Here is a 56,368-nt window from a genome sequence, read left to right on the forward strand (position 1 = left end):
CCTGGGCCAAGACGCAGGGCGTCTACAACATGGTCAAGGACTTCAAGGCCCGCGGCGTGCCGATCGACTGCGTCGGCCTGCAGTCGCACTTCAACAGCGGCAGCCCGTACAACAGCAACTACCGCACCACCATCTCCAGCTTCGCCGCCCTCGGGGTGGACGTGCAGATCACCGAGCTGGACATCCAGGGCGCCTCTCCGCAGACCTACGCCGCCGTGGTGAACGACTGCCTGGCGGTGGCCCGTTGCGCCGGCATCACGGTGTGGGGGGTACGCGACCAGGACTCGTGGCGGTCGGGTGACACCCCGCTGCTGTTCAGCGGCGGCAACAAGAAGCCCGCCTACGACGCGGTCCTCAACGCCCTCAACTCCGCCTCGCCGGACCCCGACCCCACTCCGACACCGACCCCGACGCCGACGCCCACCCCGACTCCGACACCGGTCCCGGACGGGTGCGCGGCGACGATCACGACGACCAACAGCTGGCAGGGCGGCTTCCAGTCGACGGTGACCGTCCAGGCGGGCGGCGCGGCGATCAGCGCATGGACCGTGCGGTGGACCTGGCCCGGCGGGCAGAGCATCAGCAGCCTGTGGAACGGCCAGCAGAGCGTGTCCGGCTCCAGCGTCACCGTACGCAACGCCGCCTACAACGGCTCCATCGCCGCCGGCGGCTCCACGACCTTCGGGTTCACCGCGAACGGCACCGCGGCCACCCCGACCGCCACCTGCACCAGCCCCTGACAGAGGCCGGACATGATGATGAGGAGAATACTGATGCGTCTGCCCTGGCCAGCGCACCCCTCCGCCGTCACGGCCGCGGCGCCGCCCCGGCGGGTCTCGCGCCGCGGCCTGGTGATCGGCGCCATCGCGGTCCTGCTGGCCGGAGCCGGCCTGCTGATCACACAGCCCGCCCAGGCCGCCGTGGCCTGCCGGGTCGACTACACGATCAGTTCGAGCTGGCAGGGTGGCTTCGGTGCCGGCGTCACCATCAACAACCTCGGTGACGCGGTCGACGGCTGGCGGCTGACCTGGTCCTTCGGCGCCGGCCAGCAGATCACCCAGATCTGGAACGCCACCCAGACCCAGTCCGGCTCGTCGGTGACCGCCACCAACGTCTCCTACAACGCCTCCATCCCCTCCGGCGGCAGCACCACCTTCGGGTTCAACGGCTCGTGGAACGGCAGCAACCCGGTGCCCACGTCGTTCGCTCTGAACGGCGTGACCTGCGGCAACCCCGGCACCCCCACGCCCACCCCCACACCGACTCCGACGCCCACACCGACGCCGACCGGCACGTGCGCTCTTCCATCGACGTACCGCTGGACATCGACGGGCCCGCTGGCGACCCCGAAGTCGGGATGGGTCTCGCTCAAGGACTTCACCAACGTCGTCTACAACGGCAGGCATCTCGTCTATGCGACGACGCACGACACGGGGACGAGGTGGGGTTCGATGAACTTCGGCCTCTTCAGCAACTGGTCCGACATGGCCTCGGCCGGCCAGAACACGATGTCCATTTCCACTGTCGCGCCGACGCTCTTCTACTTCGCCCCGAAGAACATCTGGGTGCTCGCCTACCAGTGGGGTGGGACCGCCTTCTCCTACCGGACCTCCAGCGACCCCACCAATCCGAATGGCTGGTCAGCGCAGCAGGTGCTCTTCTCCGGCAGCATCTCCGGCTCCAGCACAGGACCCATCGACCAGACACTCATCGGTGACAGCACCAACATGTACCTGTTCTTCGCCGGCGACAACGGCAAGATCTACCGGGCCAGCATGCCCATCGGAAATTTCCCGGGCAGTTTCGGCGCGACCTCGACGACGATCATGAGCGACACGACGAACAACCTGTTCGAAGCCGTTCAGGTCTACCAGCTCCAAGGCCAGAACCGATACCTCATGCTCGTCGAGGCGATCGGCGCGCAGGGTCGCTACTTCCGCTCGTTCACGGCCACCAGCCTGGGCGGTACGTGGACACCGCAGGCCGCGACCGAGGGCAATCCCTTCGCCGGCAAGGCCAACAGCGGCGCCACCTGGACCAACGACATCAGCCACGGCGATCTGGTTCGCACCAACCCCGATCAGACCATGACCGTTGATCCCTGCAATCTGCAGTTGCTCTACCAGGGACGGGCCCCCAGCTCGGGCGGCGACTACGGTCTCCTGCCCTACCGGCCGGGTGTGCTGACACTGCAGCGCTAACGGCATGGCTTTCAGAGCGGCTGCGACGCGGGGTTCCGTGTCGCAGCCGCTCTTTCGCGCGTAGCGTGCCAGGAAGGCGGGCGAAGCGCCGTTACCGGGTCTTTTGCTCAAGCATTCCCGGGACGGATTGCCACATCATCGATCTGGAAAGCGGGCCCGGCGGTGCTCGCGTTCCAGACAAAGGTCCAGTCGACGCGGGTCGTGCCCGCGGGCGCGGTGAACGTGCCGGCCGCTTCGGTCCAGGCGGTCTTCTGGGCCAGGGAGATGGCGTCGGTACGCAGCACCGTGCCGGACTCGTCGCGCCACCGCACGTTCCACGTGACGGCGGGCATGGTCGCCACAGCCTCCCGATACCACAGCGACACGTGGTAGCTCGTACCGGCGACCACACCGCTGTAGCCGGGGAAGTTGTCAAGCGCCACCGCGCTGCCGCCCGACTGGGTGCTGGTCATCTGCAGCGAGCCCGTGCCACCATGCGCGCCGCCGGTCTGGTGCGCGACGCTGGTCCCGTACCACGGGGAGTAGGGCGAGATCGTCGAGCCGGACTCGAAGTCCTGCTCGGTGATCGCCGGCGGGACGGGCGTGCCGCCGTCGAACGTGCTGCCGGCGTCCTGGCCGTACTGGGGGCCGACCCACTGGCCGGGCGCGATGCGGGTGCCCATGTCGGTGACCCTGAACTGCCACGGTCCTGTGTAGGTGTTGTCGTGCCAGGAGTTGTTCGACCCGTGGACGATCGACTGCTGGATCACGGCGCCCTTGTACGGGGACCAGTCCGGGTACGTGCCCCAGTTGGACAGCAGGGCCATGTGCCCGCAGTACTGCGTCGGGCAGCCGCCGTTGACGGCACTGGGGTTGAAGGCGAACGTGTTGTGGTGGACGTCGACGTTCTTCGTCCACCAGCGGCAGTTGGTGTAGAGCGGCTCGCCGGCGATGGCGGGAGCCGAGCACTGTGAGGTGTTGGTCGGCCCGACGATCAGCGTGCAGTCGCGGGTCGTCGAGGCGGGGCTGTTGCAGAACCGGTCGGCGTTCGCCCACGCGGTGATCCCGCCCCAGTTGTTCTCGAGCCGGTTGCCAGTGATCTCGATCTTGCTGGTCCGCGCCTTCAAGCGGGGCTCACCATCCGCCTCGGACAGGTAGATCGCCGCTTCGGGGAACGGGTCGCCCTTCGTTGCCCGCTCGGCACCGGAGGCCCAGGCGTTGCCGCGGATGGTGTTGTTGCGGATCACGGCGTTGTAGCTGATCTCGTAGAAGATCGCGAGCGAGTCGTTGGCCTCGATGAGGTTGTTCTCGATGAGGAAGTCGTTGTTGTTGGTGTCCGCCCAGACCCCCGGCCCGTGGTTGCCGTGGACCCAGTTGCCGGTCACGTCGGCGCCGTTGACCGCCCAGAACTTCATGCCACCGGTACATCCGCACCCGGGCTCCTGGTGCTCCCAGTCCTCGGTGTTGTTGCCGGTGAACTCGTTGTCCGCCACAACCAGGCCGGTGATGGTGTTGCCCTCTTTGTACGCGTTCAGGCCGTACTGTCCGTTGTCCTTGAGGCAGTTGCCACGGATCTGGTTCGTGGCTCCGGCCATCAGCCCCGCGCCGGAGTTGTCGCGGATCGTGTTGTGCTCCACGATCCAGCCGTCGCCGGAGTCGTGATTGACCACACCCTGATCGCGCGGCGCGACGAACCCGGTGATGGTCAGGTACCGGATCGTGACGCCGGTCGCCTGCTGGGTGAACGCGTACCGGTTCAGCCGCTGCCCGTCCAGCACCGCGCCGGGCGCGCCGATGAACGTCGCGCCGTTGCCGGGCATGATCTGGGAGTACTGGTCGGTGCCCAGCGTGTGCGTGCCGGTCTGGAAGTAGTACGTGGTGTTCGCCTTGCGTAAGTCCACGCCGCTGTTGTCACCCGCAGGGACCACGACCGCGCCGGCGGGCGGTGTGGTCGGACCGTTCAGCGACGAGCTGCCGCAGACCGCTGCCGTCGCCGTCGTCGAATTCGTTGCCTTGACGACCGCGTCGCCACTCGCCGGCGTCGCGCCGCCCATGACAACCGTGGCGAGGGCCATCAGCGCCAGTGGCCAGGTTCTTCGCATTCCTGTTCTCCTCTGGATTTCGGCCAGCCTTAACTCCATTTGACTGCTGGCCGTCGCCACTGTAGCCAGCTCGCGCCTACCCCTCAGATCGAACTCTGAAAATGGCCTGCGGGCCGATGTCGGCGTCCTGTGGATCAAGGACAGCGATAGACATCACGTCCCTGAGATGTCCTCCTCCCGTGGCGCACACATCCGCAGGTCTGGCGTGGATGAGGGACAGCAGGGACAGGGGAGACCGAGGTCTTCGGCTTCCGGCCGTATCCGCAACTTCCGGGACCTGACCTTCCACCGGCCGAACGCCCCAACTGGCCTCATGGCCGGTTCTACCCGTATCTCGGCTGGACCCGGGGCCGGCCTGCGCCCCGTCCCCATGCCGGTCCCCTCAACGAATCCTCAACAAGTTCTCAACACCGTCCGGCGCACCATGTGGATCGCCAGCTGGTCAACAGGACAAAGAGGGCAACATGCGATTCGGGACCAAGGCGGTTGGCATGCTGGTTACGACCGGCGCGATCATGGCGGCGACACTCGTGAACGGGCCGGCCGCGTCGGCTCTCCATGTGCCGTGTACGACGACTCCATCTCCAACGTGGACGGCGGCTACGGCGTGATGAAGGGCTCCTACAACCTCAAGAAGGGGCCCTACATGGACCGGTGCGGGAACGTGACCAGGCTCGGCAGGGGCAGGTGATCTACTTCCACTGCAACCTCGGGCCGAGAGCAGCGGCGACCCTTTTCTCACTGGTCCTGGCAGCAAGCCTCGTTTCCAGTTCAGCGACCGGCGAACAGCGCGGGCCGGAAGCAGACACCGGTCGGGGGCTTCGGAGACTACTTCTCCACGCTCGGCGACACTGCCGCGTTCATCGAGTGGCGTTGAAAATCGAGTGGCGTTGAAAATCGAGTGGCGTTGAAAGAGAGTGCCCCCGGCGGGGACTCCGGATCAAGGATGCCCATCTATTGGCGCCCGATACGTTCTGTTTTTATGGAGGACTCGCGTGAATCGGCCCAGGCGCGTAATCGTGGCAGTGGTGGCCGCAGGTCTTCTCACCTCCTGCGGAGGAGGTGCGGGAAGCGATGATTCGGGAAAGTCGCACGGGCCCCGGACCGGCACGCCGATGCCGTCCTCGTCCGCCTCTCCTGAGCGTGTCGCGCCGAAGACACAGCTGTCGGTGCCCAGCCTCTATGACACCTCCCGCGGCTGGGAGTCGGACCTGCCGGGGGACCAGCTCACCCTGCCGCACTCCGGGGCGGTCGCCGTCTTCCGGCAGGGCGGCAAGAACGACGGCACCTTCACCGTGCTCGATGTGACCAGCGGCCAAAGTCTGTGGAAGAGCGAGGTGAAGGGCCCCGGCCTGATGTCAGCGTTCTCGGTCACCGTGCGGGGAATGGACTACCTGGTCGCCTCCGCGTCCGGCTTTCAGGGCGCGGACGTGGTCAGCAAGGGCCGGCAGGTCACGACGATCGACATCTTCCCGGCCCGTGCCGCTGGAGACGGCGTCAAACCGGCTCACCATCTCGAACTGGACGGCGAGGGTGCGGTCACCAACGGCGGTGGCGGACTGCTGGTGCGGCTGGACAACGACGTGGTGGTGACCGTGGATCCGGCCACCGGCGCGACGAAGACGTACGACCTGAGGAAGATGAAACCCCCAGCCAGCGAGTGCAAGCTGTGTTTCGGCTCGACCAAGGCCGTAGCGGTCACCCCTCGCGGGCCGCTGCTGGCTACCAACACCCAGCCCCGCCGCCACTACTGGGTGCCGGGAGCCTGGTCAGGCGGAACTCTCACCACCAACAGCGACCACAAGCTCTTCATCGCCCCGGTCAAGGACTCCCTCGTCGCGCAGTGGCGCGATGAAGGCGTGCCCAACGACACGTGGGCCGTCCTGGACCCCGCCACGGGAAAGGCTCGCGCCAAGGTCGACTGCGCGCCGGATCAGGGCGTGACGGCCGACGACTCCAAGGGGGCCTCCCTGTCTGCCGACGGCCGCTATCTCGTCCGCAGCCACACGGCCTTCGACTTGGACAAAGGCACCGGCCACTGCTTCGAGGAGACCGACCGCGACAAGCCGGTCCATCTGACCGGTGTGACCGATGACGGCGTCGCCTTCGGCATCGGCGCCTCGACTGCCGACCAGGCCGACCCGCGGGTCACCATCGACCTCGCCACAGGCCAGGTCCAGCTCGGCAACTACGTCGTGGCTCCCTTCGGCGACTACTCCGGATACGGTCTGTTCTGGGAAGACTCCACAAACACCATGGTCGCCTATCCACACGCCAAGTGACCTCACGCGTAGGAGCCCGGTCCGCTCAGTGGTGCGGGCGGCCCCAGCGAGGGCACGGCTCGTGCCCGGCACAGGTGATCCGCCGTCGGCGCACGCGAAGGAGCTCCTGCATCGCACTCGGCCGCTGCATCTGTTCCGCTGGGCGGCGTTCGCTCTGGTGCTTGTCGGCGGACCGCTCGACATGCTCGCCGCATGACTCGTCGCGCCCTGGCCGACCCCGCGTACGCTCTCGGCGTGCTTGGGCTCCACGCCGGTGTTCAGCACCTGGTTGATGTCCTTGATCTTCAGCCCATCCGGAGTTTCCCGAAATGGCACGCTCAATAGCTCCTCTCACCCCATCCGACCCGCGGCGTTTGGGTCGTTACTGGCTGGCCGGCCGGCTGGGCGCGGGTGGCCAAGGCGTCGTCTACGAGGGCTACGGGGAGGCGGGAGAGCGGGTCGCGATCAAGGTCCCCCGGTACGACAGCGCCGAATCACGCGCCAGACTCGCGAAGGAGGCGGCGGCGGCCCAGCAGGTGGCCTCGTTCTGCACCGCCAAGGTGATCGAGGCACAGGTCAATTCAGCGCCGCTGTACATCGTCAGCGAGTTCGTGCCAGGGCCGAGCCTGCGGCGGGTGGTGGCGGAGTCGGGGTCGTACGAGAAGGACGCGCTGCGCCGGCTGGCGATCGGGGTGGCGACCGCGCTGACCGCCATCCACCAGTGCGGGATTGTGCATCGCGATCTCAAGCCGGACAACATCATCATGGGGCCGGACGGACCGCGCCTGATCGATTTCGGTGTGGCCCGTGAGGTGGGGCCGACGACGAGCGGGCCGATCATGGGCACGCCCGGATACATGCCGCCGGAGGTGTTCTCGGGGCGGGGCGCGAGCGAGGCGGCCGACCTGTGGGCGTGGGCGATGGTGGTGCTGTTCGCGGCCCGGGGCAAGGACGTGATTGAGGAGGGGGATCCGGCCGCCGTCATTGGGCGGGTGATGGAGTTCGAGCCGGACGTGTACGGCCTGCCTGAACCGCTGAACGCGCTGGTGGCCGCAGCGCTTGCCCGGGATCCCACGGAGCGGCCGGCCGCCGGGGAGGTGCTGCTGCGGCTGTTGGGCCATGGCGGTGAGGCGCCGCTCGGCCGCGGCGATGACCTGCTCGAACGCGGCCTTACACAGGCGGGTGCACTGACCGGACGGCCCGAGCCCGATCTGGGCGCGATCGCGGAGGAGCTCTACGGAGAGCTGACCGAGGCCGAGCGTGCGACCGCGCCCGAGGTGTTCCTGCGGATGATCGACGGCGACGAACTCCGGCCCGTCGGCAGGGACGAGCTGCCGGACTCGCAGGCCGTGGACGCGATGCTCACCGTGTTCGGCGCCGCGGGCCTGGTCACGCGGTCCGGCGCCGCGTACGAGCTGGCCACGCCCGGGCTCCTGCACGCCTGGCCCCGGCTGCGCGATTGGGTGGCGGGCAACCGCGAAGGGCTGCCCGTTCACCGGCGACTCGCCGAGGCGGCCGCGCTGTGGAATGAGCACGGCAGAAGACCGGCCGACCTGCTGCACGGCTCGGCACTCGACCGGACGCTGCAGTGGGCCGCCACCGCGCACAAGGACCTCACGCTGGGACGGCGCGAACGCGAGTTCCTCGACGAGGCGGTGAGCCTGGCCCGTACGAGGGCGAGGAGACGCCGTCTGGTCGCGGCGGCCCTGGCCGTACTGCTCGTGGTCGCGCTCGGCGGGCTCGGCACCGCGGAGTACCTGCGCAGGGAGTCGAGCCGCCAGCGCGACGACGCGCTGGCGCGGGAGCTCGCGCTGCGAGCCGCCGACCTGCGGCAGAGCGATCCTCAGGTCGCGAAGCTGCTGAGCGTGGCCGGCTGGCGGTTGAGCCCGGAGTTGCCCGAGACCCGCGGCGCGCTCTACGACTCGCTCTCTCAGACCGCGACCTCCGTCTTCCTCGACCCCGACTACACGGCCGCGACCGTGCAGAACCTCAGCCAGGACGGCCGTGTGCTCGTGTCCGTGGACGGCGGGACGGCCAGGATCTGGGATGTCACCGGCCAACGGCGGATCGGCGTGCTGTCCGGGGTGAGCGCGGGGGTGTTCCAAGCCGCGCTCGCCCCCGATGGGCGCACCCTGGCCCTCCTCGACCAGGAGGGGGTACGGCTGTGGGACACGCGCACCGGAAGACCGCTCGGCGCCCCCATCGCCCGTCAAGGCAGGCGATCGGGCGGCGGCACACTGAGCTTCGACGGCTCCGGGCGCTACCTCGCCATCCCCTGGGGAGCGAAGGCCCTGCCCGAATGGTGGGACGTCGCCAAGCGTAAGCGGCTCACCGCTCCCTCGGGAGCCGCGCTCAACGCGATCAGCCGCGACGGCCGCTTCGGCTACGTGGTGAAGGGCTATAACGCGGAGTTGTGGGACCTGCGCCGGGGCAAGAGGACGCCGATCCCGCCCGAGCGGGACAAGGGCGTCATCAACCAGACCACCTTCAGCGACGACGGCAAGATGATGATGACCACGGAGCTGGTGAATTCGAGAGAGACGAGCAGGATCCGTATGTTCGAGCTGCCGTCCGGCGAGGGGGTGATGGGCCAGGAGGGCGGGGCGGGCCCGGGGGGCGGGGTGGGCCCGGAGGCCGGGTTCGTCTTCGGCGACGCATTCATCGCCAACTGGGGCGGCCGGGAGCGACTGACCTTGCAGCGGCGCTCCACCCCTAACACGGTGGACAGCCAGGCCATGCCCAGCTTCTTTGACTCGGTGTACAGCCAGGCCATGCCCGCCTTCGTCGGCGGGCTCCGTTTCGACCTCGCCGACCGGGCCGTCCGCTATCTGGACGAACATGGCGCCGTCCACACCGAGGACGTCTCGATGGTGTTCGACCGGCCGATCGGCGGCGGCAGCGAGAGCGGGAACGTACGGCTGGCCCCCTCCGCGCACGTGCTGGCCGCGATCTGGGGGGACCGGATAGAGGCCAGGGACACGGCGACGGGCCGCGCTTTGCTGAAACTGATCAGCCGGTCGGGCGGTGGCGGCGCGACCGCTTTCAGCCCCGACGGCCGCCGGCTCGCCCTGGCCGCCGACGACACAGTCCACATTGTGGATCTGCCCGGGTATAAGGTGTCGGCCCGGCTCAAGCTGGGGGGCGGTGTCGAGCAGGGCGCCCAAGCGCTGGCGTTCAGTCCGGACGGACGCACGCTGGCCGTGTCGCGCTCTGGGGAGCGCGGTCGCGTCGAACTGTGGGACCTCGAACGCGGATCTCGACGAGCGGAGACCGGGACAGGCGTGAAAGACCTCGCCTTCCGCCCCGACGGACGGCTGCTCGTGACCGGAAACCCGCTCCAGCTCATCGATCCGGAGAAGGGCGCCACCCTGCCTCCCGAACAGGGCACCGGGCAGCTCGCCGGCGCCTTCGCCTTCAGCCCGGACGGCCGGCAGGTGGCCTTCTCCGGGCCCGGCCGGCTCACTCTGTGGGACGGCGACGTCAGGACCAGAATCGCCGAGTTCCCCGCGGTGCCGGGCAGCGAGGTCACCATGCTGGCCTGGTCGCCTGATGGGCGCACGATCGCGACGTACGAGAAGGGCTTGCGCGTACGTCTCTGGGACGTGCCGAGCCGGCGACCGCTGGGCGTCGTCTTCGACGGCAAGCAGGCGGCGGACGGCGCCGACGGCGGGTGGGTGGCATTCTCCGCGGACGGCACGAAACTCCACACCGCCGCCCCCGACGGCACGATCCGTGTGTTCGACGTGGACGAGCGGCACGTGGCCGCGACCCTGTGCGTGCGCGCCGGTCGTACGCTCACCGCCAGTGAATGGTCCCGCCACCTGCCTGGCATCGAACCATTCACGATGTGCCCCTAGCCAGTAGGGCCTTGGTGAGCCCCTCCGCTCTGTTTCCACGACCTTGGATCGAGACGGACGCGCCAGCGCAAAGCTAGCCGAAGGCCCTTCGGGGTACTGCGGCGCTCACCGTGGTGCCATTTCCTGGTACGCCATTGACGGTGAGGCGGCCGCCTATTCCCGCGAGCTCGTCCCGTCTGCCGCTCAGGCTGGCCCCATATGCCTTGGCCGACGTGCCGAGGCCGTCATCGCTGATGGTCAAGCGCAGCCCGCCGGGAGCCACGGTGAGGGCGATGGAGACGGTACGGGCCCGTGCCTGCCGTTCCACTTCCTGCAGAACGTCACGGATCGTGCCATGGACGATCTCGGTGATGAGGGCGGGAAGCGGTTGTTCCGGCAGAGCCCATATCTCCACGGTGATCCCGGTCTGCAGCGACCACTCCGCCAGGTGATCTTCCAGGGCGTGTGAGGTGGCCATGCGACTGCCTGATTCAGAGCTATTGATCATCTGCTTCTTCCACTTCTGGGCAATAAGTCGAGTACGCCTGATCAGGCCCGTCCGGCGGGCGGTCGCGGGCTGCTCTGCGCGATTCGACCTAGCGGACCATCTTGAGCCCGGTGTGCCAGACGTACCCGTGTCCCCCGCCGCCCAGGTTCCAGACTTCGGTCCACTTCCAGGTGGGCTTGTTGTCCCAGCAGTAGCCGTGGAACTTGGTGCCCTTCTTGGCCACCCGGTAGCCGGAGCTGAGGCTCTGGCGCTTGTGCACCTTGACCGCCCACTTCGCCTGGACGACGCAGGGCCACAGAGCGGCCGAGGCCTTGGTGGCGCCTTCGGTGGCGCTGGTGGCGTGCGCTGAGGAGACCAGCACGCCGGAGGTGAGCGCGGTCGCCACGGCCAGCGTGGCGATCTTTCCTACGGATCTCATGTCCGGAAATGTAGGTTTACAGGTGTTGAGGATTTGTTGAGAATCCGTCGAGTAGTCACAGAACCCAGGAAACGGCCCTTAGCTCAGGTAGCTCACGAGCATGTGCTTGAGCTCGTCCACGAGCTCGGCGCTGCGCTCGGGCGACCCGGTGGTGATCATAGGCATCACCGCCTTCACCATCGACAACACCATCGTGCCCATGAGCAGGGCCCGGTGCTCGGACAGTCCCGGCCGCAGGCGGCGCAGCATGCCCGCGATCTGCCCGGCGATGTCCTCGTGCAGCCGCTGCGAGGCCCCGGCGAACCTGTCGCCCGTGGCCGAGCCGTAGAGCAGCGACCAGTATGCCGGTGAGCGGCTCTTGAACCGCACGCTCTCGTCCACGAGCTGCCCCACCAGCACCTCCAGCGGGACGTCCGGGGTGACCTCGGCCAGCCTGGCGGCCCAGAACTCCTGGCGGTCGTCGGTGTAGCGGGACACCAGCCCGTCCAGGATCTCCTCCTTGTTGCGGAAGAACTGATACAGCGAGCCCGGCGACATCCCCGCCCGCGCGGCGACCTGGTTCGTCGTCATGTCCGGGTACCCGACCTCGGCGATCACCAGTTCGGCGGCGTCGAGGATCTCCGCCATGCGCTTCAGACCCCGCGCCTGTCGGCGGACCGTGCGTTCAGCCATGCGGCACCTCGTTGACAAATACGAGCATTTACTTGTATTTCTGGTTCAGGACAGCAAACACGAGTAGTTTACCGAGTTTTGATCGGAGACCCCATGCGAACCTCCCTGAGACCCACGCGATGACGGTCAGCGCGCGGCTCCGCCCCGTCCACGCGGCCACCGCGGAGCCGCCGCTGCGCAGGCTCGGCTACTTTCTGGTACGCCGCCGCCGGCTCGTCCTGACGCTGGCCCTGCTCGGCCTGATCGCGGCCGGAGTGCTCGCCGCGGGCGCGGTGCCCCGGCTGTCGCTGGCCAGGTTCGAAGCCCCGGGCTCGGAGTCCGACCGGGCGCAGGCCGAGCTGGTCGAGCGGTTCGACACCGGCAACCCCGACATGATCTTCCTGGTGACCGCCAAGAGCGGGACGGTGGACGATCCGGCGGTCGAGGCCGCGGGCAGGGAGCTGACCGCCCGGATCGGGGACGAGGCCGACGTCGCCGAGGCGGACTCGTACTGGACCCGCGGCAGACCCGCCACGATGCGCAGCGAGGATGGCAGGCACGCGCTCATCGTGGTCCGCATCCCGGGGGACGCCGACCACGTGCGGGCATAGGTGCTGCCCAGGCTCATCCCCGAGATCACCCGGGGCACCGACCTGCTGCAGGTGCGGGCCGGGGGAGGGGAGGAGGTCTTCCGTGAGACCGTGCCGCTGGCCAGGCAGGACTTCGTCCGGGCCGAGCTGGTCATCTTCCCGCTGGCGTTCGTGCTGCTCTGGCTCTACCAGCGGCGCGCGATGGCGGCCCTGGTGCCGATCCTGGCCGGCCTGTTCGCGATGATGATCGGGCTCGCACTGCTCCGTGGCGTCCTGACATTTACTGAAATTTCGACGTTCGCTCTGAATCTCACGCTGGCCATGGGGCTCGGCCTCGGCATCGACTACTGCCTCTTCGTGATCCAGCGCTTCCGCGAGGAGATGCGGGGCGGCAAGGACCGGGCGGCGGCCGTCGCGGGCGCGGTCGAGCACGCCGGCCGGACCGTGTTGTTCAGCGGCCTGACCGTGGCCACGTCACTGGCCGTGCTGTTCGCGTTGCCGTTCGACTTCCTGCGCTCTTTCGCGTACGCGGGCATCGCCGTCGTCATCGGCGGCCTGGTCGCGGCCGTGCTGGTGCTGCCCGCCGTACTCGCCTCCATCGGCGGCACGATGCTGCCCAGACGGGAGCGGCCGGAGCGGGCGGCGGGGTTCTGGCACGGGCTGGCCACTCGCGTGATGCGCCGGCCACTGGTGTTCGGCGGCCTGGCGACCGTGCTGCTGCTGGTGCTGGCCTCGCCCTTCCTGGGCCTGCGCTTCGGCGTGGCCGACGACCGCATCCTGCCCCTGGAGGCGTCCTCCCGGCAGACGCAGGAGGTCGTGCGTCAGTCGTTCCCCGCCGAGGAGACCGACGCCATCCAGCTGGTCTCGCGCAAGGCGGTGACGGCGGACGTCACGGCGTACGCGACGAGCCTGTCCCGGCTGCCCGGCGTGGCCCAGGTGGACTCTGCCGCCGGGTCGTTCGCCGGCGGGCAGCGGGTGGGTGACGGGGACCCGTCCAGGTTCCAGGGCGAGGGCACGTGGCTGTCGGTGGTCCCGTCGGCCGCGGCCCTGGCCGACGACCCCGTGCGGCTCGTCCAGGCCGTACGCGCGGTGCCGCCGCCCTTCGAGGTGCTGGTCGGCGGCTATCCCGCCGAGCTGTCCGACTACCGGGCCTCGGTAGTGGACCGGCTGCCGCTGGTGCTCGCGCTCATGCTGGGCGTGACATTCGTGGTCCTGTTCCTCATGACGCGCAGCCTGATCATCCCGATCAAGGCGACCCTGCTGAACGTCCTCAGCCTCGGCGTCATGTTCGGCGCCATCGTCTGGATCTTCCAGGACGGCAACCTGTCGGGTCTCCTCGGCTTCACCCCGACGGGCACGCTCGACCCCAGCATCCCCATCCTCATGCTCTGTGTGGCCTACGGCCTGTCGATGGACTACGAGGTGTTTCTGCTGTCGCGGATCAAGGAGGAGTACGACAGGACCGGGGACACCGAGCAGGCGGTGGCCGCCGGCCTGCAGCGGGGCGCTCCGCTGATCACCGCGGCCGGCGGCATTCTGGCGCTCACCTTCGCCGCGTACGCCACCGCGCAGGTGATGTTCGTGCAGATGCTGGGCGTCGGTATGGCGGTGGCCGTGCTGGTGGACGCGACCGTGATCAGGGCGGTGCTGGTGCCGAGCCTTATGCGCCTGGCCGGACCGCTCAACTGGTGGCCTAGAGGTCGCGCGTCCACCCCTGCTCGGTGACGGCGATCCCGTCCTCCAGTTGGAACCCGGAGGCGTTGCCGTGTGCAAGCGAGGGCCATCGGTCCGCGGCCCACTCCGGCCAGCCCAGCCACCCCGGTGGCGGGCCGGGGATGTCGCCGCCGCCGAGTTCGGCGGCATCTGGTGCCTGGAACTGCTTCCGCCATGTGTCGATGTCCGCCTCGCTCATCGGAAATGTCGTGTGCGGTGCGGTGACCTGGCGGTGTGCGATCCGGGCGCGTTGGACGTCCTTGTCGATAGGCAGGTAGATGACTTGGCAGACTGCCCCGGCCGATGTTGCCAGCCAGCGCAGTGCCGACCGTTCGTCGCGGCTCCAGAGCCCGAAGTCGAGCACGACGTTGGTGCCCAGCTGCAGCGCTTGCAGGGCTAGTGCGATGAGCCGTCCTTCCAGGATGTCGCGCTTGCCGTCGGGCTGCGACCCATCGAACAGGGAGATCATCCACTCGTCCGGGGTCAGCCGCAGCGCGCGGTGCGCCGCGGCGAGTTCTGCGGCCCGGGTGGTCTTCCCGGCGCCGGGGAGCCCGACCATCAGGAGAAGCTTGGCGGGTTCGGGCCGCACGTCATGGTCCGGCTTCGCTTTCGCGGTGGCTGCGGCCGGCTTGTCGGCGACGGTGAGGGATGCCTCGGACGTACGAGGGAAAGGATCTTGGTGCGTTGGATGGAACTGCTGCGACATGGATGTGCTCCCCGGATCACGCAGGACGATCCGGCAGCACAGCGAGACACGCGATTGGGCTGCCGGCGGGACACTGATCCGGCGGTACGCCCTGGCACTGACCCCAGCGGGGCAGGCAATGAGGCCGCGGTTTAGGCAACCGCGATACCGCCGCTAAGCAGCGGCGCGGATGTTCATAGCGGCGAAACAACCCATGCCGCCACCATAACCGACAGCATCAGCATGGTTGTCGACCGCGAGCCCGACTTCGCTAAGCGGTCGGTCTGGCCGGACCCCGGCGGGGCAGTTAGCTGGGCCGGATTCGCCCCGTAACTAGCCGGATTAAGAACGCAACTCTGTAACTCCAGAACTTAATCTGGAAGAGACTCCCGATGGACCCATTCGCAGCCCTGCTGGTCGCTGCGGTGTTCAACACCATCTGTAGGTCCATTCAAAGCTCCTTGAGTGGGGTTGGGGAGGCCCCGCCTGGAAGCCCTCCAGCCGTGAGAGATGGGGCCGCCCCGCCTCTCCTGAGGGAAGACGCCGTTGGCGAAGTAGATCGAATGGGAAAGGCCCCGTGATCACTAACGTGATCGCGGGGCCTTTCCCGTGTTAGGAGCTGTATGCCGAGCCAGCTTCACCGCTGAAAGCAACAGGATGAGAGCGGGGCTCGGGATGAGGATCAGGTCGGGGATCATCCCAAGCCTTTGATCTTGGCTGGCTGGCTGGCGGCGAACTGCGATCAACGACAAGCCCACGCGGTCCGCTGCCAATGCCGACCCTTGGTCGTTAATGCTGTGACCGGTAACCTTCACCGGCTGGTTGCACCTAGCAGCTGCGGTTGGCAGGGACTTCAAAGATGAGCCCGAGACCGAGTTGTTCGTCCCAGTCTTCTCCGACCTGGACGAATCCGAAGCCGGCGATCGTGGCCAGGGACGCCACGTTATCGGGGCTAATCGTCGCCCGTACGGTCTTGACCGCCGGTTCGTCCGCGGCCCGACGCAGCAACTCGATCAGGATGGCTCGGCCATACCCCTGGCGACGGAAGTCGGGAGCAACCGCGTATCCGATCTCTATCATGCCCGCCTCATCGGGCGGTCCGTGAAACCCGGCGTGACCGATGACGACACCTTCAGGCCCGGTTACCGCCTGCCGTACCATCCACTGTGCGTGGCCGGGATCGGCGGCCATCTGGTCGATCCGAAACCGCCACAGCTCCCGTGCCGTGTCTGTCACAAAGTACTCGGTCAGAGCGACCCCAGTCGTATTGCTGGCTGTGGGCAGATCCCCATCGAGCAGGGCGGACATCGCGGTGCTCGACAACTCGACAAAGCGCACATGCTTCGGACTGGTGGGGAGCGACATTTGGCGATCGGCTTCATCTGTCACCGTGCGGATGCTCGCAGAATGCCCGGCAGACGTCCAACGAATTTTGGAGTGATTGATCAACAGAACTTGCTCACGACAGCATCCACCACCACGAGTACCAACCGCTGAAAGATCATGTCGGGCACAGATCCTTAAGGAGCTGCTCGGCCACGAAAGTTTTGAGACCACGATGCGTTACAGCCATCTCGCTCCGGACGCGCACGAGAAGGCCATCAAGTCGTGGGCGCGGCGTACCGCCGACACCGCAAATTAGCGATCTTGACGCATGTGTGACGCACGATCATGTGAAAGGCCCTCCCCGGATTGCTCCGGAAAGGGCCTCTGACCTGCGGGTCGGGGTGGCGGGATTTGAACCCACGGCCTCTTCGTCCCGAACGAAGCGCGCTGCCAAGCTGCGCTACACCCCGGTGCACGCCCTCTTGCGCGTGCTTGAGAAGTCTAGCTGACTTCGCGGGTGCTTGTGACCGCGTTTATCGGCGCGGGACCAGGGTGAGCAACGAGGCCTCCGGGAAGCAGGCGAAGCGGACCGGGGCGTACGGCGAGGTGCCCAGGCCGGCCGAGACGTGCAGCCAGGCGTTGTCGTGGCGGTTGAGGCCCTTGACGCGAGGTCGGTCGATGCCGCAGTTGGTGACCAGGGCGCCGTAGAACGGGATGCACAGCTGGCCGCCGTGCGTGTGGCCGGCCAGGAGGAGTTGGTAGCCGTCGGCGGCGAAGCGGGTCATGTTGCGGGGCTCGGGGGAGTGCATGACGCCGAGGCGGAGGTCGGCGTCGGCCGGAGCGGGGCCGGCGACCAGGTCGTAGCGGTCGCGGTCGATGTGGGAGTCGTGGATGCCCGCCACCGCCACGTCGAGGTCGCCGATCTTGAGGCGGGCGGTGGTGTTGTTCATGTCGAGCCAGCCCTCGGCCGCCATGCCGGCGCCGAGCTCCTCCCAGGGGAGGGTCGGGACGTGTTGGCGGCGCTCGTTCTTGGAGGTGCGCCAGAGGTAGCGGGCCGGGTTCTTGGGCTTGGGCGCGTAGAGGTCGTTGGAGCCGTACACGAACATACCGGGGCGGGCCAGCAGGGGCTCCAGGGCGTGCAGGAGCGCGGGTACGGCCTCAGGGTGGGCGATCGAGTCGCCCGTGTTGACGACCAGGTCGGGCTCCAGGGAGCCCAGCGAGCGGACCCAGTTGATCAGCATCCTGCGGCCCGGCGTCAGGTGCAGGTCGGACAGGTGGAGGATGCGTACGGGCCGCTGCCCGCGCTCCAGCACGGGCACGTCGAAGCGCCGCAGCCGGAACCAGTTGCGTTCGACGACAGAGGCGTAACCCAGACCGGCCAGGCCGAGGCCGAGGATGGACAGTGGTATGGCGGCAGCTTTCCTCACCCATTCATGATGCCCGACATCCGGCGCCAGGCGTCCCGAGTACGTGAGATGGGGCTACGTGAGCGCGTAGCCGTCCGTACAAGCGGCAAGATGGACCGCATGAGCGCATTGAAGGACAAGCTGAAGGCCGATCTCACGGCCTCGCTGAAGAGCCGGGACGAGGTACGTCTCCGGACGATTCGTATGGCACTGGCCGCGGTCAACGTCGAGGAGGTCGCCGGCAAGGCGGCCAGGGAGCTCTCCGACGACGAGATCATCAAGGTGCTGACCAAGGAGGCCAAGAAGCGCCGGGAGGCGGCCGAGGCGTTCGGGAACGCCGGGCGCGCGGAGCAGGCGCAGGCGGAGCTGGACGAGCAGGCGGTGCTGGAGGAATACCTGCCGGCGCAGCTCTCCGACGAGGAGCTCGGCCGCCTCGTCGACGAGGCCGTCGCCGAGACGGGCGCCGCCGGCCCCCAGACGATGGGCCAGGTCATGAAGGTCGTCAACCCGAAGGTCGCCGGTCGCGCGGAGGGGGGACGGGTCGCCGCCGCCGTTCGCGCGCGACTGTCCGCCTAACCAGGTCTCGGGTGCCCGCCACGATCGCGGGCACCCAGGGCACTCAGGTCAGTTGCGCCCGCGACCGCGTCCCCGGCCGTTGTCGTCGCGGTTGAACTGGTCGAACTGGTCGAAGAAGTCGTCCTGCGGGCCGCCCCGCTCGTCGTCCTTCTTCTCCTTCTTGGGCTTGGGGGCGCAGTTGTCGGCGCAGCCGCCGAACCGCTCGTGGTTGACCGGCGTGAACTCGGTGGGTTCGACGCCCTTGAGCGCCCCCATCATCGCCTGCTTCCAGATGCGGCCCGAGATCGTCGCCCCGTACACGTAGCCGTAGCTGCGGCCGCCGATGGTGACGCCGATCAGCGGGTGGGTGAAGGCGCCGCGCGGGTCGCCGAGGCTGACGGCGGAGGCCAGGTTCGGGGTGTAACCGGCGAACCAGGCGGCCGTGTAGCCGTCGGTGGTGCCCGTCTTGCCCGCCGCGTCCCTGCCGATGCCGCCGACCTCCTGCATCGTGCCCTTGGTGAACACGCCCGAGAGGATGCCGGTGACGGCGTCGGCAACCTCCTCCTCCATGACCTTGGAGCACTTGGGCTTGTACTGGGTGGCCTTGCCGTTGCGGTCCTTGATCTCGGTGATCGCCAGTGGCTTGCAGTACTGGCCGCGTGAGGCGAAGACCGCGTAGGTGCTGGAGACGGTGACCGGGTCCACCTCGTTGATGCCGAGCGTGAACGTCTCGAACTCGCGTAGCTTCGAGCCGTCGGCCCGCTTGAGCCCGATCCGCTTGGCCAGCTTGACCACCTTGCAGAGCGTGACGCGCTCCTCCAGCCGCATGAAGAAGGTGTTGACCGAGCCCCAGGTGCCGGTCTGCAGCGTCTTGAAGCCGCCGCCGCCCTCGCTGGAGTTGCGCACCTCGTGCGTGGGGTCGCCGACCCGCTTGCCGTCGCAGTTCTTGAACGCGCCGTAGCCGGACGCGGTGAAGCCGGCGGGCGCCGGGTAGCCGTCGCCGTACTTCAGGCCCTCCTCGAGCGCTGTGGCGAGCGTGTAGGCCTTCGCCGTCGAGCCCTGCTGGAAGCCGCCGCCACCGCCGTGCTTGGCGTCGGCGACGACGTTGTAGCTCATCTCGTTCTTCTTCTTGCTGCCGCCGAACTTGCGCGAGGCCGCCATCGCCTTGATCTCGCCGGTGCCCGGCACGACCATCGCCTGCGAGGCCACCGGCTTGTCCTTGGTGCTGACGTACTCCTTGATGGCCTTGTCGGCGGCTTTCTGCATCTTCGGGTCGATCGTGGTCTTGATGGTGAGACCGCCGCGCTGGAGCAGCTTGAGGCGCTCCTTGGGGGTCTTGCCGAAATCCTCGTCGTTGAGGATCTCGTTCTGGACGTAGAGGCAGAAGTACGGGTACTTGCTCTCCTCGCAACCGCCTTCGACCTTGGTGTCCTTGAAGACGAGCTTCTTGGCCTTGGCCTCGGCGGCCTCCTGCGGCGTGATCTTGCCGAGTTCGGCCATCCGGTCGAGGACGACGTTGCGGCGGGCCTTCAGCAGCTCCCTGGACGCCTTGCTGACGTTCGGGTCGGTTCTGTTGGGGTTCTGGACGGCGCCCGCGAGCGTGGCCGCCTCGACGAGGTTGAGGGCGGAGGCCGGCTTGCCGAAGAAGCGCTTGGCGGCGGCCTGGATGCCGTGCGCGCCGGCGCCGAAGTAGGCGATGTTCAGATATTTCTCAAGGATCTGGTCCTTGGAGTATTTCTTCTCGACCGCCATGGCGTAGCGCAGTTCGTTGAGCTTGCGGCCGACGCTGGTCTCGATGGCCGCGGCCTGCTCCTCTTTGGTCTCGGCCGAGTTGAGGAGCACCTGCTTGACGTACTGCTGTGTGATCGACGAGCCACCCTGGGTCACGCCGCCCTGGGTGAGGTTCTTGACGAGGGCGCGGGCCGTTCCCTCCACGTCGATCGGGCCGTGCTGGTAGAACCGGAAGTCCTCGATCGAGATCAGCGCCGTCCGCATGATGGGGGCGACCTTGTCGAGACTCACCGATTCGCGGTTCTCGTAGAAGAACTGGGCTATCTTCTTGCCGTTGGCGTCCAGCAGCTCCGTGCGCTCGGGCAACGGGGGTTCGGCCAGGTCCTCGGGCTTCAGGTTGATCCCTGTCATCGCGGATTTGGCGGACATCCCCGCTCCACCGACCGCGGGAAGGGCTATGGCAGCCGTGAGCACTCCCGCGACCGCGCCTGCGGCGATCAGCCGCACGATGTTCAAGATCGGCGAGGAACGATCTTTGCCCTGAGCTTGCACAAGTCCAAGAGTACGTCGAATGAGTGACCTTATCGGTAACTCGGCACCATTTCGCCTTGACTGACGGGGGTGACTAGTCATTCCCGGTCAAGACTCCAGCGAGAAATTGGTCCTCTGGGGTCTGTCGGCCCGAACGTCTAGTTGCGTACGTTCTCCTCTGCGGCAACTGAATACGGAGGCTCGGCGCCCGCGCCCGTCGGCCCCAAATGACGACTGACCACCTAAGGGGAGTGGGGTCGAAATGTGGATCACGGATTGGACCTCCCGTGCCGCCTGTCGAGGAGCGGACCCGGACGCACTGTTCGTCCAGGGAGCCGCCCAGAACAGGGCGAAGCTGATCTGCCGAGGATGCCCGGTCCGTACCGAATGCCTCGCCGATGCGCTGGACAACCGCATCGAGTTTGGCGTGTGGGGCGGCATGACGGAACGGGAACGACGGGCTCTGCTACGGCGGCGTCCTGACGTGGACTCATGGCGAGAGCTGCTCGAGTCTGCCAAGGAAGAGTACGAACGGACTAACGAGCTGATCGCAGGCTGACCCTAGCCTCGGGCGTACGGCCGGTGCTCGCACCGGCCGTACTCTCATGTGCTCGCGAGGAGTTCCCCGATCCGGCGCAGACCCGCTAGATCGTGGACATCCTCCGACATCGCACGTACCTGGACGACCGGCACTGTGGGGTGGGCCGACAGGAAATGGTCCTGCTCCCGGTGTTCGCGGGCGGCGAGTTGCATTCTGCCGGTGTGCAGCCGCAGTACGGCGGCGGTCAACTCGTGTTCGCCCCGCGACTCCAGGTCTTCCGCCGCGGCGGCGCTGCGCGCGGCCGAGAGCGCCGCTGCGGTGGGTTCGTGCACCCGGTTGACCACCAGGCCGGCCAGGGGCATGCGCTCCTCAGCGAGCCGCTCGACGAAGTAGGAGGCCTCACGCATCGCGTCGCGCTCCGGCGCGGCCACCACCACGAAAGCCGTACCCGGCGCCTGGAGCAGCCGATAGGTCATCTCCGCGCGCTGCCTGAACCCGCCGAAGACCGCGTCCAGCGCTGACACGAACGTCTGCAGGTCCTTGATGACCTGCGCGCCCAGCAGCTTGGTCATCGCGCCCGCCATGATCCCGAACCCGGCGTTGAGCAGCCGGAACGCGCTCCGCCCTCCCGCCTTGGCCGGCGCGGTCAGCAGCCGGATGAACCTTCCGTCGAGGAAGCGGCCGAGCCGCTCAGGGGCGTCGAGGAAGTCGAGCGCCGACCGCGAGGGCGGCGTGTCGACGATGATCAGATCCCACTCGTCCGAGCGGCGCAGCTGGCCCAGCTTCTCCATCGCCATGTACTCCTGGGTGCCGGCGAAGCTGGAGGACAGCGACTGGTAGAAGGGGTTCGACAGGATCTGGCGGGCCCGGTCGGGGTCGGCGTGCGCCTCGATGATCTCGTCGAACGTACGCTTCATGTCCAGCATCATCGCGAACAGCTGGCCGCCGCCCTCGGGTGAGCTGATCAGGCGCGGGGTGTTGTCGAGCTCGGTGAGCCCCATCGACTGCGCCAGCCGCCGCGCGGGGTCGACGGTCAGCACGACCGCGCACCTGCCGCGCTCGGCGGCCCGCAGCCCCAGCGCGGCGGCCGTCGTGGTCTTGCCCACGCCGCCGGCGCCGCAGCAGACGATGATCCGGGTGCCCTGGTCGTCGAGAATGGCGTCGACATCGAGTACGGGGGGCTTCTTCACGCTGCTCCCTGGGTGCGGATGGCCTCGGCCAGCTCGTACAGGCCGCTCAGATCGACACCGTCGGCCAGCAGCGGCAACTCGTAGGACGGCAGCGTCGCCTCCGCCAGAGAAGCGCGCTCGGCCCGCTCCAGCTCGGTACGGCGGGCGTGCTCGGCGACCTCTTCCGCCAGAGCCTCCGCAACCGTGGAGGCGCCGTCGGACAGACCGGCCGCCTTGAGCCCGAGCGTGAGCTCGGCGACGTCGAATCGGCCCTTGACAGCACTGTCAAGTGTGGCCTGTGGAAGCAGTGATTCACGAACCATGTTGATGAAGATTCCGCCGGGCGGCAGCCCCGCCGACCGCAATTCGGCGATGCCGTCGAGCGTCTCCTGAACCGGCATCTCCTCCAGCAAGGTGATGAAGTGCACCGCCGTTTCCGGAGATTTCACGACCTTGCTCACCAGATCGGAGTGGTTCTTGATCGGGCCGACTCTGGCCAGCCCGGCGACCTCCTGAGTGACGTTCAGGAAGCGCGAGATGCGACCGGTCGGCGGCGCGTCGAGTACGACGGCGTCATAGATCCGCTTGCCGTTCTTGCCGCGCCTGCGTACGGCCTCGGAGGTCTTGCCGGTGACGAGGACGTCGCGGAATCCGGGGGCGACGGTGGTCGCGAAGTCGACGATGCCCATCTTGGTCAGCGCCCGCCCCGCCCTGCGCATGCCGTAGAACATCTCCATGTATTCGAGCATGGCCTCCTCAGGGTCTATGGCCAGCGCGTAGACGTCGCCGCCTGATGGGGCCACGGCGATCCGGCGCTCCTCGTACGGCAGCGGTGGCAGGTCGAAGATCTGCGCGATGCCCTGCCTGCCCTCCACCTCGACGAGCAGCACCTTGCGCCCGCCCGAGGCCAGTGCCAGGGCGAGGGCCGCGGCGACCGTGGTCTTGCCTGTGCCGCCCTTGCCGGTGACCACGTGCAGTCGCACGCCATCCCAATCGGTGTCCCGAGAGTCCACGTTTCGAGGCTACCGAACGGTCACTTGTCGAAAGCCGACGACCACCCTTTGAGATTGCTCACATCGTGGCGTGCGGTGCGCCGCGGGTTGAGCTTCTCCTACGCTGGCCCTCATGAAGAAATGGGAGTACCTGACGGCTCCGGTGCTGATCCACAACACCAAGATGATCCTGGACAACTTCGGGGCCGATGGCTGGGAGCTGGTCCAGATCCTGCAGGGTGCCACGCCCGAGCAGCTTGTCGCCTACTTCAAGAGGGAGAAGCAGTGACGCCCGAAGAGAAGATCACCGAACTCGGGCTGACGCTGCCCGAGGTCGTCGCGCCGCTGGCCGCCTATGTGCCGGCCGTACGGACCGGCAACCTCGTCTACACCTCGGGCCAACTGCCCATGGTCGACGGCAAGCTCGCGCAGACCGGCAAGGTCGGCGCCGAGGTCGGCCTCGACGACGCCCGCGAGCTGGCCCGGATCTGCGCGCTCAACGCGCTGGCCGCGCTGAAGTCCGAGGTCGGCGAGCTGGGCAACGTCGTGCGGATCGTCAAGGTCGTGGCGTTCGTGGCCAGCGACCCGGCCTTCACGCAGCAGCCCCAGGTCGCCAACGGGGCCAGTGAGCTGCTCGCCGAGGTGCTGGGTGATGCGGGCAAGCACGCCCGCAGCGCGGTGGGCGTCGCGTCCCTGCCGCTCGACGCCCCGGTCGAAGTGGAGCTGATCGCCGAGGTCTCCTGAGAGTCCGGATATGTCACGATGACCCGAGTGATGTTCTAGAAGCCCGAGTTGTTCTAGAAGGAGGTCATGTGACGGGTCTGCAACTCCCAGACGAGCTCGCCGAGCGGGCGAGGGACATCCTCGCCGGACGCGTCCAGCCGGTCCCCGCGCGGGACGCCGCCACGGTGGTCATCCTGCGTGAGGGGCCGGAGGTCTATCTGCTCCGGCGCAAGTCCACGATGGCCTTCGCCGCGGGCGCGTACGTCTTCCCCGGCGGCTCGGTCGATCCCCGTGACACCGACCACGCCGTCGCCTGGGCCGGGCCGTCTCCGGCGGACTGGGGCACGGTCTTCGGCGCGGACGAGGGGGTCGCGCGCGGGCTGGTCTGCGCGGCCGTACGGGAGACGTTCGAGGAGTCGGGGGTGCTGCTCGCGGGGCCGGGGCCCGATTCCGTGGTTGACGACACCACGGGAGACGACTGGGAGGCCGACCGGCTCGCGCTGATCGACCGGAGCCTGTCCTTCGCCGACTTCCTCGCCAAGCGCGGCCTGGTGCTCCGCTCGGATCTGCTCAAGCCGTGGGCGCACTGGATCACGCCGGAGATCGAGACCCGGCGCTTCGACACCCGCTTCTTCGCAGCCGTACTCCCCGAGGGGCAGCGCACCCGCGACGTCGGCGGCGAGGCCGACCAGGTCGACTGGAAGCGCCCGGCCGACGCCCTCGAGCTGGCGCACGAGGGCAAGATCTTCCTGATGCCACCCACCTATCGCACGCTGACCGAGCTGGCCGCCTGCGACTCCGTGGCGGACGTCCTGGCCGCGCGGCGGGAGATCGTCACGATCCTGCCCAGGGTCGTGGAGGTCGACGGCGAGTTCCAGTTGGTGACGACATGAGCGGTCTGCACATTCCGGCCGGCTCGCCCGACGGATCCCGTACGACCCACGCCGAGAACCTGCTCGCGCCCAACCCGTCGCCCATGACCCTCGACGGCACCAACACCTGGATCATCGGCGACCGGGACACCATCGTCATAGACCCGGGCCCCGACGACGAGAGGCACCTGCGCCGGGTCGCCGACCATCTGGCCGAGCGCCGGGTGAGCTGGATCCTGCTCACCCACGGCCACCACGACCACAGCGGCGGTGCCCGGCGCTTCGCCGAGCTGGTCGGCGCGCCCGTGCGGGCGCTCGACCCCAAGCACCGGCTCGGCGATGAAGGGCTGGGCGACGGCGACGTGGTGACCGCCGGTGACGTCGAGGTGCGCGTGTACGGCACTCCGGGGCACTCGTTCGACTCGCTCTGCTTCTGGCTGCCCCAGGACCAGGCCATGCTGACCGGCGACACCGTGCTCGGCCGCGGCACCACGGTGATCGCCCCCGACGGCGACCTCGCCGACTACCTGCGCAGCCTCGACCGGCTCAGGGCCATGGCCGATGAGCTGGGCGTGGCGGCACTACTGCCGGGCCACGGACCGGTGCTGGCCGACCCGATCGGCGTACTGGACGGCTATATCGCGCACCGGCGCCAGCGCCTCGACCAGATCAGGGCGGCGCTGCGCCAGGGCGCCAAGACGCCCCGCCAGATCGTGGAGATCGTCTACAGCGACGTCGACACGTCGCTGTGGCCCGCGGCCGAGATGTCGGTACGGGCCCAGCTGGACTATCTCGACTCCCTGTAGCGGCTACCTGGAGCGGTTGTAGAGGCGGTCCATGTCGAGGATGACCACGGCCTTGGCCTCGATGCGCAGCCAGCCGCGCTGCGCGAAGTCGGCGAGGGCCTTGTTGACCGTCTCGCGGGAGGCGCCGACGAGCTGGGCCAGCTCCTCCTGGGTGAGATCGTGGTGGACGCGCAGCCCGTCGTCGGTCTTGGTGCCGAACCGCTCGGCCAGGTCGAGCAGCTGCTTGGCCACCCGGCCGGGCACATCGGTGAAGACCAGGTCGGCCAGCACGTCGTTGGTGCGCCGCAGCCGCTGGGCGAGCGCTCGCAGCAGGTGGAGCGCCACCTCGGGACGGCCGGTCAGCCAGGGGCGCAGGTCGTCGTGGCCCAGCCCGGCCAGGCGCACGTCGGTCAGCGCGGTCGCGGAGGCCGTACGGGGGCGCGGGTCGAACAGCGACAGCTCGCCGAACATCTCGCTCGGGCCGAGCACGCTCAGCAGGTTCTCGCGGCCGTCGGGCGAGGTGCGCGACAGTTTGATCTTGCCTTCGAGCACGACGTAGAGCCGGTCGCCCGTCTCGTTCTCGTGGAAGAGCGTCTGCCCCTTGGACAGCTGGACTTCGGTGATGCTCGTCCGTAGCGCCGCGGCGCTTTCGCGGTCAAGCGCGGCGAACAGGGGGGCCTTGCCCAGCACATCTTCGGTGTTCACTCTGCCTCCTCTGCTGCCATTGTGACGCACCCCACTCCAGGCGGCGCACGTAGGCTATGGGAATGCCCACTGAGTCCAGGCTCGCCCTCGTGCGTCGCGCACGCCGGATGAATCGCATCCTGGCGGAAACCTACCCCGAGGCTCATTGCGAGCTCGACTTCGGTACCCCGCTCGAACTGCTGGTCGCGACGATCCTCTCGGCGCAGTGTACGGACAAGAGGGTCAACATGGTTACTCCGCTACTTTTCGCCAAGTACCCGACGGTGGATGACTATGCGGGCGCCGACCGAGCCGAGATGGAAGAGATCATCCGCTCGACGGGGTTCTTCCGCGCCAAGACCAACAGCATCATCGGCATGGCCCAGGCGGTGTGCGAGCACCACGGCGGGGTGGTGCCCGGCAAGCTGAAAGACCTGGTCAAGCTGCCCGGCGTGGGCCGCAAGACCGCCAACGTGGTGCTCGGCAACGCCTTCGGCGTGCCCGGCCTCACCGTCGACACCCACTTCCAGCGGCTGGTCCGCCGCTTCGGCTGGACCGACGAGACCGACCCGGTCAAGATCGAGCACGTGGTGGGGGAGCTGATCCCCAAACGCGAGTGGACGATCTTCTCGCACCGGGTCATCTGGCACGGGCGCCGCATCTGCCACGCGCGTACGCCGGCCTGCGGCGTCTGCCCGCTGGCCGCCCTCTGCCCCTCGTACGGCACCGGCCCCACGGACGCCGTCAAGGCCCAGAAGCTCGTCAGACCGGGCCCGTTTTCCTAAGTAGGGAAGTCCCCGAACCCCTGGTGTGTTGGAGATTGCGTGACTCAGGTGCCCGACTGGCTCGACACACTCGCGGCGCAGGCCGTACTCACTTCGGTGCCCGCCGGGCTGCGCCCGCCCGCTGAGGGTGGGCGGCCCGCGGCGGTCCTGCTGCTGTTCGGCGAGGGGCCGCTGGGGCCCGATGTGCTGCTCATCCAGCGCAGCTCGCGCGGGCGCAGGCACGCGGGCCAGCCGGCCTTCCCCGGCGGCGGCGTGGACCCGGAGGACGGCGGGCCCGTCGGGGCGGCGCTGCGCGAGGCCGAGGAGGAGACCGGTCTCGATCCGCGGGGCGTGACGGTGCTCTGCACGATGCCCGAGCTCTACATCTGGCGCAGCGACAACCGGGTCACACCGGTCGTCGGCTGGTGGCGCACCCCGTCGGCGGTGCACGCGGCCTCGCCCGCCGAGGTGGAGTCCGTGGAGCGGGTGCCGATCGCCGAGCTGGTCGATCCGGGCAACCGGTTCACGCTGCGGCATCCGGGCGGCTACGCCGGGCCCGCGTTCCGGGTGCGCGGGATGCTGGTGTGGGGGTTCACCGCGATGGTGCTCGACGGGGTGCTGCGCGAAGGCGGGCTGGAACGGCCGTGGGATCCCGGGCGGGTGGAGGAGATGCCGCCGGACGTCCTGGACATGGCCTCACGGGGCTGAAGAACCGCTTCAGGCGGAGCTGTGGGCGGCCCGCTTCCCGTGGCGGCCCGCGTCAGACGAGCGGGTCCAGGCGGTCCTGGTCGCCTGTGGCCAGGGCGACGCCGAGCGAGGCCCAGTCGGCCACGTCGGCGTCGCTGTCGGCCGCCAGCGCCCGCAGCGCGTTCAGCCCGGCCCGGTCCGGTGGGTCGCCCAGCACGTGCTGGAGCGCGTACGCGGCGCCGTACCTGACCCGCGGGTCCTCGTGCCCGGCCAGATCCATCACCGACGGTAGCGACCGGGGGTCGGCCAGGTGGCCGAAGGCGATGAGCACCGAATAGAGCACCATGACGTCGTCCTCGCTGGCCGCCAGGTAGCGCAGGACGGGCAGGATCCGATCCACGTACGCCTCGAGCATGCCCAGGATGTCCACCCCGAGCAGGCGCTGGGTGACGTCGTCCGCCGCGCAGAGCCGCCGCGCCTCGATGAAGGACTCAAGATCGCCGCGCTGCCGTAGTACGGAGATCACGTGCCAGCGCACCGCCCCGTCGGGATCGTCGTCGTCGAGAGCCGCTTCGATGAGGCCGCGCACTGTTTCGTCGTTGGGCGGCATGCCGCCCAACGTAACCAGCGCGTGTCGCCGTCCTGAGGAAGACGTGCACACTTGACCGAATCGCTGGTTACCTTTGAAACGTGCGCGGTGATCTGCTTGACCTCATATTGATCGGCCTCGTGATCGCCTTCGGCGTCTCGGGTTACCGGCAGGGCTTCATCATCGGTGCCATGAGCTTCGTCGGCTTCGTCGGCGGGGCGGTGCTCGGGGTCTTCATCGCGCCCCCCATCTCCAAGGCGGTCGTCGACGGTGACACGCCGCAGGCGTTGCTGGCCATCGTGATCGTGTTCCTGGCCGCGACGATCGGCCAGTTCGCCTCCTCGACGATCGGCGCCGTGGTGCGCAGCCATGTCACCTGGGAGCCGGCCAAGGTCGCGGACGCGGTCGGCGGTACGTTCGCCAGCGCGCTGTCGGTGCTGGTGATCGCCTGGCTGATCGGCTCGCTGATCGTGTCGACGGCCTTCACCCCGCTCGTCGACCAGGTGAAGAACTCCATGCTGCTCACCACGGTCGACGACTCGATCCCGCAGACCGCGCGCAACTGGCAACAGCCGTTCAAGAAGTTCATCGACCGGTCGGAGTTCCCGCCGGTGTTCGACGCCATCGGCGCGGGGCAACTCGTCGACGTGCCGCCGCCGGCGCGCAGCATCCTCCAGGGCGCCAAGCTCGAACGGGCGCAACGGGCCATCGTCAAGGTCCAGGGCAACGCCGAGAGCTGCAACAAGCTCATCGAGGGCACCGGCTTCGTCTACGCCAAGGACCGGATCATGACCAACGCGCACGTGGTCGCCGGTGTGACGCGTGACCTGCAGGTCCTCGCCTACGACAACAAGCGTCACCCGGCCACCGTCGTGCGCTACAACCCGCAGCGCGACATCGCCATCCTGTACGTGCCGGGGCTGGGCCTGCCGCAGCTCTCCTTCGACGGCGAGGCGGAGAAGGGCGAGAACGCCATCGTCGCCGGGTTCCCCAAGGGCCAGGGCTTCACGGCCGAGCCCGCCCGCATCCGCAGCCAGCTCAACGCCGAGGGCCCCGACATCTACCGCAGCCGCAACGTCACCAGGAAGGTGTACGCGATCCGCGGCAAGGTGCTCCCCGGCAACTCCGGCGGCCCGCTCCTGACCGTCAACGGCCAGGTGTTCGGCGTCGTCTTCGCCGCCGCGGTCAGCCAGGAGGACACGGGGTACGTACTGACGGCCAACGAGGTCAGGCCAGACGCCGACCAGGGCCGAAACGACACCACCCCGGCAGGCACGCAGGAGTGCGACTAGCCAGGCAGCTGACTGAGGATCAGCTCGATGGCCTGCGCCGGGTCGCTGTCGTCGCTCAGGCCCGACGCCGCCCGTCCCACCGAGTCGTACGGCACCCCGTACGACTGCACGCGCGCGGCACCCCGGCTGAAGAGGGTCAGCGCCCCGCGCCCGTTGCCGCGCTGCAGGTGCGTCAGCCCGACGCAGATCTGCGCCAGCCCCTGCCACAGCTCGCGCTCGTCGTCGGGGGCGCACTTCCAGCGGCCCTCGAACACCTCGTGGGCGTTGAACGGCAGGCCCTCGCTCAGGAAGCGGCGCCCGTCGGACAGGGCCTGCGGCGTGGTGGGCGCGTAGTCGTCGGGCACTCGGTCCACACCGGTCGAGCCGTAAGGCATCGGCCGGCCATAGGCGTCGCGTGGCCGGGCGTTGCGCGGCTTGCCTTCGGGGTCGCGGTCTCTCATCGGCCAGGCTCCGAATCGGACAGCCAGCCGATCAGCTCGGCGTCGAACACGTCAGGGGTCTCCTCATGGGGGAAGTGGCCTGCGCCCTCGATCAGCCGCCACCGGTATGGGGCGGCCACGTAGCGACCCGAACCGAGGGCCGTACGCGGCAGCACCCGGCGGTCGAGGGCGCCGTGCAGGTGCAGAGTGGGGGCCTCGATCTCGGCGCGCATCGTCCTGGCGAAACGCAGGCCGTCGGGGCGGAACTGGGAGCGGCCGAACCAGCGGTGATACTCCAGCGCGCAGTGGGCGACGGTCGGGATGCGGATCGCCTCGCGATAGACGTCAGCGGTCTGCTCGTCCGGCCAGCCGGGCCCCGACCAGGCGTCGAGCATCTTGCTGACCAGCGAGCCGCCGTTACGGGTGAGCCGGTGTTCGGGCAGAAACGGCACCTGGTAGCCGATCGCCGGGCTGGTCGCCCTCAGCTGGCCGAGCGGGTCGGTCAGCAGCGACCTGCGCAGCCGCAGGGGGTGCGGCGCGGACACGGTGACCAGACGGTGTACGCACTTGGGGTCGAGCACCGCCATCGTCCAGGCGAGCAGCCCGCCCCAGTCGTGGCCGACCACGATGGCCCCGGTCTCGCCGAGCGCCCGGATCAGGCCGCTGGCGTCGCCGGCCAGTGTGGGCAGGTCATAGCCGCGCGGCGGCTTGTCGCTGCCGCCGTAGCCACGCAGGTCCACCGCGGCCGCGCGGTATCCCGCCGCCGACAGCGCCCGCAGCTGGTTGCGCCATGTCCACCAGAACTGCGGGAACCCGTGCAGCAGCAGGACCAGCGGCCCCTCACCTGCCTCCACGACGTGGAAGCGGGTGCCGCCGGCGTGCACCTGCCGGTGCTTCCACGGTCCCTCGATCTGGACGACCGACTCGTCAGGTGCCATCACTGGTCACCGGCTCTATCTCCTTCTCCGGACTGGCGATCTCCTTGAGTCCCTTGATCGACCTGGCCGTACGCTTCATCCCGGCCAGCCCCTTAAGCCTACGGATTCCGATGAACACCAGCAGCCCGGCCACCAGTAGATAGAAGACGGTGACGATGAGGAAGGCCACCCAGTTCGGCAACCATTGGGCGAGCACGTAGGCGATCGTGAACGAGGCCAGGATCAGGCACAGGTGCGCCATGAAGGCGGCGGCGGCGAACAGGCCGCCGGCCGTGCCGACCCGCTTGGCGTCGAACCTGAACTCGGCCTTGGCCAGCTCGATCTCCGAGCGGATCAGGGTCGAGATCTGATCGCTCGCCTGGGCGACCAGCGAGCCCAGGGATTCTTCCTCGGGAGTCTGGGGCATGAACGTCTCCTATCGAGGCCTGGTGGCCGTGTCAAACATCATCCAGCGCGATGCGCCGCTTGCGCATCCGTACGTGAAGCAGTAGCGCCGCCAGGACGGACGCGGTGAGGCTGGCGAACAGGATCCCGGTCGTCACAGCGTCGACCCGCTCCCGGTCGGCGCCGAACGCCAGATCGCCGATCAGCAGCGACACCGTGAACCCGATCCCGGCCAGCAGCGACACCGCCGCCATGTCCCGCCAGTGGAGCTCTTTGGACAGTTTCGCCAGGCCAAGCCGTACGGACAGCCAGGCACCGCCGAACACACCCACAAACTTCCCGATCACGAGCCCGGCTATCACTCCCAGAACTACCCGATCGGAGAAGATACCGCCGATGCTGGAGCCGTCGAGCTTCACCCCCGCCGACAGGAACGCGAAGACCGGCACCGCGAGGCCCGCGGAGATGGGGCGGAGATAGTGGTCGGCGGCCTCCGCCGGGGAGCGGGTCTCGTGCTCTCGCGTCGTGACGCGGGTGAGCAGGCCGAGCGCCACTCCGGCCACGGTCGCGTGTACGCCACTGGCCTCCACCGCGTACCAGGCGCCTACGGCCAGCGGCAGGTACATCCACAGCCGTCCGGCGCCCGAGCGCTGCAGGACCCAGTAGACGGCGATCAGGGCGGCGCCGGCCAGCAGCATGAGGAGGTTCAGATGGGCGGTGTAGAAGGCGGCGATGATGGTGATGGCGCCGAGGTCGTCGACGACCGCGCTGGTCAGCAGGAACGCCCGCAGCGCCGGAGGCATCGAGCTCGCGGTCACGGCCAGCACGGCGAGGGCGAAGGCGATGTCGGTGGCGGTGGGAATCGCCCAGCCACGCGCCGCGCCCGGCGCTCCCCAGCTCACCGCGAGGTACACGAGCGCGGGCACGGCCATGCCACAGAGGGCGGCGAAGATGGGCAGTACGGCCTTGCGCAGGTTGGCCAGCTCCCCGTGGACGAACTCCTCCTTGACCTCCAGCCCCGCCACGAAGAAGAAGATCGTCAGGAGGCCGTGCTGCGCCCACTCGTAGAGCTCCATCGGGCCGAACGCGGTGTGCTGGAGCGCGGTGTAGCCCTCATGGGCGACGTTCGCCCAGATCAGCGCGGCGACCGTGGCCGCCAGCATGACGATGCCGCCGATCGTCTCGGCACGCAACGCCTCGGCCACGGTACGGGCGTAGCGAACGGTCGGTTGGAAAGGCCACATTTCGGCGGTTGGGCGCACGAGGTCTCCTTTGGCGGCTGTCGCGAGGATCGCTTCCCCGTGACGCCGACCCGACTTCCCGGCACACCGATATCCACCCTAACCCGGTAACCGGCCAAGAATGCGCACGTCACGGCGCCCGACCCTGTGCGAGATCTGAGGCCGCCCGCCACCCACGGCGGGTGGCCTCAGATCGCCGTCCTGTAGAGGAGCGGGTTTCGCCTTTCGCCCTTCGTTTCCCCCGTCAGTCTTCGCTCTTCGCCGACGGGAGCTTCTCCGAGATGAGGTCCATCACCGTGCTGTCGGCCAGCGTGGTGACATCGCCCACGCTCCGGTTCTCCGCGACGTCCCGGAGCAGCCGGCGCATGATCTTCCCCGAGCGGGTCTTGGGCAGCTCAGGCACCACCAGGATCTGGCGCGGCTTGGCGATGGGCCCAAGCGCCTTGGCCACGTGATTCCGCAGCTCAGAGGCGATATCGGCACCCTCCTCCGCGGCACCGCGCAGGATCACGAACGACACGATGGCCTGCCCGGTCACCGGGTCGGTCGCGCCCACGACCGCCGCCTCGGCGACCTTCGGGTGGCTCACCAGCGCGCTCTCCACCTCCGTCGTGGAGATGTTGTGGCCCGAGACGAGCATGACGTCGTCGACGCGGCCGAGCAGCCACAGGTCGCCGTCGGAGTCCTTCTTGGCGCCGTCGCCGGGGAAGTACATCCCCTCGAACCGGCTCCAGTACGTCTCGATGTAGCGCTGGTCGTCGCCCCAGATCGTCCGGAGCATGGCCGGCCACGGCTCGCGTACCACGAGGAAGCCGCCGCCCCCGTCGGGCACGCTGTTGCCCTGGTCGTCGACCACGTCGGCGCTGATGCCCGGCAGCGGGCGCATCGCGGCGCCCGGCTTGCCGCTGGTGACGCCCGGCAGCGGGCTGATCATGATGGCGCCGGTCTCGGTCTGCCACCAGGTGTCGACGACCGGGCAGCGGTTGTCGCCGATGTGCTCGCGGTACCAGACGTACGCCTCGGGGTTGATGGGCTCGCCGACCGAGCCGAGGATGCGCAGGCTGGACATGTCGTACTTGGCGGGGATGTCGTCGCCCCACTTCATGAACGTCCGGATCGCCGTGGGGGCGGTGTAGAGGATCGTGATCTTGTACTTCTGTACGATCTCCCAGAACCGGCCCCGGTGCGGGGTGTCCGGAGTGCCCTCGTAGATGACGCTGGTCGCGCCGTTGGCGAGTGGGCCGTACACGATGTAGGAGTGTCCCGTCACCCAGCCGATGTCGGCGGTGCACCAGTAGATGTCGGTCTCCGGCTTGAGGTCGAAGACCGCGTGGTGCGTCCAGGCCGTCTGGGCCAGGTATCCGCCCGAGGTGTGCAGGATGCCCTTGGGCCGGCCGGTGGTGCCGCTGGTGTACAGGATGTACAGCGGGTCCTCGGCGTCGTGCGGCTCGGCGGTGTGCTGGTCGCTCTGCCGCTCGACCAGGTCGTGCCACCACACGTCCTTGTCGTTCGTCGCCACGTCCTGACCGGTACGCCGTACGACCAGGACGTGCTCGACCTGCGGGCACTCGGCGACGGCCTCGTCCACGGTCGGCTTGAGCGCCGAGGGGGCACCGCGGCGGTAGCCGCCGTCGGCCGTGATGACCACCTTGGCGTCGGCGTCGTCGATGCGGCTCTTCAACGCGGTCGCCGAGAACCCGCCGAACACCACCGAGTGCACCGCGCCGATCCTGGCGCAGGCCAGCATCGCGATCGGCAGTTCGGGGATCATCGGCATGTAGACGGCGACCCGGTCGCCCTTGCGTACGCCGAGCTCCAGCAGGGCGTTGGCGGCCTTGCTGACCTCGGACTTCAGGTCGTTGTAGGTCAGGGTGCGGGTGTCGCCCTCGGGCTCACCCTCCCAGTGGTAGGCGACCTTGTCGCCGCGACCCTCTTCGACGTGGCGGTCCACGCAGTTGTAGGCGACGTTCAGCTCGCCGCCGACGAACCATTTGGCGAACGGCGCGTTCCACTCAAGCGTGGTCTCCCACCGCTTGGCCCAGGTCAGCCGGTCGGCCGCACTCTCCCAGAACGCGAGCCGGTCGGCCGACGCCTCGGCGTACGCGGCGGAGGTCACATTCGCCGCGGCCGCCAGGTCGGCCGGCGGTGCGAACCGGCGGTTCTCCTGCAGCAGGTTCGACAACGCCTGGGGCTCGTTGCCAGGGGTTTCCGGGGCCACCTCGTGCTCCTTCAAGGGCCAGATCGGACAGGTCGAGTCCCACTCCACCAGCTCACGTGCTCCGCACACAAGAGGTCTAGACAGGTCTGTACATGTGGCGCCGCGTGGGTGATCCGGTTATCAACGGGACTAACAACTGCTATTGAACTGTTGTCATTTTGGCACCACACCAATATGGAACGGGCCAATGGGTGGGTTTATTGGGTCCCCCGCTAGGGTGGAATGCCGTGAGTGATCCACTGGCTGTCATCGCGGCACTTCCCGGCGTTCCCGAGGCGGTGGAGGAGGCCAGGAAGGCCGTCGACGGGCTCTATCGCCATCGCGTCCTGCGCCGCGCGAGCCCGGCGGTCTCGGCTGAGTCGTCCCTGCGCGGGGCGCGGGCCTCGGCGGCCATCGAGGGCGTCGACGTACCTCTGGACGAGCTGCGCCGGGGCTCGATCGAGGACCCCGTCGTCCAGGGCGCCCTGCGAGCGTCGGCGGAGCTGGGCCGGTTGGGCGCCACTTGGCGCAAGGCCCCCCGCCAGGTGCTCGCCCGCCTGCACACGCTCGCCGCGGCCGGTCTCACGGACGCACTCGGCCGCCCGCGCACCGAGGACCAGGAACTGGCGGCGCGTCTGGAGAGCCTGTTCGGGCTGCTCGAAGCGCCCACGAAGGCGCCCGCGCTCGTCCTGGCCGCCGTCGTTCACGCGGAGCTGGCCGTGCTGCGGCCTTTCGGTACGGCCGACGGCGTGGTCGCGCGCTCGGCCGGACGGCTCACGCTGGTGGAGTACGGGCTCGACCCGAAGTCGCTGGTGGCCGTCGAGGTGGGGCATCTGGAGCTGGCTTATGCCGATGGCCTGCGGTCGTACCTGACGGGGACACCCGAGGGGGTGGCGGAGTGGGTACGACATTGTGCCGCCGCGGTCACCCTCGGCGTACGCGAGACGACCGCGATCTGCGAGGCGCTGCAGAGGGGTTGAGCTGCAAGAGGGGCTGGTCAGCGAGGCGCTGACCAGCGCGGTGCCGCGGAGGGGCCGATCTTGGGGCGCCGCAAGGGTCCTGACATAGCTGACGGCGTCTCAGTCATGAGACGCCGTCTGCCGATACGTCACACCGGGTTACCAAGCGTGCACCTCTATTCGTCGGAGCGGGACAAGCCCGTCACGACGCGCCTCCCGCGGCTGGTCGCGCGTGGGTGCCTGGTTGACGCACCCGGACAAGTGGTCCGTGTCCCCTTTGTACGACGGATCCGCCCTGATGGGAACCCTAGAACCAAGACCTTTACCCGTGCGGGGCTCTGCGGGGGTGAAGATTTCGGGGGCCCGTGGGTTTTGTTACGGTTATCAACCTGTGACGATCACGCAGAGTGATCTGCTTTATGTGATCGTTATGGGGGCACGAAAAAAACTTGGCGAAAATGCGAGATTGCTCCTCGACGAAACTCGAGTCGATCGGGCAGCATACGGGGGTATCTCCGGAAACTGGGGCGACTGTGCATGGGTTTGGTCTGCCAGTCTCTTGCCATGCTCCGGTCAAGTGATGAAAGCTTTCTTCTGAAACGGGACCGGCTCTACCCCCCCGGAGCCGGACCGATCAGGCGACCCCCGCTCTCCCCCCCGGCGGGGGTCGCCCCATTTCTGCCCGGGGCCGTTTCCGGGTGGGTCCCTCTGCGCCTGGATCCGCCCTGAGGGCCGCGCGTCGTCGCACAGGGACTCGCGCCTTCAGGCCGGTCGTCTGTTATCCACAGGGACTCCCCACCTCCAGCCCTCTCATCCACAGAACCACGTTCGGTGGCCCGCCGCCCCACCCTCGCGACGCATGGTGTACCTCCCGATCCGCAGATCAGGAGGCCCCTCATGCACCGCCCACTGGTCATCACCGAAGACCGCGACCTGCTCGACGACCTCGTCCGCATGGCTGCCGCAGCGGGAGCCCAGCTCGACGTGGCCCACGCCCCAGCCCACGCGCGCCCTTTCTGGAACCTCGCGCCCCTGGTGGTGATAGGCGGCGACCTGGCCGACGCGGTGGCCGCCACCTCCCCACCCGCCCGAGACGGCGTGCTCCTGGTCACCCGCGGCCCTGAAGATCCCGACAGCTGGCGACGATGTGTGGCCGTGGGCGCCCAGGCCGTCGTCGACCTGCCGGGAGGTGAGCGGCGCCTGGTGGAGGAGTTCGCCGACGCCATGGAGCCCGATCCCCGCTCCGGCGTCGTGCTCTGCGTCATCGGCGGCCGGGGCGGGGTGGGAGCGAGTTTCCTGGCGGCCTGCCTGGCCCTGCGGGCCTCCGGCGACCGCCTGCGCACACTGCTGATCGACGCCGACCCGCTGGGCGGCGGCATCGACGCGTTGCTGGGGCAGGAGGAGGCCACCGGCGCGCGCTGGGGAGACCTGGTAGCCCGCGAAGGCCGGGTCGGCTCGGCAGCCCTGCGGGCCGCGCTGCCCGCGTTCGGCGACCTGACGGTCCTGTCCTTTCACCGCGGAGAGGTACGGGCGATCCCCGCCCAGGCCATGCGCTCGGTGCTGGAAGCCGGACGCCGCGGCTTCGACGTGGTGGTCGTCGACCTCCCACGCCACCTCGACCCCGCCGCCGTCGAGGCACTGACCAGGGCGAGCGGCACGCTGCTCGTGGCCATGGCCGACGTACGCGGCGTGCTGGCGGCCGCCCAGGTCCTCACAGCGGTAAACCAGCACACCTCGGACATTCGCGCGGTCATCCGTCCCGGAATCCTCGACGACGCCGTGGTGGCCAGTTCCCTCGGCATCCCCTCCGCCGGCCACCTACCCGAGCAGCCCCGCCTCCCCACCACCCTCAATCGCGGCGAACTCCCCAAACTCGGCCCCCGCACCGTCCTCGGCGCCCTCTGCACCTCCCTCCTACGCGACCTACTCCCATCGTGACCAGCCAGACGAACCCCCAGCACCCCCTACGCCCTGACAGGTCCGCTGCGCACGGTCTTCAGTTGTCCGCAATGAGGAGCGCGGTGACGTCCGCATCCGTGCCCACGCCCACCCCCACGCTGGCGCCGACGCCCACCCCCATTCCCATCCTCGCGCCGACGCCGTTGCCGACGTGGGCGTCCGGGTCCGTACTCGGCCCCCCATCCGCGTTCGTGCCTGTGCCCGCCTGTGCCCGCCTCAACAATCTCTGTACTCGCGCTGGGGCTGCCGGAACTGCTGGAGCGGACAACAGAGGTGAGCCCATGAATGCAGGAGGCGTGTCACCCGAGCTGATCGAGGCCGTCCGCGTACGGCTGGCACGGACCGGCGTCGAGCCCAGCGCCGCCCAGGTGGCAGTAGCCCTACGAGCCGAAAAATCCGTCTACGGCGACGCGGAGATCCTTGCCGTTGCCCGATCCCTTTGCGCGGACCTCATAGGAGCCGGCCCCCTGGAGCCCCTCCTGGCGGAGCCCGACGTCACTGACGTCCTGGTCAACGGCTCTCGCGAGGTCTGGATCGACGACGGCCACGGTTTGCGCAGAACCCCAGTGACGTTCGCCGACGACGGCGCCGTCCGCAGACTGGCCCAACGCCTGGCCGCCGCCGCGGGCAGACGCCTGGACGACGCCTCGCCGTACGTGGACGCCAGACTGGCCGGAGGCGTACGCCTGCACGCCGTACTCCCGCCCATCGCCTCAGGCGGCACCTGCGTGTCGCTGCGCCTGCCACCGAGACGTACATTCACGCTGCCCGACCTTGTGGCGGCGGGCACGATCCCGCAGTCGGCGGTACCGCTGCTGACGGCCATTGTGACGGCCAGGCTGGCATTCCTGGTCACAGGTGGCACCGGCACAGGCAAGACAACGCTTCTGTCCGCGCTGCTGTCACTGGCCGATCCGGGTGAACGCCTACTGCTCGTGGAAGACTCGGCCGAACTCCGCCCGCTCCACCCTCACGTCGTACGCCTGGAGTCCCGTCCGTCAAACCTCGAAGGTGCCGGCGGTGTCGGCCTACGAGACCTGGTACGCCAGGCCCTGCGCATGCGTCCCGACCGAGTCGTGGTCGGAGAGGTCAGGGGCGCAGAGGTGGTGGACCTGCTGGCCGCCCTGAACACCGGCCACGAGGGCGGCTGCGGCACCCTGCACGCCAACGCGGCCGCCGACGTACCGCCACGGCTGGAGGCGCTGGGCTGCGCGGCGGGCTTGAGCAGGGAGGCCGTGCACAGCCAACTCGCCGCCGCCCTCGATGTGGTCATCCACCTGACCCGCAACCACTCCGACGGCCGCCGCCGCGTAGCGGAGATCTGCCTCCTGTCGAGAACCCCGACCGGCTTCGTCGAATCCTTGCCCGCCCTGACCTTCGACGCGCATGGCCGACCCCAAACCGGGCCGGGATACAACACCCTGGCGCAGAGAACGCCTCCGTAACCACCCTCCAAACCAGCCCCCAACCCCACCCGTCCCACCCACCGGCACCCTGCCGCCACCCATCCCACCCACCGGCACCCTGCCGCCACCCATCCCACCCACCGGCACCCTGCCGCCACCCATCCCACCCACCCGCACCCGTGCCGCCACCCATCCCACCCAGCCGCACGCGGGCCGCCACCCACCCACCCGTACCTCCACCCACCATCCACCTGTACTTCCACCGGTGAGCTTCACCCGAGCAGACCCGCGACGAGCGAACGGAGGCCCAAAGCCGTGATCGCAGCCTTGGTGGCCGCATTGTCCACAGCAGCCGCCGTATGGCTGTGGACCGGCCCGAACACCGCCACAGCCCGCCTCAACAGGCTGACCTCAGTCCGCGAGCCATTCCCGCAGCGATCCATAAAGCACCTGATCACCCGCCCCAGCCCAGCCCGTCGCGCCGACGCCTGGCGTCAGGCATCGATCGAACTCTGCCAAGCCCTCTCAGCCGAACTGACCGCAGGCCGTACTCCGGGCGAAGCCCTCACCAGAGCGATCACCGCAGTCGACTTCCCCGACCCGGAAGCCCTACGCCCGGTGGTGGCGGCGGCAAGAGATGGCGGCGACGTGTCCACAGCCCTTCTGTCAGTGGCCCCCCAGCAGGGCGGCGAGGGACTACTCCGCCTGGCCGCCTGCTGGAACGTCAGCGTGACCGTAGGCGCGGGACTGGCAGCCCTCGTCGAGCGTGTCGGCAGCACGTTACGTTCAGCCCAAGCTCACCGCCGGGACGTCACGGCACAACTGGCAGGCCCACGCACCACTGCGAGAATGCTGGCCGCGCTCCCTGCCCTGGGCCTCCTCATGGGAAGTGCGCTGGGCATGCGCCCGCTCGCCTTCCTCTTCGGCAACCTCCCCGGCCTCGCCTGCCTCACGGCCGGAATCGCCCTCGACGCCTGCGGCCTGTGGTGGACCCACCAGATGGCAACTCGCGCCGAAAACTCATAGTGACGCCCGCTCCACCACCGCCCGCCCGGATCTCCGTCGCCCGCCCGGATCTCCGTCGGACGATCACGCCGCTACCTCGGACGATGACGGCGCTACCTCGGGTGATCACGCGGCTCCCTCAGATGATCGCGCGGCGCAACCAACCGGAACGGACCCCAGACGATGTTCGAGCTGCTCTCCGCAGTCTGTGCCTGCGTGGCGACCTGGCTGTGGATCCCCCCGACAACTCCGGCCGAACGCCTGACCCGCCTGCTACCACCAGAAGCCGCCACCCAACCCGGGCCGAGGGCAGGCATGCCCCTGCACCCGACCGGAAGACACCTGCACCCACCCGGAAGACATCTATACTCACCCGGAACACACCGACTCCCGAACTCAGGCTCCACGGACCCGGATGCCGACACATTCGCCCCACCGACCTGGCTAGATCACCCCGCGGCCTCACCTCGCCGCATCAATCGCCGCACGCTGGTCGGAGCACTCGGGACCGCCCTCATCACCGCCCTACTCATAGGCGGGGGAGCCGGACTCATAGCCGCTCTGCTCGCCACCCCCATCGTCGGCGTGATCCTGCACAGACAAGTCGACCCGGAAACCCGCCGAGACAGCAAAAAGATCACCACTGACCTGCCGTTCGCCGCCGACCTGATGGCAGCTTGCCTCCTCGCCGGGCAGCCGGTCAGCGCAGCCACCGAGATAGCGGCTGGCGCGTTGGGCGGCCCGCTCGGCCAACGCCTGTCGTGGGTGAGCCGGCAACTCCGACTGGGCGCCGACCCTGACCCCACCTGGGCCTTCCTCGCCCAAGAACCCGCCACGGCACAACTGTCACGAGCGATGAGCAGAGCGGCTCAGACCGGCGCCCCGGTTGCCGACGTCCTGACGCGCCTTGCCGACGACGCCCGCCAATCCACCCGCGCCACGTCTGTGGCCGCAGCCAGGAGCGTCGGCGTGAAGGCGGTAGCACCCCTCGGCCTCTGCTTCCTACCGGCCTTCGTCCTCCTGGGCATCATCCCCGTCGTCGCGGGCCTCGCCACCGCCATCACCGTCCCCTAACACCTAGTGACCCATCACCGAACGTTGGACAGGTAGTCGATCTTGGACACGAGCAAGGCACTTGCGTCAGGTGTCAACGGGGGAAGGTCTGCCAGGTGCTGTGGGCGGACCCAGCCATCACCCCAGGCGATCTGATCCGCCGCTTGTCGCTCAATATCGGCTTCTTCCTTGATCACGAAGTACGGCAGGCGCCCGGCTACCGTCCTGACCTGGCCACCCTGGACGCCCAGCGGGAGCGGATCGTGCTGGCCGGCGGCCGGGACTCCCGCCAGCACTTCCCCTACCGTCCCGGCCTCGCCCTGGCCGACCGCTGGGGGAAACCCATGATCGATTTCCCGGGCGACCACACCGGCTACTGGTCCCAGCCCGACGAGTTCGCCGCCACCCTCATCGACGTCCTGACCAGCCCGACGACCTAGGGCCACCGAATCTGGAAGGCCTGATTGATTACAGGCGCGGAACTCATCAGGCTGGCCGCTTTTTCGATGGTGGGAGGTACTCGCGCGGATCTGGCTCGTCTGGAGCGTGAGCTGGACAGCCGCCGTTACCCCGACGCCGCGGCGTTCGGGGCCTGCATCGCCGCGCTGATCACGGTCATCTGCCTGGCTCGGTGCCCGCCTTCTGGCTGGTCGAACGCCAGGTTCGCCAAGTACTGACCGCACGAGGCGTCACCAAGGCCCGACGGCTTGTATGCCGGTCAAACTGCTGTCCCCACTGGTCGGCTCATTCTGGAGCCGCCAGCCGGCATCCGTCAGATCCTGGGGATCGGCCAGTCACCACCGAGCATCCCGCAGTCCACTGGCCTGGACCTGCTCGACATCGATCGACGAGACCTCCGCTGAAGATCACTCACATGCGAAAACGGGGCTAGCCGTCGACGATCACACCTCCGAGCGCAGTGCGGCCGGCCGGGGTGGCGACGAGTTCGACCGTGATGGTGTCGCGCAAGTGCGCTCCGAGGACGTCGGCGACGGCATCGGTGACGGTTCGTACAAGCTTGGCAATGAGCTCGTCGCTGTCGGGACGGTTGAACGCCGCCTCGCGGATGCCGAACATGATCGCGGGTGGCGCCTCGTCGACTGGCTTGCCCCGCAGACCCAGTCGTCCGGCGGGTACGCCGTCGAGGTGGATGACCGCGATGTCGCGCGCCCACTCGCCGTATACGTCGACCACCGCGTCGGTCAGCGCGGCAATCAGGGCCGTTTCGTTGCCCTGCAGCTGTGACTCCAGGACCCGGACCGTCAGGTGTGGCACGATGGACCTCCTGTTTGTTCCTAAATTAGCTTTAATCTCAAAGGTAATTGGTGAAGCGCCAGATGGTCAACAACGCGGACGGCATGACCACTGACCAGGCGGTGCGGTTCATGCTGCTGCTGATGCCCAGGATGGTCGGGCGAGCCAAGCGGCTGCCCGTCCCAGAGGCACTGCGGACGCTCGATCTCGCACCCCGCCACCTGTCACTGCTGGCCTATCTGCAGTACGACGGGTCTCTCACGGTGAGCCAGCTGGCGGAGCGACTGGAGATCGCTCCGACGACCGTCAGCCTCATGGTGGGTGATCTGTCTCGCCGCGGCGTCCTGACACGGGAAGAGGATGATGCCGACCGGCGACGGCGGGTCGTCGCGATCGCACCGCAGTACGTCGAGCCGATCCGCGAGTGGCTGTCGGGCAGCGCACTGGCGTGGACCGAGGTCCTGTCCGACCTCACGCCGTCCGAACGCGCCACGATCGTGCGGACGATGCGTGCCTACGAGACCGCCTTGGGCAAACGGATGCACGGTTGAGCTGAAGATCACGCATGCGCGAAAACGGGGCGAGCGCCTCGTCGGCCGTTCAACCCCGAATTCCTCGATGGCCATCCGAGCTGGCGTTAGAACAGGGCCGTCTTCACTGACCGGCCCGGCCGGCTCCTCCGAGCCTCGCCTTGGCGGCGCCCGATCGCCAGCGGTGGCCTCGACGCCTACGCGGTGCCCGGTTGCCAGCGGTGACCTCGACGCTTACTGACGCCACCGCATCGCGTAGGAGCACAGCACCACTGTGTCCACCGCTAACGCGACGGATACGCCTCTCACGGCCTGACCTGCCTTGCTGTACTCCACCCGTCGACCCACACCCCGACGACCCACACCCCGCCGACCGGCACTCGGAAGACCCGCACACGGCTCGTAAGGCCGCCCTGCACGCTTTTGAGGCCGCCGGGCGTCCCAATCAATGGCCGGTTTGGGATGCGTGAACGCCTGCGCGCTCATGAACGCCTGCGCGCTCATTCACACAGGCATGGACATGCGCGGGGGAGGGCTGCCGAGCACCTACACGTACCGGATCGACGTCGGGAGCACGCGGAGAGACCAACTGTCGCAAGACGGGCAGCGCGCCCGTAAACCTCCAGGTCAGCACCCTGCTTATGGGGCAGTCCAACGTTTTCCACAGAACGTCGTTCGGCTCATCCGACGCACGCAGCCTTGAGCCACTGTTGGACCCACGCCGGACGACACCCGGCTCCGATCACCTGGAGGCACCATGCATCATGCGGCAACCACCCCGAACGCCGCCGCCACACCGCCACAAGACCCGCCGACCGCCACACCGCCACAAGGCCCCCCGACCGCCAAGGCAACCAGCCCAGCCATCCGCCACCACGGCTGGCTCGCCGACAGGTGGGCCCGTTGTTCGGGACCACACCGCGAGCGCGGCATGTCCACAGCCGAATATGCCGTTGGCACAATCGCCGCGTGCGCCTTCGCGGCGTTGCTGTTCAAGGTGGTCACCAGTCCCGAGGTGCATGAGATGCTCTCGAAACTCATCGACAAGGCGCTCAACACAGCCGGATGACCGCGCCCCAAGCCGAGACCTCCAAGCGCGTGAAACGGCCGACATCAGGTTCGAGGCGGTCGGTGTCGCTCGCGAAGCGATCCGTAGCGCGTCGTAAACGGCCGACATCAGGTTCGAGGCGGTCGGTGTCGCTCGCGAAGCGATGCCTATGGCGTCGCAATTGGCCGACATCAGGTTCGAGGCGGTCGGTGTCGCTCGTGAAACGATTCGTATGGCGTCGTAATTGGCCGACATCGCGGCTGAAGCGGCGGCCGACGTCGCGCGGCTCCGTCACCGCCGAGACCGCTATGGTCCTGCCCGCGCTCATGGTCGTCTTGGCCGCCGCATTGTGGACGATCCAAGTAGTCGGGGTCCAGTTGGAATGCGTCGACGCGGCTCGCGCCGCAGCCCGGGCCGCAGCCAGAGGCGAGCCACTGGACGAAGTGCGCGAACTCGTACGATCCGCCACCCGCCCCAACGCGCAGGTGGACATCAGCCGTAGCCCGGAGAGCACAAAAGTAGAGATCTCGGTGGAGGTACGACCAGCATGGGGAGCGTCCCTGCCCGCAGTACAAGTGGCCGCCTCTGCGACAGCCGACACGGAGTCATGACACGCTGGCGCACCTCGGCGAAGAAGGATCGAGCGGCAACGTTCGTCAAGCGAGCAGACCGGGGCTCCGCGACATTGTGGGGAGTCGCGCTCATGGGCCTGCTCATGGCGGTCGCCACGGCCCTCGCTACTGTGGGCTCCGTACGCGTCGCCCGCCATCACGTACACGACGCAGCCGACCTGAGCGCACTTGCGGCGGCGAGGTTGGCAATCTTCGATCCCCAAGCAGCCTGCGACAGAGCGAAGACCGTAGCCGCGAAAAACGGCGCCCACCTCCTTCAATGCACGCTCACAGGTGAAATCGCGGATGTCCGAACCTCATTGACCATCACTCTGCCCGCCTTAGGAACCCGAACCCTGACGGGTAGGGCCCGCGCCGGCCCAAGCGAGTACCCGGCCTCGGCAGAGCACCCCCACAGATCGCAGTAGGGATGTGGCCTGTGCAGGGTGCGCACACAGTCCGAAGTAGGGATGCGGCCTGTGCGGAGCCCCCACCGACCGGAGAGGGGGTGCGGCCTGTGCGGAGCCCCCACCGACCGGAGAGGGGGTGCGGCCTGTGCAGAGCACCCCACGGACCGGAGAAGGGATGCGAGCCATGGCAGGGCGCAACAAGCGGGAGCAGGAACGCAGGCCAGACAGAGCAGGCAAAGGCCGAAGGGTGTGGGCCCGATAGAGCACTCACGACAGGAGTAAGCGTGCAGACCCGGTAGAACGCGACGGCCTGCGGCGGGGTGGACCTGGTGGGGATGCGCACGAGCAAGGCCGACAGGCCAAGTGAACGAAGAGCGGGCGAGCGGGTGAGGAGCGAGTGAGCCGGACGGAGCTCGGTCGGCAGGGACGTCGGTTCCTGCTCGGCCGGAACAGGAATGTCGGTTCCTGTCTCGGCCGGAACGGGACTTCTATACCCGCTCGGCCGGGGTGACCTCCTTGATGACCACGTGCATACGGAGAGGGAAGACCTTGTCCGGCAGTTCTCCTGGCCGGTCAGATCCTTGTGCCACTGAGCAACAGGAAGAGCGGCACGCGGCGGCGGCGCGCCAGTTCGGCCAAGTCGCCGTCGAACCGCTCTTCCTGAGGGGCGCACTCACGTAGAGCCGACAGTGCAAACCCGGCGTTCATCAGCGCATCTACATAGTCCTCAACAGTCCGGTGAAACCAGACGACACTGCCGCCCAACCAGTTCCGCCGCCGTGGCCCCTTGAGGAAGTAGTCATCGACGATCCAGTTCGTGCGCGGCTTTCCCGTCCCGGCGTCATATGAGCTGAGAACGGGATGAACAACCGAAAGAATGATCCGCCCACCAGGCGAAAGGCATGTGTGGCAAGCCGTCAGCACCGCCTCCAGATCCTCGACATAGTGCAGGGCCAGACGAGAAATGATCAGATCGAACGAAGACGGCGGGGCGGAAAAGTCCTCTATGTCCGCTCGCTCGGCTCGCCCACAGGTGCCTCGAAGGGTCGCGCTGGCAGCCTCCACCATGGCTGCCGAGCCATCCAGGCCCAGGTAGCTACGGCAGCCGGCGTCCAGCAGAGTCCGCCCGATGGCCGCATCCCCGCAGCCGAGATCCAAAACGCGCAGATCGGTGACCGTGCCAAGGGCATCCAGTAGCGCTGGCTCCTCCATGACGTGGTTTGGGCTCGTTATTCCACTGTGCCGATGGTCGCGATACCTCTGGGAGATCTTGGGTGAGTCGTAGAAGGAGCCACCACGCTGAGATGCAGCAGTCACGATGCGGAGTTTGACATGCTCCTCGCCCTGAAGCGGCGAAGATTCCCGTGCTGCTCACGCAGCAGTCCATGCTGCGCAAGCAGCACGAGCTGTGGAACGGGATGCTTGACGCTTCACTGACCCGCCTATCGGCAAGTCTCCACGTCCTGTCACCGCCCGTCCGGCGGCCTCGTTGTACCGATGAATCCAGGAAGTGATCTTACGGTCAGCTTGGTTGTCGCTTGCCCGTTCGATCACGGAAACCTTACCGTACGTGATTGAGCCGTCGCAAACAGTTCCAAGCACTGCACGCTCGCGCCCCAGAGGGCGCTGGCGCGCGGGTCTACACCATCGCGCCTGAAGACGGGAGCACTGGCCCACCTCTTGGTAGATCGATCGGCCGGTATGACGACGCGCTGAGGTGGACGGAGGTGTGGGTGTGCTTCCGTCTTGGCCCCTGGCTTCGTCCTGGCCCTGGCCCCGATCCGGCCCTGGGTTCCGATCCCGGTCCCAGGGCCCAATTCTGGGTCCTCGCCTCGTATGCCCCGACCTGCGCTGTGAGGCTGCGGGCTGTGAGCCTTGGTTTAGGTGGCTCCTGGTTCTGGGCCGGGGAGTGGACCCCGGCCCATGCTGAGGGCTGAGCCTCGCTCCCGCAGGGCGGGGTGGGCCGTTATTTAGCGCATTGTTCGTGAAAGCAGAGGCCTTTTTTCACTTTTGCGAACAATGCGGCTTCTGGGGCTGCCGGGGCTAGGTCGCAATCGAATTACGACTTCTTAGACAGAGTGTCCAAGAGTTAGATAGCTCACATAAGGTGCCGCTTACTCGTGAGTCCATGCCGTCTGGGGCCGGAGTCTGGGATAGCCCGGACCTGAGCCGTTAGGGTGCGGGTTCAGGGGCGGTCGGTGATCGACATCGGCCAAGCGGACTGCATTCCGGTCGTCGCGTGAACGCCCCAGGGCGGTCAGGCGGCGCGAGGCTCTCTATGGAGGGAAGCGCCGTGACGGTTGGCAGAGCGATAGTCGCGACGGCGGTCGTCGCGGGAACCATCGTGCTCGGTGGGTCCGCTCAGGCGGCCGTGGTGGCGCGGCAAGGTGCGGGCCCGGGGGAGATCACGTCTCCGTCCGACGGTCAGGTGGTCACGAGTGGATCCGTGCCGATCTCAGCGCATACCGGGTTAATGCAGCTCAACATGGGCGTGTACGTGGAGGGCCCCTCGACCACCAGGCAGAAGGTCGCCGGTGGGGGTGCCAACCAGACGATTTCCGGGACGTTCGACGCGGGCAGCGCACCCAACGGGACCTTCAACGTGGTCCTCAAGGGTGAGATCACCGGCAGCACCTACGCGACGAGCACTTTCAAGCTGAGGCGGCCCGCCGCCGCGCCGGACAACGTCGCCGCGGCCCTGCAGGGGACCGAGAAGATCGTGGTGACCTGGAGCAAGGGCTCGGAGCCGGACCTCCAGTCCTACGAGGTGGCAACCAGCCAGTCCGGCATTGTGGGCAGGCTGCCCGCCGACAGCGCCTGCTCCGGATCATCGTGCAAGGCCGTGCTCGCCGTACCGACCAAGGCGGCCGGGCAGCGGGTGGGCTTCACCGTGAAGGCGTTCAGGGGCGACGGCGATGGCGGGTCGATCGAGTCCGGCAATTCTGGCGCCGCGTACGTGACCATCCCCGCACCACCGGCCGCCCAGCCGAAGAAGACGGCCACGAAACAGGAGACCACGGGCACCAAGAAGGGCGTCGAGACCCTCCCTACGCTGCCCGCCAAGAAGCACGCGCAGTCCACGGTCGCGCCCACGCACAAGGCGACCACGACGAAGAAAACCGACAAGCTCCCCGCCATGCCCGACACCGACCCCAAGGGCAATCTCCCGATCCCGACCGCCGACACGACCGGAGATTCGAGCAGGACCGACGGCCTCGCTCCGAACGGCTCCACAGGCGACGCCGACTCTGCTGCCATCGATTCCAAGGTGAAGGCCCAGTCGTCGGAGTCGGCCGCCGGAGGCATCGGCCAGTACGGCCTGTACGTCGCAGGCGGGCTCGTCTTGCTGCTGCTGGCCGCGCACGGAGGCGCGTGGGCGCGTCGCCGGTCTCTCGCCGTCGCTGGTGCTGGGGGTTCGGTGCCGCACTCGGCTGCCGCTTCGCCAAGTCTCGGCATTTCCGCTCAACCCAGTACGGATAGCGTCCCGCCCACCGCTTCGGTCCCCCGACGCCCTGCCGTGGTGCTGGCAGTCGCCAAGGTCCGACCGGCCAGTGAGCATCCTCGTACGCAGTCCCCTGAACAGTCCCGCGCGCCGGAGCGGTCGGGTGCTCAGGTGTCTGAGCGTTCGCGCGGGTCAGAGCGGCTTGGCGCCCAGGCTCCCGGAGCCTCGCGTACGCCACCAGGACGTTCCGGTGCGCAGACGCCCGCACGGTCTCGCATGCGGGCACTGGAATCCCACATGCAGGCGCTGGAACAACCTGGCTCGGCGGCGTCCGACCGACCCACTTCGGGGGTGTCCGACCGGCCCGGTCCGGGAGCACCTGGGCTGGAAGCGTCCACCCTGGGAGGGTCCACTCCAGGGGTTCCCGGTCTGGGGGTGTCCGATCGGTTTAGTCAGGGGGTTGCTGGTGTGGCCGGTTCGGGCGGCTCCGATCGGTTCGCTCCAGGGGCGTCCGACCAGTTCGGTCCGGAGATGTCCGACAGATCTGGTCGGGGGGTTTCCGACAGGTTCGGTTCGGGCGGGTCCGATGGGTTCGGTTCGGGTGGGTCCGACAGGTTCGGTTCGGGTGGGTCCGACGGGTTTGGTTCGGGTGGGTCCGAACAGCTCGGTGTGGTGTCGTCCGATCGCTTCAACTCGACAGCGTCTGGCCTGCTGGCCACGCCGTCCGCAGCACGGCGTCACGCAGAGGGGCCGAGTGCCGGTCGGGCTAACGGGCCGGTGCCGGGGCAGGCTCGTGCGCAGGTACGCGCCGCCCTCCCGCTGCACCTCAGCGACGCCGATATGGGGGCTGCTGATCCGGATGACTGGGCGTCCGGCGGTCAGGCTGGCCCGGCGGGCGCTGGACAGGCTTCCTGGTTGTCCGGCGAGCAGGATGGCCAGGCGGGCGCTGGGCAGGTTTCGTGGGTGTCTGGGGAGCGGGATGGCTGGGCGGATGCCGGTCGATATGACCTGGTTTCCGTTGATCAGGATGGCTGGAGGGGAGCGGCTCAGGGTGATCGAGAGCCTCTCGACCAGTCCGGTCGGATGCGTGCTGAGCTGGACGGTCGGACGGTCCGTCAGGAGCCCGTACGGATCGCGCTGCCCAGCTCGGCCGTGATCGAGGTGCCCGAGTCGGCCGCTGCCGTCACGCCGCCCGCAGTACGGATCGAGGAGCGTTGGGACGACTACCTGCCCCCTGCGCCCAGGGCGATGGAGGACAGTGGCTTCTGGGAGCGTCCGCAGCCCGGAGCGGGTGACTTCTGGGCGGCTGACGACGACGAGAACGCCTTCGCGGGCCACCGCCATCGCGGCGGCGACAGCTAACCCACGACCAACCCACCAAGCCCTCCGAAGGAGTCGGCCGGTGGGGAGCACTTGCCTCGGCTGGCGCTAGCCCTTCGGCGGGTTCCTCCGTGTCGAGGGCGTGCCTGATGCGACCGGTCTTGCCGAGATCATCGGTATGCCGTCGGACTTTGAGTCCCTGGCATGGGCACTGATGTGGTGGGTGAGGTCATCTGGCGCAGCGAGCAAGCCGTTGTTGAGCCGAGGCCGGACGGGCTCTGTTGTGCGTCAAAGGGCTGCGGATCCTTGTGAATCCTGAGTCTGGTACTGGCCGGCGTACTCGGCGGTGGGAACGGTGGGTGTGATGACGTCGATGAGCACTCCGTTGGGGTCGGCCACGATGAAGTGCCGCTGCCCGAAATCCTCGCTGCGCAGTTCGAGCACGGCCGGCAGACCTCCCCGTACCACGAGCCGTTCCCACTCCCCGTCCACGTCCTCGACCTCGAAGTTGAGCAGCAGCCCCTGAACGTGTGCGCGGTGGCCCTCGGGAAGCGTCGGATGGCGGTGGTCGAGAAGCGCGAGCTCGTACGGCGGGGTCCCCGGCCGGCGCAGGCTCACGTACCAGTCCGCCTCGAACGTCGCCTCGAACCCGAACCACCCGACATAGAAGTCCCGGGACTCCTGCAGCAGGGAGGTGCAGAGGACCGGATAGAAGCTGGTCAGCATTACGGAAAGCTCCTTCGCATACCGTTGGTATGTCAAGCTACGCTATTGGCATACCATCGGTACGTCAACAGGGGTGACGCGATGCACAAGGGCAGCAGGATCGAGCAGCGCGAGCAGACCCGGCGGATTCTGGTGCGCGAGGGCAGGCTGTTGTTCGCGAGCCGGGGTTACGGGGCGGTGGGCCTGTCGCAGATCGTCGCCGCTGCCGGGGTGACCAAGGGTGCGCTGTACCACCATTTCGAGAGCAAGGCCGACCTGTTCCGTACAGTCCTGGAGCAGGTGCAGGGGGAGGTGGCCGAGACGGTGGCCGCGACCGCCGAGGTCCAGGACGACCCATGGGAGCAACTGGTGGCCGGGTGCCGGGCGTTCCTCACAGCTTGCACCGATCCGGACATCCAGCAGATCATGCTCATCGACGGCCCCGCAGTCCTGGGCTGGAGCGAGTGGCGCGCGCTGGACGAGGCCGCCTCCGCCCGCCATCTGGCCGAGGCGCTTTCCGGCCTCATCGAGGCAGGGGTTATCGCACGACAGCCGGTCGCCCCGCTGACTCACCTGCTGTCGGGGGCGATGAACGAGGCCGCCCTGTGGCTGGCCGGCTCCGGAGATCCCGGCGACCTGGACGACGTGTGGGCCGCCTTGTCCCGGATCCTGCAGGGGTTGCGCCTCGAGTGAGTGCGCGCATCGTTGTGTTCTACGAGTGGGTCTGGCAATGCGGTCAGTGGGTGGTCTCGCCTCGACCAACCCGCTAAGGATCCGGAGGAAGCGGTCAGTGGGTGGTCTCGCCTCGACCAACCCGCCAAGGACCCGGAGGGATCGGTCAGCGGGTGGTCTCACCTGGGCTTATCGAGGTTCGGGCGGTCGCGCGCTGCCTGGTGCGGTGACCACAGTGGCCCCTGGGTTTGGTCCGGTCCCTGCGACAGTCCGTCGTGTCAGGGGCCCTGGAAGGTTTGTCCCGCCGGGTGGCCCGAAGGGGTTGCGCCGCCGGGCCACCCGGGCGGGATACCCCTTCGGGGGAGAGGGAGAGTGGACACCCGGCGAACGTCCGTCGACACCGGACTAGCTTGCGGCGGAAGCGGAGCGTAGCAAGGTGTCCAACAGGTGGATGGCACCGCGTTTGTCCAGGGGCTCGTTGCCGTTGCCGCATTTGGGGGACTGGATGCAGGATGGGCAGCCGCGTTCGCATTCGCAGGAGGCGATGGCCTCGCGGGTGGCCGTGAGCCAGTCGGTGGCACGGGCGTAGCCGCGTTCGGCGAATCCGGCGCCTCCCTCGTGACCGTCGTACACGAACACCGTCAGCAGGCCCGTGTCCGCGTGAAGTTCCGTGGACACGCCGCCGATGTCCCAGCGGTCGCAGGTGGCGAAGAGGGGGAGCAGGCCGATGGCGGCGTGTTCGGCGGCGTGGGCGGCGCCGCCCAGGTCGAAGCCTTCCTCGGCCAGAGTGGCGACTTCTGAGGCGGGGAGCGTCCACCAGACCGCGCGGGTGCGGAGGGTACGCGGCGGGAGGTCCAGGGGCTCGTCGCCGAGCATCTCGCCGGACTGGAGGCGGCGTTTGAGGTACGAGACCACCTGCCTGGTCACCTCCACCTCACCGAAGTGGAGGCTGCCGGGGCCGAGGTCGTGCGAACGCAGGGAGGCGAGCACCGAGATCTCCGTCACGTCGCGCGCGAACGTCGTGTAGTCGGGCTCCGCACCGCCCACCAGGGCGACGCCGGCTTCGAGGTCGAGGAGCTCCACCAGGTACGTCTCACCCTGATGCAGGTAGACGGCGCCGGTGTGGACGGTGGTGTGGGCGGACGGCTCGTCCACGCTGCCGAGGAGACGGCCGGTCGCGGACTCCACGACCTGGATGGGCGCCCCTCCGCCGCCCCTGATATCGGCCAGGTCGGTGGCACGTTCGCGCCTGGTCCAGAACCAGCCTGCGGGGCGCTTTCTGAGCAGGCCCTCGGTGACCAGGTCGTCGAGGACGTTCGGGGTGGTGGGGCCGAAGACGGGCAGGTCGGCGTCGGTCAGCGGGATCTCCGCGGCGGCCGCGCAGAGGTGGGGGCCGAGAACGTACGGGTTGTCCGGGTCGAGCACGATCGCCTCTACGGGCTGGCCGAAAAGGGCCTGGGGGTGGTGTACGAGGTAGGTGTCGAGGGGGTCGTCCCTCGCGATGAGTACGGCGAGTGCCTCCTGGCCGTCGCGGCCGGCTCGGCCCGCCTGCTGCCAGAGGGAGGCGCGGGTGCCCGGCCAGCCGGCGATCAGGACGGCGTCCAGGCCGGAGACGTCCACGCCGAGCTCAAGGGCGTTCGTGGTGGCCAGGCCCATGATGGAGCCCGAGCGGAGGGCCTTCTCCAGGAGCCTGCGGTCTTCGGCGAGGTATCCGGCCCGGTAGGCGGCGATCCGGTCTGGAAGGTCGGCCCAGTCGGCGGACTCGGACTCGGACACGGACACGGGCACGGACTCGGACACGGACTCGGACACGGACTCGGACACGGGCACGGACTCGGACTCGGGCACGGACACGGGCACGGACGCTCCCCAGGACAGCGTTCCCTGGTCTGCGCCTGGTGGAGCGGTGCCCTGGTCTGAGGGCGGTGGGGTGGAAAACGCTGGGTGAGTGTCCTGGGTGGGGGATGACAGGGAAGGGCGGTGGTCCCGGGACGCCATGGGGACGTCGTGGTCTGGAGACCCTGGGTGAGGGGCAGAGGGGAGCGGGGAAATGTCCCGGCCTGGGGGGATGGCGTGGCCACCAGACAGGGGGAGCGCGCCGGGATTACCTCCTGCCGGGGCGAAGGCCGTACTCGATGAGCCGCCAATCGGGGTCCCGGCCAGGGAGAAGGCGACGTCGGCGAGTTTGGCGCGGGCGGTCAGGGCGACTGTCTCGGCGCCGCGTCGGGAGCGGACGAAGGCGAGGGTACGGACCTTCGCCAGGACGAGGTCCGTGAGGAGGTCCGCGGCCTCCGCGGTGGCCGTGCGGCGCACCGGAGCCCCCCTCTCGCCCCGTAGCTCGGTCAGGGGCGGCTCCCAGAGCGCGATGGTCGTCGCACCCTTGGGAGACCCGTCCGACGTCACCTCGGCCATCTCAAGCCCCGTCAGCCGCATCGCGAACGCCCCCGGCTCGCTGGCCGTCGCTGAGGCCAGCAGGAAGACGGGCTGCGAGCCGTAGCGGGCGCAGACGCGGCGCAGGCGGCGCAGGATCTGAGCCACGTGCGAGCCGAACACCCCGCGGTAGCCGTGGCACTCGTCCACCACGACCATCCGCAGCCGCCGGAAGAACGACGACCACTGGGCGTGCCGGGGCAGGATGCTGCGGTGCAACATGTCGGGATTTGTTAGTACGTAGTTGGCGTGCTGCCGGACCCAGGTACGTTCCTCGAACGGCGTGTCGCCGTCGAAGCAGGCCGCGCGGAGCTGGGTGATGCGGAGCTCGCGGAGGCCGCGGAGCTGGTCGGCGGCCAGGGCCTTGGTAGGCGTGAGGTAAAGGACCGTGCCGCCGTCGAGGCAGGAAGTGACCGCCGGAGTGAGGTACGCGAGCGACTTCCCGGATGCCGTTCCGGTGGAAATGATCACATTTCGGCCACGATGGGCCAGATCAGCGGCTTCGTACTGGTGTGGCCACAATCCCGGGATTCCGCGGTTCGCCAAGCGCGTAACCAGGAGTTCCGGCGCCCATTTCGGCCAACCCACTTGACCCGCCTGACGTGCTGGAACATGCTCCACATGAGTGACGCGCTCATGACGTGCGGGAACACCGAGCAGGTGACCGAGGAGTGGACCTGGCCGGTGTGGGGAGGAAGCGGAGGAAGTCACTGTTTCCAGTCTGCATCCGTGGGCAAAGTCGCCGGGAATCGTGATTTCGTATAGACACAAGCCAGACGCGTGGTTGAATGCCGCGCGTCAGGGTCAGACGGTCTGGAGCCCCGTTCCAGACTGCCAGGCCCGCAAGGGTACTTTCGCAGGCGAGGCGCTGGAGGATCTGTGGATCTGAAGTTGGATCACCACAACGAGGACCGACTCACCATCGTCGAGGTTGAGGGTGAGATCGATGTCTACACGGCGCCGAGATTGCGTGAGCTCCTCATCGACCTGGTGAACAAGGGCAACTTCCACCTTCTCGTGAACATGGAGAAGGTCGACTTCCTCGACTCGACGGGCCTCGGTGTCCTGGTCGGGGGGCTCAAGCGGGTTCGGGCGCACGACGGTTCGCTCGAGCTGGTGTGCACGCAGGAGCGCATCCTCAAGATCTTCCGGATCACCGGACTCACCAAGGTCTTCGGGATCTACGCTTCGGTCGACGAGGCCAAGGAAGCTCACGGCAAAGACAAGTAGTCATGGCTACCGTCGAGCTGACGTTCAGCGCCCTCCCCGCGCATGTGCGGACCGCCCGGCTGGTCGCGACGGCGATCGCCCGGCGCACCGGCGTGGAGGAGTCACTGCTGGACGAGGTCAGGCTCGCCGTCGGTGAGGCCTGCTCCCGGGCGGTTGAGGCGCATCGCGCGCACTGTCCGGGAGAGCCCATCCGCATCGAGCTGAAAGACGACTCGGGACGGTTCGAGGTCACGGTCAGCGATCAGGCCCCCAGCGATGAGATCAAGCAGGAGCAACCTCTCGATTTGGGCATGCTCTCTGACTCGTTCATGTCGGGGTTCGGCATCGCGGTGATCGCGGGGCTGGCCGACGATGTGGAGGTGTTCCCCAGTCCGAAGGGGATGCGCATCCGCATGAGCTGGCCCGCCGCCACCAATGGTCACGCGCCGATATAACGACAATCTTTTCTTTTTACGGCACGGCACGGTGGGCCCCGCCCGCCGACCGTGGCTGAGCCCTGTCCAGGGATACGCTCCTCTGGTGATACGGGGCTGGGCGCCGATACGAGGCACGGCACCCATGGCTTCCACAAGCCAACAGCCATAGAGCACCAAGCCACCCGACGGCCAAAGGGCACCAGCCGACAGCCGTAGGGCCGTCGCCGTCCCTTCCTAGTGACCGGCCGGGTCGTGGGTATCCATGGCCCGGCTCTGGCATGTCATCCCGGCCGTTGGCCGCTGAGGACATCTCCCAGCCGGTTGCGGGCCGTGCCCCACAGCTCGGCTTCGGCGTGTCGTCCCTCTGGGATGTCCCAAACCCATGTTTCGGGCGTGTCGTATCGGGCACCTTGTCATGGCCGTAAACCCGGGGAAATATCGGTTGTCAGATGGCAAATCGCCTTGCTGGCTGGGGATTACTGGGGGATTACTGGACGCGTGGCCAAATAGCGACCGGCAGAGCCTTCATATCCGCGCAGCCCGTGCGTAGACTCCCGGCACCGGCCAAGGTGATCCGGCGAAACTGCGGACTCAACCGGAAGCGGCACCCACAACCCGGATGGTGCCGCACCAGCCCGCCGATCTTTGCGCACCGCCCGGGCAGGACGACCGGTCTTGCCGAGGAGAACGATGTTTAGGCACATGCTGGCGGTGGAGCCAGCGTCCAATCTGGCCCTGAGCGGTAACAATCTCACCATCGTGATCGTGGTCGCCGCGGTCGCACTGATCGCCCTAGCCGTCGCTGGCGGCTTGGTGCGCGAGGTGCTGTCCGCCGACCCCGGCACGGAGCGCATGCAGGACATCGCCCGTGCCGTACAAGAGGGAGCCGCCGCCTATCTCGCGCGGCAGTTCCGCACGTTGGCGGTCTTCGTCGTCGTGATCCCTTTCCTCCTGCTCCTGCTACCGGGTGAGACCGATGTGCGCATCGGCCGCTCGATCTTCTTCGTGGTCGGGGCGGTATTCTCCGCGCTGACCGGCTTCATGGGCATGTGGCTGGCCGTACGCGGAAACGTACGCGTCGCGGCCGCCGCCCGTGAGGCGGGCGAGAAGCGCGCCATGCGCATCGCCTTCCGTACGGGCGGCGTGGC

The 56,368-nt window shown here is 68.2% G+C and carries 54 protein-coding genes and 1 tRNA gene (1 of these 55 cut by a window edge); 32 read left to right on the forward strand and 23 right to left on the reverse strand.

Features of this window, described 5'->3' with window-relative positions; all coding sequences use genetic code 11:
- Both AB0C30_RS41470 and AB0C30_RS41475 read left to right on the forward strand, forming a co-directional pair.
- Positions 1 to 740, forward strand: a 740-nt coding sequence (locus AB0C30_RS41470) for an endo-1,4-beta-xylanase (RefSeq protein WP_357954433.1), incomplete at its 5' end; no start/stop codon positions are given.
- A gap of 33 nt (positions 741 to 773) precedes the next feature.
- Positions 774 to 2,201 carry a non-reducing end alpha-L-arabinofuranosidase family hydrolase gene (locus tag AB0C30_RS41475; RefSeq protein ID WP_357954435.1) on the forward strand — a complete coding sequence of 476 codons (1,428 nt, stop codon included), beginning with the start codon at positions 774 to 776 and terminating at the stop codon, positions 2,199 to 2,201.
- Between the two features lie 107 nt (positions 2,202 to 2,308).
- On the opposite strand, the gene AB0C30_RS41480 is transcribed toward AB0C30_RS41475, so the two are convergent.
- Positions 2,309 to 4,282, reverse strand: coding sequence for a right-handed parallel beta-helix repeat-containing protein (locus tag AB0C30_RS41480; protein ID WP_357954437.1), 1,974 nt, complete (start codon positions 4,280 to 4,282; stop codon positions 2,309 to 2,311).
- 565 nt (positions 4,283 to 4,847) lie between these two features.
- Between AB0C30_RS41480 and AB0C30_RS41485 the strand changes: the two genes are divergently transcribed.
- The 3 genes from AB0C30_RS41485 to AB0C30_RS41495 all read left to right on the forward strand — a co-directional run bounded on the left by AB0C30_RS41485 (position 4,848) and on the right by AB0C30_RS41495 (position 10,400).
- Positions 4,848 to 4,973 carry a hypothetical protein gene (locus AB0C30_RS41485; RefSeq protein WP_357954439.1) on the forward strand — a complete coding sequence of 42 codons (126 nt, stop codon included), beginning with the start codon at positions 4,848 to 4,850 and terminating at the stop codon, positions 4,971 to 4,973.
- A gap of 424 nt (positions 4,974 to 5,397) precedes the next feature.
- Entirely contained in the window at positions 5,398 to 6,564 is a 1,167-nt protein-coding gene (locus tag AB0C30_RS41490; RefSeq protein WP_357954441.1) for a hypothetical protein, read from the forward strand.
- Positions 6,565 to 6,917: 353 nt separating this feature from the next.
- A complete protein-coding gene (locus AB0C30_RS41495; protein ID WP_357954443.1) occupies positions 6,918 to 10,400 on the forward strand; it encodes a WD40 repeat domain-containing serine/threonine-protein kinase in 3,483 nt (1,160 codons plus the stop codon).
- Between the two features lie 73 nt (positions 10,401 to 10,473).
- Here AB0C30_RS41495 and AB0C30_RS41500 read toward each other — a convergent pair whose 3' ends face one another.
- The 3 genes from AB0C30_RS41500 to AB0C30_RS41510 form a co-directional block, all read right to left on the reverse strand.
- A complete protein-coding gene (locus tag AB0C30_RS41500; protein WP_357954445.1) occupies positions 10,474 to 10,857 on the reverse strand; it encodes a hypothetical protein in 384 nt (127 codons plus the stop codon).
- Positions 10,858 to 10,975: 118 nt separating this feature from the next.
- Positions 10,976 to 11,305, reverse strand: a complete 330-nt coding sequence (locus AB0C30_RS41505) for a hypothetical protein (RefSeq protein ID WP_357954447.1) — start codon at positions 11,303 to 11,305, stop codon at positions 10,976 to 10,978.
- A 78-nt stretch (positions 11,306 to 11,383) separates the two neighbouring features.
- Complete coding sequence (locus tag AB0C30_RS41510) at positions 11,384 to 11,977, reverse strand: TetR/AcrR family transcriptional regulator (protein ID WP_357954449.1); 594 nt, start codon at positions 11,975 to 11,977, stop codon at positions 11,384 to 11,386.
- A gap of 119 nt (positions 11,978 to 12,096) precedes the next feature.
- Here AB0C30_RS41510 and AB0C30_RS41515 point away from each other — a divergent pair, with 119 nt between their 5' ends.
- On the forward strand, positions 12,097 to 12,567 hold the full coding sequence (locus AB0C30_RS41515; protein ID WP_357954451.1) for a hypothetical protein: 471 nt from the start codon (positions 12,097 to 12,099) through the stop codon (positions 12,565 to 12,567).
- Positions 12,568 to 14,271 carry an MMPL family transporter gene (locus AB0C30_RS41520; RefSeq protein ID WP_357954453.1) on the forward strand — a complete coding sequence of 568 codons (1,704 nt, stop codon included), beginning with the start codon at positions 12,568 to 12,570 and terminating at the stop codon, positions 14,269 to 14,271.
- On the opposite strand, the gene AB0C30_RS41525 is transcribed toward AB0C30_RS41520, so the two are convergent.
- The 4 genes from AB0C30_RS41525 to AB0C30_RS41540 all read right to left on the reverse strand — a co-directional run bounded on the left by AB0C30_RS41525 (position 14,240) and on the right by AB0C30_RS41540 (position 17,697).
- A complete protein-coding gene (locus AB0C30_RS41525) occupies positions 14,240 to 14,965 on the reverse strand; it encodes an ATP-binding protein (protein ID WP_357954455.1) in 726 nt (241 codons plus the stop codon). The genes AB0C30_RS41520 and AB0C30_RS41525 overlap by 32 nt on opposite strands.
- A gap of 807 nt (positions 14,966 to 15,772) precedes the next feature.
- A complete protein-coding gene (locus AB0C30_RS41530) occupies positions 15,773 to 16,333 on the reverse strand; it encodes a GNAT family protein (RefSeq protein WP_357954458.1) in 561 nt (186 codons plus the stop codon).
- Between the two features lie 333 nt (positions 16,334 to 16,666).
- Positions 16,667 to 16,740 (reverse strand) — tRNA-Pro (locus AB0C30_RS41535).
- 63 nt (positions 16,741 to 16,803) lie between these two features.
- The gene (locus AB0C30_RS41540) at positions 16,804 to 17,697 is read right to left on the reverse strand and encodes a metallophosphoesterase (RefSeq protein WP_357954461.1); all 894 of its coding nucleotides are present in this window, start codon (positions 17,695 to 17,697) and stop codon (positions 16,804 to 16,806) included.
- Positions 17,698 to 17,796: 99 nt separating this feature from the next.
- Here AB0C30_RS41540 and AB0C30_RS41545 point away from each other — a divergent pair, with 99 nt between their 5' ends.
- Entirely contained in the window at positions 17,797 to 18,252 is a 456-nt protein-coding gene (locus AB0C30_RS41545) for a GatB/YqeY domain-containing protein (RefSeq protein WP_357954463.1), read from the forward strand.
- Between the two features lie 48 nt (positions 18,253 to 18,300).
- Here AB0C30_RS41545 and AB0C30_RS41550 read toward each other — a convergent pair whose 3' ends face one another.
- Positions 18,301 to 20,391, reverse strand: coding sequence for a transglycosylase domain-containing protein (locus tag AB0C30_RS41550; RefSeq protein WP_357954465.1), 2,091 nt, complete (start codon positions 20,389 to 20,391; stop codon positions 18,301 to 18,303).
- Between the two features lie 364 nt (positions 20,392 to 20,755).
- Between AB0C30_RS41550 and AB0C30_RS41555 the strand changes: the two genes are divergently transcribed.
- Entirely contained in the window at positions 20,756 to 21,052 is a 297-nt protein-coding gene (locus tag AB0C30_RS41555; protein ID WP_148036282.1) for a WhiB family transcriptional regulator, read from the forward strand.
- 44 nt (positions 21,053 to 21,096) lie between these two features.
- Here the strand turns inward: AB0C30_RS41555 and AB0C30_RS41560 are convergent, their stop codons facing one another.
- Together AB0C30_RS41560 and AB0C30_RS41565 are read right to left on the reverse strand one after the other, a co-directional pair.
- The gene (locus AB0C30_RS41560; RefSeq protein ID WP_357954467.1) at positions 21,097 to 22,224 is read right to left on the reverse strand and encodes an ArsA family ATPase; all 1,128 of its coding nucleotides are present in this window, start codon (positions 22,222 to 22,224) and stop codon (positions 21,097 to 21,099) included.
- Positions 22,221 to 23,216 (reverse strand): ArsA-related P-loop ATPase, encoded by a 996-nt coding sequence (locus tag AB0C30_RS41565; RefSeq protein ID WP_357954469.1) that lies wholly within the window; start codon positions 23,214 to 23,216, stop codon positions 22,221 to 22,223. Before AB0C30_RS41565 ends, AB0C30_RS41560 begins: the two co-directional genes overlap by 4 nt.
- A 112-nt stretch (positions 23,217 to 23,328) precedes the next feature.
- Between AB0C30_RS41565 and AB0C30_RS41570 the strand changes: the two genes are divergently transcribed.
- The 4 genes from AB0C30_RS41570 (at position 23,329) to AB0C30_RS41585 (ending at position 25,596) form a co-directional block, all read left to right on the forward strand.
- On the forward strand, positions 23,329 to 23,484 hold the full coding sequence (locus AB0C30_RS41570; RefSeq protein WP_165959776.1) for a hypothetical protein: 156 nt from the start codon (positions 23,329 to 23,331) through the stop codon (positions 23,482 to 23,484).
- Positions 23,481 to 23,939 carry a RidA family protein gene (locus AB0C30_RS41575; protein ID WP_357954471.1) on the forward strand — a complete coding sequence of 153 codons (459 nt, stop codon included), beginning with the start codon at positions 23,481 to 23,483 and terminating at the stop codon, positions 23,937 to 23,939. Before AB0C30_RS41570 ends, AB0C30_RS41575 begins: the two co-directional genes overlap by 4 nt.
- Before the next feature lie 68 nt (positions 23,940 to 24,007).
- Positions 24,008 to 24,811, forward strand: coding sequence for an NUDIX hydrolase (locus tag AB0C30_RS41580; protein ID WP_357954473.1), 804 nt, complete (start codon positions 24,008 to 24,010; stop codon positions 24,809 to 24,811).
- Positions 24,808 to 25,596, forward strand: coding sequence for an MBL fold metallo-hydrolase (locus AB0C30_RS41585; protein ID WP_357954475.1), 789 nt, complete (start codon positions 24,808 to 24,810; stop codon positions 25,594 to 25,596). The genes AB0C30_RS41580 and AB0C30_RS41585 overlap by 4 nt, the downstream gene beginning before the upstream one ends.
- A 3-nt stretch (positions 25,597 to 25,599) precedes the next feature.
- Here the strand turns inward: AB0C30_RS41585 and AB0C30_RS41590 are convergent, their stop codons facing one another.
- On the reverse strand, positions 25,600 to 26,280 hold the full coding sequence (locus tag AB0C30_RS41590; RefSeq protein ID WP_185069893.1) for a Crp/Fnr family transcriptional regulator: 681 nt from the start codon (positions 26,278 to 26,280) through the stop codon (positions 25,600 to 25,602).
- Between the two features lie 62 nt (positions 26,281 to 26,342).
- Between AB0C30_RS41590 and nth the strand changes: the two genes are divergently transcribed.
- Both nth and AB0C30_RS41600 read left to right on the forward strand, forming a co-directional pair.
- The gene (nth, locus tag AB0C30_RS41595; protein ID WP_357954477.1) at positions 26,343 to 27,044 is read left to right on the forward strand and encodes an endonuclease III; all 702 of its coding nucleotides are present in this window, start codon (positions 26,343 to 26,345) and stop codon (positions 27,042 to 27,044) included.
- A gap of 39 nt (positions 27,045 to 27,083) precedes the next feature.
- On the forward strand, positions 27,084 to 27,731 hold the full coding sequence (locus tag AB0C30_RS41600; protein WP_357954479.1) for a CoA pyrophosphatase: 648 nt from the start codon (positions 27,084 to 27,086) through the stop codon (positions 27,729 to 27,731).
- 52 nt (positions 27,732 to 27,783) lie between these two features.
- On the opposite strand, the gene AB0C30_RS41605 is transcribed toward AB0C30_RS41600, so the two are convergent.
- Entirely contained in the window at positions 27,784 to 28,320 is a 537-nt protein-coding gene (locus tag AB0C30_RS41605; RefSeq protein WP_357954482.1) for a HEAT repeat domain-containing protein, read from the reverse strand.
- Positions 28,321 to 28,400: 80 nt separating this feature from the next.
- On the opposite strand from AB0C30_RS41605, the gene AB0C30_RS41610 reads away from it, so the two are divergent.
- Positions 28,401 to 29,591: a MarP family serine protease gene (locus tag AB0C30_RS41610; protein ID WP_357653652.1), complete on the forward strand. Its 1,191-nt coding sequence runs from the start codon at positions 28,401 to 28,403 to the stop codon at positions 29,589 to 29,591.
- Here the strand turns inward: AB0C30_RS41610 and AB0C30_RS41615 are convergent.
- The 5 genes from AB0C30_RS41615 to acs all read right to left on the reverse strand — a co-directional run bounded on the left by AB0C30_RS41615 (position 29,588) and on the right by acs (position 34,791).
- Complete coding sequence (locus AB0C30_RS41615) at positions 29,588 to 30,031, reverse strand: DUF309 domain-containing protein (protein ID WP_357954485.1); 444 nt, start codon at positions 30,029 to 30,031, stop codon at positions 29,588 to 29,590. The two genes, AB0C30_RS41610 and AB0C30_RS41615, sit on opposite strands and share 4 nt — an antisense overlap.
- Entirely contained in the window at positions 30,028 to 30,948 is a 921-nt protein-coding gene (locus AB0C30_RS41620) for an alpha/beta hydrolase (protein WP_357954487.1), read from the reverse strand. Before AB0C30_RS41620 ends, AB0C30_RS41615 begins: the two co-directional genes overlap by 4 nt.
- Entirely contained in the window at positions 30,938 to 31,354 is a 417-nt protein-coding gene (locus AB0C30_RS41625) for a phage holin family protein (RefSeq protein ID WP_357954489.1), read from the reverse strand. The genes AB0C30_RS41620 and AB0C30_RS41625 overlap by 11 nt, the downstream gene beginning before the upstream one ends.
- A gap of 31 nt (positions 31,355 to 31,385) precedes the next feature.
- Positions 31,386 to 32,594: a Na+/H+ antiporter NhaA gene (gene nhaA / locus AB0C30_RS41630; RefSeq protein ID WP_357954491.1), complete on the reverse strand. Its 1,209-nt coding sequence runs from the start codon at positions 32,592 to 32,594 to the stop codon at positions 31,386 to 31,388.
- A 223-nt stretch (positions 32,595 to 32,817) separates the two neighbouring features.
- Positions 32,818 to 34,791 carry an acetate--CoA ligase gene (acs, locus tag AB0C30_RS41635; protein WP_357954493.1) on the reverse strand — a complete coding sequence of 658 codons (1,974 nt, stop codon included), beginning with the start codon at positions 34,789 to 34,791 and terminating at the stop codon, positions 32,818 to 32,820.
- A gap of 227 nt (positions 34,792 to 35,018) precedes the next feature.
- Here acs and AB0C30_RS41640 point away from each other — a divergent pair, with 227 nt between their 5' ends.
- The 7 genes from AB0C30_RS41640 to AB0C30_RS41670 all read left to right on the forward strand — a co-directional run bounded on the left by AB0C30_RS41640 (position 35,019) and on the right by AB0C30_RS41670 (position 41,829).
- Complete coding sequence (locus tag AB0C30_RS41640; protein WP_357954495.1) at positions 35,019 to 35,750, forward strand: oxidoreductase; 732 nt, start codon at positions 35,019 to 35,021, stop codon at positions 35,748 to 35,750.
- 876 nt (positions 35,751 to 36,626) lie between these two features.
- Positions 36,627 to 37,667 carry a septum site-determining protein Ssd gene (ssd, locus tag AB0C30_RS41645; protein ID WP_357954497.1) on the forward strand — a complete coding sequence of 347 codons (1,041 nt, stop codon included), beginning with the start codon at positions 36,627 to 36,629 and terminating at the stop codon, positions 37,665 to 37,667.
- Positions 37,668 to 37,969: 302 nt separating this feature from the next.
- Entirely contained in the window at positions 37,970 to 39,133 is a 1,164-nt protein-coding gene (locus tag AB0C30_RS41650; protein ID WP_357954499.1) for a TadA family conjugal transfer-associated ATPase, read from the forward strand.
- Between the two features lie 276 nt (positions 39,134 to 39,409).
- Complete coding sequence (locus AB0C30_RS41655; protein WP_357954501.1) at positions 39,410 to 40,120, forward strand: type II secretion system F family protein; 711 nt, start codon at positions 39,410 to 39,412, stop codon at positions 40,118 to 40,120.
- 564 nt (positions 40,121 to 40,684) lie between these two features.
- Positions 40,685 to 41,173, forward strand: a complete 489-nt coding sequence (locus AB0C30_RS41660; protein WP_357954503.1) for a type II secretion system F family protein — start codon at positions 40,685 to 40,687, stop codon at positions 41,171 to 41,173.
- Between the two features lie 143 nt (positions 41,174 to 41,316).
- Positions 41,317 to 41,592: a hypothetical protein gene (locus AB0C30_RS41665; RefSeq protein WP_357954505.1), complete on the forward strand. Its 276-nt coding sequence runs from the start codon at positions 41,317 to 41,319 to the stop codon at positions 41,590 to 41,592.
- A 66-nt stretch (positions 41,593 to 41,658) separates the two neighbouring features.
- Entirely contained in the window at positions 41,659 to 41,829 is a 171-nt protein-coding gene (locus AB0C30_RS41670) for a hypothetical protein (RefSeq protein WP_357954508.1), read from the forward strand.
- Between the two features lie 211 nt (positions 41,830 to 42,040).
- On the opposite strand, the gene AB0C30_RS41675 is transcribed toward AB0C30_RS41670, so the two are convergent.
- Positions 42,041 to 42,427 carry a tautomerase family protein gene (locus AB0C30_RS41675; protein WP_357954511.1) on the reverse strand — a complete coding sequence of 129 codons (387 nt, stop codon included), beginning with the start codon at positions 42,425 to 42,427 and terminating at the stop codon, positions 42,041 to 42,043.
- Between the two features lie 50 nt (positions 42,428 to 42,477).
- On the opposite strand from AB0C30_RS41675, the gene AB0C30_RS41680 reads away from it, so the two are divergent.
- Positions 42,478 to 42,957 carry a helix-turn-helix domain-containing protein gene (locus AB0C30_RS41680; protein WP_357954513.1) on the forward strand — a complete coding sequence of 160 codons (480 nt, stop codon included), beginning with the start codon at positions 42,478 to 42,480 and terminating at the stop codon, positions 42,955 to 42,957.
- A gap of 910 nt (positions 42,958 to 43,867) precedes the next feature.
- On the forward strand, positions 43,868 to 44,005 hold the full coding sequence (locus tag AB0C30_RS41685; RefSeq protein WP_357954516.1) for a DUF4244 domain-containing protein: 138 nt from the start codon (positions 43,868 to 43,870) through the stop codon (positions 44,003 to 44,005).
- Here AB0C30_RS41685 and AB0C30_RS41690 read toward each other — a convergent pair.
- A complete protein-coding gene (locus AB0C30_RS41690; protein WP_357955016.1) occupies positions 43,989 to 44,312 on the reverse strand; it encodes a hypothetical protein in 324 nt (107 codons plus the stop codon). The genes AB0C30_RS41685 and AB0C30_RS41690 overlap by 17 nt on opposite strands.
- Between AB0C30_RS41690 and AB0C30_RS41695 the strand changes: the two genes are divergently transcribed.
- Together AB0C30_RS41695 and AB0C30_RS41700 are read left to right on the forward strand one after the other, a co-directional pair.
- The gene (locus AB0C30_RS41695; protein WP_357954991.1) at positions 44,311 to 44,595 is read left to right on the forward strand and encodes a TadE family type IV pilus minor pilin; all 285 of its coding nucleotides are present in this window, start codon (positions 44,311 to 44,313) and stop codon (positions 44,593 to 44,595) included. The genes AB0C30_RS41690 and AB0C30_RS41695 overlap by 2 nt on opposite strands.
- The gene (locus AB0C30_RS41700) at positions 44,592 to 45,023 is read left to right on the forward strand and encodes an Rv3654c family TadE-like protein (protein ID WP_357954518.1); all 432 of its coding nucleotides are present in this window, start codon (positions 44,592 to 44,594) and stop codon (positions 45,021 to 45,023) included. Before AB0C30_RS41695 ends, AB0C30_RS41700 begins: the two co-directional genes overlap by 4 nt.
- Positions 45,024 to 45,578: 555 nt before the next feature.
- On the opposite strand, the gene AB0C30_RS41705 is transcribed toward AB0C30_RS41700, so the two are convergent.
- Positions 45,579 to 46,217 (reverse strand): class I SAM-dependent methyltransferase, encoded by a 639-nt coding sequence (locus AB0C30_RS41705; protein WP_357954520.1) that lies wholly within the window; start codon positions 46,215 to 46,217, stop codon positions 45,579 to 45,581.
- A gap of 1,081 nt (positions 46,218 to 47,298) precedes the next feature.
- Here AB0C30_RS41705 and AB0C30_RS41710 point away from each other — a divergent pair.
- Positions 47,299 to 49,809, forward strand: a complete 2,511-nt coding sequence (locus AB0C30_RS41710; RefSeq protein ID WP_357954522.1) for a hypothetical protein — start codon at positions 47,299 to 47,301, stop codon at positions 49,807 to 49,809.
- A 246-nt stretch (positions 49,810 to 50,055) separates the two neighbouring features.
- Here AB0C30_RS41710 and AB0C30_RS41715 read toward each other — a convergent pair whose 3' ends face one another.
- Positions 50,056 to 50,493 carry a VOC family protein gene (locus AB0C30_RS41715; protein ID WP_357954524.1) on the reverse strand — a complete coding sequence of 146 codons (438 nt, stop codon included), beginning with the start codon at positions 50,491 to 50,493 and terminating at the stop codon, positions 50,056 to 50,058.
- An 81-nt stretch (positions 50,494 to 50,574) separates the two neighbouring features.
- Here AB0C30_RS41715 and AB0C30_RS41720 point away from each other — a divergent pair, with 81 nt between their 5' ends.
- Positions 50,575 to 51,165: a TetR/AcrR family transcriptional regulator gene (locus tag AB0C30_RS41720; protein ID WP_357954993.1), complete on the forward strand. Its 591-nt coding sequence runs from the start codon at positions 50,575 to 50,577 to the stop codon at positions 51,163 to 51,165.
- Positions 51,166 to 51,549: 384 nt separating this feature from the next.
- On the opposite strand, the gene AB0C30_RS41725 is transcribed toward AB0C30_RS41720, so the two are convergent.
- Entirely contained in the window at positions 51,550 to 54,045 is a 2,496-nt protein-coding gene (locus AB0C30_RS41725) for a DEAD/DEAH box helicase (RefSeq protein ID WP_357954526.1), read from the reverse strand.
- A gap of 408 nt (positions 54,046 to 54,453) precedes the next feature.
- On the opposite strand from AB0C30_RS41725, the gene AB0C30_RS41730 reads away from it, so the two are divergent.
- The 3 genes from AB0C30_RS41730 to AB0C30_RS41740 all read left to right on the forward strand — a co-directional run.
- Positions 54,454 to 54,804, forward strand: coding sequence for an STAS domain-containing protein (locus AB0C30_RS41730; RefSeq protein ID WP_020542579.1), 351 nt, complete (start codon positions 54,454 to 54,456; stop codon positions 54,802 to 54,804).
- Between the two features lie 2 nt (positions 54,805 to 54,806).
- A complete protein-coding gene (locus tag AB0C30_RS41735) occupies positions 54,807 to 55,238 on the forward strand; it encodes an ATP-binding protein (protein ID WP_225299083.1) in 432 nt (143 codons plus the stop codon).
- Between the two features lie 672 nt (positions 55,239 to 55,910).
- Positions 55,911 to 56,368, forward strand: partial view of a sodium-translocating pyrophosphatase gene (locus tag AB0C30_RS41740; protein WP_357954528.1) — the 5' portion only. It continues 1,861 nt past the right edge of the window; only the first 458 of its 2,319 coding nucleotides appear in the window; its start codon is at positions 55,911 to 55,913; its stop codon lies off the right edge, out of view.

Source organism: Nonomuraea sp. NPDC048901, from assembly GCF_040649695.1.
In the GTDB taxonomy this organism is placed as follows: domain Bacteria; phylum Actinomycetota; class Actinomycetes; order Streptosporangiales; family Streptosporangiaceae; genus Nonomuraea.

Excerpts from the sequence above, each read along its gene's own strand:
- AB0C30_RS41475 (WP_357954435.1), top strand. The coding sequence starts at position 774 with ATGCGTCTGCCCTGGCCAGCGCACCCCTCCGCCGTCACGGCCGCGGCG.
- AB0C30_RS41480 (WP_357954437.1), bottom strand. The coding sequence starts at position 4,282 with ATGCGAAGAACCTGGCCACTGGCGCTGATGGCCCTCGCCACGGTTGTC.
- AB0C30_RS41490 (WP_357954441.1), top strand. The coding sequence starts at position 5,398 with ATGCCGTCCTCGTCCGCCTCTCCTGAGCGTGTCGCGCCGAAGACACAG.
- AB0C30_RS41500 (WP_357954445.1), bottom strand. The coding sequence starts at position 10,857 with ATGGCCACCTCACACGCCCTGGAAGATCACCTGGCGGAGTGGTCGCTG.
- AB0C30_RS41505 (WP_357954447.1), bottom strand. The coding sequence starts at position 11,305 with ATGAGATCCGTAGGAAAGATCGCCACGCTGGCCGTGGCGACCGCGCTC.
- AB0C30_RS41510 (WP_357954449.1), bottom strand. The coding sequence starts at position 11,977 with ATGGCTGAACGCACGGTCCGCCGACAGGCGCGGGGTCTGAAGCGCATG.
- AB0C30_RS41515 (WP_357954451.1), top strand. The coding sequence starts at position 12,097 with ATGACGGTCAGCGCGCGGCTCCGCCCCGTCCACGCGGCCACCGCGGAG.
- AB0C30_RS41525 (WP_357954455.1), bottom strand. The coding sequence starts at position 14,965 with ATGTCGCAGCAGTTCCATCCAACGCACCAAGATCCTTTCCCTCGTACG.
- AB0C30_RS41545 (WP_357954463.1), top strand. The coding sequence starts at position 17,797 with ATGAGCGCATTGAAGGACAAGCTGAAGGCCGATCTCACGGCCTCGCTG.
- AB0C30_RS41550 (WP_357954465.1), bottom strand. The coding sequence starts at position 20,391 with ATGTCCGCCAAATCCGCGATGACAGGGATCAACCTGAAGCCCGAGGAC.
- AB0C30_RS41555 (WP_148036282.1), top strand. The coding sequence starts at position 20,756 with ATGTGGATCACGGATTGGACCTCCCGTGCCGCCTGTCGAGGAGCGGAC.
- AB0C30_RS41570 (WP_165959776.1), top strand. The coding sequence starts at position 23,329 with ATGAAGAAATGGGAGTACCTGACGGCTCCGGTGCTGATCCACAACACC.
- AB0C30_RS41585 (WP_357954475.1), top strand. The coding sequence starts at position 24,808 with ATGAGCGGTCTGCACATTCCGGCCGGCTCGCCCGACGGATCCCGTACG.
- nth (WP_357954477.1), top strand. The coding sequence starts at position 26,343 with ATGCCCACTGAGTCCAGGCTCGCCCTCGTGCGTCGCGCACGCCGGATG.
- AB0C30_RS41605 (WP_357954482.1), bottom strand. The coding sequence starts at position 28,320 with ATGCCGCCCAACGACGAAACAGTGCGCGGCCTCATCGAAGCGGCTCTC.
- AB0C30_RS41615 (WP_357954485.1), bottom strand. The coding sequence starts at position 30,031 with ATGAGAGACCGCGACCCCGAAGGCAAGCCGCGCAACGCCCGGCCACGC.
- AB0C30_RS41620 (WP_357954487.1), bottom strand. The coding sequence starts at position 30,948 with ATGGCACCTGACGAGTCGGTCGTCCAGATCGAGGGACCGTGGAAGCAC.
- AB0C30_RS41625 (WP_357954489.1), bottom strand. The coding sequence starts at position 31,354 with ATGCCCCAGACTCCCGAGGAAGAATCCCTGGGCTCGCTGGTCGCCCAG.
- ssd (WP_357954497.1), top strand. The coding sequence starts at position 36,627 with ATGCACCGCCCACTGGTCATCACCGAAGACCGCGACCTGCTCGACGAC.
- AB0C30_RS41650 (WP_357954499.1), top strand. The coding sequence starts at position 37,970 with ATGAATGCAGGAGGCGTGTCACCCGAGCTGATCGAGGCCGTCCGCGTA.
- AB0C30_RS41670 (WP_357954508.1), top strand. The coding sequence starts at position 41,659 with ATGGTGGGAGGTACTCGCGCGGATCTGGCTCGTCTGGAGCGTGAGCTG.
- AB0C30_RS41685 (WP_357954516.1), top strand. The coding sequence starts at position 43,868 with ATGTCCACAGCCGAATATGCCGTTGGCACAATCGCCGCGTGCGCCTTC.
- AB0C30_RS41695 (WP_357954991.1), top strand. The coding sequence starts at position 44,311 with ATGGTCGTCTTGGCCGCCGCATTGTGGACGATCCAAGTAGTCGGGGTC.
- AB0C30_RS41690 (WP_357955016.1), bottom strand. The coding sequence starts at position 44,312 with ATGAGCGCGGGCAGGACCATAGCGGTCTCGGCGGTGACGGAGCCGCGC.
- AB0C30_RS41700 (WP_357954518.1), top strand. The coding sequence starts at position 44,592 with ATGACACGCTGGCGCACCTCGGCGAAGAAGGATCGAGCGGCAACGTTC.
- AB0C30_RS41705 (WP_357954520.1), bottom strand. The coding sequence starts at position 46,217 with ATGGAGGAGCCAGCGCTACTGGATGCCCTTGGCACGGTCACCGATCTG.
- AB0C30_RS41715 (WP_357954524.1), bottom strand. The coding sequence starts at position 50,493 with ATGCTGACCAGCTTCTATCCGGTCCTCTGCACCTCCCTGCTGCAGGAG.
- AB0C30_RS41720 (WP_357954993.1), top strand. The coding sequence starts at position 50,575 with ATGCACAAGGGCAGCAGGATCGAGCAGCGCGAGCAGACCCGGCGGATT.
- AB0C30_RS41735 (WP_225299083.1), top strand. The coding sequence starts at position 54,807 with ATGGCTACCGTCGAGCTGACGTTCAGCGCCCTCCCCGCGCATGTGCGG.